The sequence below is a fragment of the Aeromonas sp. QDB18 genome (genome assembly GCF_027705325.1).
In the GTDB taxonomy this organism is placed as follows: Bacteria; Pseudomonadota; Gammaproteobacteria; order Enterobacterales; family Aeromonadaceae; genus Aeromonas; species Aeromonas caviae.
Genome location: NZ_JAPDBQ010000011.1, coordinates 1 through 48,331 on the forward strand (window position 1 = coordinate 1; position 48,331 = coordinate 48,331).

43 protein-coding genes and 5 pseudogenes are annotated in these 48,331 nt (G+C 60.9%); 19 read left to right on the forward strand and 29 right to left on the reverse strand.

Features of this window, described 5'->3' with window-relative positions:
* The 5 genes from OKC30_RS03530 to OKC30_RS03550 all read right to left on the reverse strand — a co-directional run.
* The coding region (locus OKC30_RS03530) for a hypothetical protein (RefSeq protein WP_270666821.1) at positions 1 to 272 on the reverse strand (272 nt) is incomplete at its 3' end.
* Positions 273 to 275: 3 nt separating this feature from the next.
* Positions 276 to 1,349, reverse strand: a complete 1,074-nt coding sequence (locus tag OKC30_RS03535) for a PDDEXK nuclease domain-containing protein (RefSeq protein ID WP_270666820.1) — start codon at positions 1,347 to 1,349, stop codon at positions 276 to 278.
* Positions 1,346 to 3,796, reverse strand: coding sequence for a type I restriction-modification system subunit M (locus OKC30_RS03540; protein ID WP_270666819.1), 2,451 nt, complete (start codon positions 3,794 to 3,796; stop codon positions 1,346 to 1,348). The genes OKC30_RS03535 and OKC30_RS03540 overlap by 4 nt, the downstream gene beginning before the upstream one ends.
* Positions 3,797 to 3,983: 187 nt before the next feature.
* Positions 3,984 to 4,430 carry a hypothetical protein gene (locus OKC30_RS03545; RefSeq protein ID WP_021138009.1) on the reverse strand — a complete coding sequence of 149 codons (447 nt, stop codon included), beginning with the start codon at positions 4,428 to 4,430 and terminating at the stop codon, positions 3,984 to 3,986.
* A gap of 147 nt (positions 4,431 to 4,577) precedes the next feature.
* Complete coding sequence (locus OKC30_RS03550; protein ID WP_021138010.1) at positions 4,578 to 4,766, reverse strand: DUF3283 family protein; 189 nt, start codon at positions 4,764 to 4,766, stop codon at positions 4,578 to 4,580.
* A 115-nt stretch (positions 4,767 to 4,881) separates the two neighbouring features.
* On the opposite strand from OKC30_RS03550, the gene umuD reads away from it, so the two are divergent.
* From umuD to OKC30_RS03580, 6 genes and pseudogenes are all read left to right on the forward strand, one after another.
* Positions 4,882 to 5,325 carry a translesion error-prone DNA polymerase V autoproteolytic subunit gene (umuD, locus tag OKC30_RS03555; protein WP_024945037.1) on the forward strand — a complete coding sequence of 148 codons (444 nt, stop codon included), beginning with the start codon at positions 4,882 to 4,884 and terminating at the stop codon, positions 5,323 to 5,325.
* Positions 5,306 to 5,623, forward strand: a pseudogene (locus OKC30_RS03560) (Y-family DNA polymerase); the annotation flags it as partial. The gene umuD and the pseudogene OKC30_RS03560, both read left to right, overlap by 20 nt.
* A gap of 277 nt (positions 5,624 to 5,900) precedes the next feature.
* Positions 5,901 to 6,980 carry a site-specific integrase gene (locus OKC30_RS03565; protein WP_226632504.1) on the forward strand — a complete coding sequence of 360 codons (1,080 nt, stop codon included), beginning with the start codon at positions 5,901 to 5,903 and terminating at the stop codon, positions 6,978 to 6,980.
* Positions 6,973 to 8,703 (forward strand): site-specific integrase, encoded by a 1,731-nt coding sequence (locus OKC30_RS03570; RefSeq protein WP_034039553.1) that lies wholly within the window; start codon positions 6,973 to 6,975, stop codon positions 8,701 to 8,703. The genes OKC30_RS03565 and OKC30_RS03570 overlap by 8 nt, the downstream gene beginning before the upstream one ends.
* Positions 8,700 to 10,739, forward strand: a complete 2,040-nt coding sequence (locus OKC30_RS03575) for a hypothetical protein (protein ID WP_034039551.1) — start codon at positions 8,700 to 8,702, stop codon at positions 10,737 to 10,739. The genes OKC30_RS03570 and OKC30_RS03575 overlap by 4 nt, the downstream gene beginning before the upstream one ends.
* Positions 10,720 to 11,184 (forward strand): hypothetical protein, encoded by a 465-nt coding sequence (locus OKC30_RS03580; RefSeq protein ID WP_023443007.1) that lies wholly within the window; start codon positions 10,720 to 10,722, stop codon positions 11,182 to 11,184. The genes OKC30_RS03575 and OKC30_RS03580 overlap by 20 nt, the downstream gene beginning before the upstream one ends.
* Positions 11,185 to 11,251: 67 nt before the next feature.
* Here OKC30_RS03580 and OKC30_RS03585 read toward each other — a convergent pair whose 3' ends face one another.
* Both OKC30_RS03585 and OKC30_RS03590 read right to left on the reverse strand, forming a co-directional pair.
* On the reverse strand, positions 11,252 to 13,942 hold the full coding sequence (locus tag OKC30_RS03585; RefSeq protein ID WP_058131653.1) for an AAA family ATPase: 2,691 nt from the start codon (positions 13,940 to 13,942) through the stop codon (positions 11,252 to 11,254).
* 440 nt (positions 13,943 to 14,382) lie between these two features.
* Positions 14,383 to 14,940 carry a TetR/AcrR family transcriptional regulator gene (locus OKC30_RS03590; protein WP_090519109.1) on the reverse strand — a complete coding sequence of 186 codons (558 nt, stop codon included), beginning with the start codon at positions 14,938 to 14,940 and terminating at the stop codon, positions 14,383 to 14,385.
* Positions 14,941 to 15,119: 179 nt separating this feature from the next.
* Between OKC30_RS03590 and OKC30_RS03595 the strand changes: the two genes are divergently transcribed.
* From OKC30_RS03595 to OKC30_RS03615, 5 genes and pseudogenes are all read left to right on the forward strand, one after another.
* Complete coding sequence (locus tag OKC30_RS03595) at positions 15,120 to 16,283, forward strand: multidrug efflux RND transporter periplasmic adaptor subunit TMexC2 (RefSeq protein WP_088903431.1); 1,164 nt, start codon at positions 15,120 to 15,122, stop codon at positions 16,281 to 16,283.
* A gap of 15 nt (positions 16,284 to 16,298) precedes the next feature.
* Entirely contained in the window at positions 16,299 to 19,433 is a 3,135-nt protein-coding gene (gene tmexD / locus OKC30_RS03600; RefSeq protein WP_270664152.1) for a multidrug efflux RND transporter permease subunit TMexD, read from the forward strand.
* Positions 19,434 to 19,437: 4 nt separating this feature from the next.
* Positions 19,438 to 20,871 carry a multidrug efflux transporter outer membrane subunit TOprJ2 gene (locus OKC30_RS03605; protein WP_088903432.1) on the forward strand — a complete coding sequence of 478 codons (1,434 nt, stop codon included), beginning with the start codon at positions 19,438 to 19,440 and terminating at the stop codon, positions 20,869 to 20,871.
* Positions 20,872 to 21,300: 429 nt separating this feature from the next.
* Positions 21,301 to 22,260, forward strand: a pseudogene (locus OKC30_RS03610) (DinB/UmuC family translesion DNA polymerase); the annotation flags it as partial.
* A gap of 396 nt (positions 22,261 to 22,656) precedes the next feature.
* Positions 22,657 to 23,886: a hypothetical protein gene (locus tag OKC30_RS03615; RefSeq protein ID WP_270666171.1), complete on the forward strand. Its 1,230-nt coding sequence runs from the start codon at positions 22,657 to 22,659 to the stop codon at positions 23,884 to 23,886.
* 215 nt (positions 23,887 to 24,101) lie between these two features.
* Here OKC30_RS03615 and OKC30_RS03620 read toward each other — a convergent pair.
* Together OKC30_RS03620 and OKC30_RS03625 are read right to left on the reverse strand one after the other, a co-directional pair.
* A protein-coding gene (locus tag OKC30_RS03620; RefSeq protein WP_270666173.1) for an IS5 family transposase occupies positions 24,102 to 24,940 on the reverse strand; the annotation gives its coding sequence in 2 pieces (ribosomal slippage) (positions 24,102 to 24,598 and positions 24,598 to 24,940; 840 coding nt in all).
* 63 nt (positions 24,941 to 25,003) lie between these two features.
* The gene (locus tag OKC30_RS03625; RefSeq protein WP_234823661.1) at positions 25,004 to 25,360 is read right to left on the reverse strand and encodes an FCD domain-containing protein; all 357 of its coding nucleotides are present in this window, start codon (positions 25,358 to 25,360) and stop codon (positions 25,004 to 25,006) included.
* On the opposite strand from OKC30_RS03625, the gene OKC30_RS03630 reads away from it, so the two are divergent.
* Both OKC30_RS03630 and eda read left to right on the forward strand, forming a co-directional pair.
* The gene (locus tag OKC30_RS03630; RefSeq protein WP_223932457.1) at positions 25,274 to 25,585 is read left to right on the forward strand and encodes a PfkB family carbohydrate kinase; all 312 of its coding nucleotides are present in this window, start codon (positions 25,274 to 25,276) and stop codon (positions 25,583 to 25,585) included. The two genes, OKC30_RS03625 and OKC30_RS03630, sit on opposite strands and share 87 nt — an antisense overlap.
* A 78-nt stretch (positions 25,586 to 25,663) precedes the next feature.
* Positions 25,664 to 26,188 (forward strand): bifunctional 4-hydroxy-2-oxoglutarate aldolase/2-dehydro-3-deoxy-phosphogluconate aldolase, encoded by a 525-nt coding sequence (gene eda, locus OKC30_RS03635; RefSeq protein WP_234823660.1) that lies wholly within the window; start codon positions 25,664 to 25,666, stop codon positions 26,186 to 26,188.
* A gap of 133 nt (positions 26,189 to 26,321) precedes the next feature.
* Here the strand turns inward: eda and OKC30_RS03640 are convergent, their stop codons facing one another.
* Positions 26,322 to 26,762: a GNAT family N-acetyltransferase gene (locus OKC30_RS03640; RefSeq protein ID WP_042880882.1), complete on the reverse strand. Its 441-nt coding sequence runs from the start codon at positions 26,760 to 26,762 to the stop codon at positions 26,322 to 26,324.
* Between the two features lie 182 nt (positions 26,763 to 26,944).
* Here OKC30_RS03640 and OKC30_RS03645 point away from each other — a divergent pair, with 182 nt between their 5' ends.
* Positions 26,945 to 27,445, forward strand: coding sequence for an SRPBCC family protein (locus tag OKC30_RS03645; RefSeq protein ID WP_010673967.1), 501 nt, complete (start codon positions 26,945 to 26,947; stop codon positions 27,443 to 27,445).
* Positions 27,446 to 27,734: 289 nt separating this feature from the next.
* Here OKC30_RS03645 and OKC30_RS03650 read toward each other — a convergent pair whose 3' ends face one another.
* Together OKC30_RS03650 and OKC30_RS03655 are read right to left on the reverse strand one after the other, a co-directional pair.
* Positions 27,735 to 28,241, reverse strand: a complete 507-nt coding sequence (locus tag OKC30_RS03650) for a GNAT family N-acetyltransferase (RefSeq protein WP_052815855.1) — start codon at positions 28,239 to 28,241, stop codon at positions 27,735 to 27,737.
* Positions 28,242 to 28,393: 152 nt separating this feature from the next.
* Positions 28,394 to 29,584, reverse strand: coding sequence for a GNAT family N-acetyltransferase (locus OKC30_RS03655; protein ID WP_270666177.1), 1,191 nt, complete (start codon positions 29,582 to 29,584; stop codon positions 28,394 to 28,396).
* A 261-nt stretch (positions 29,585 to 29,845) separates the two neighbouring features.
* Here OKC30_RS03655 and OKC30_RS03660 point away from each other — a divergent pair, with 261 nt between their 5' ends.
* The 3 genes from OKC30_RS03660 to OKC30_RS03670 are packed head-to-tail and all read left to right on the forward strand — an operon-like array spanning position 29,846 to position 32,291.
* Entirely contained in the window at positions 29,846 to 30,664 is an 819-nt protein-coding gene (locus OKC30_RS03660) for a DUF3100 domain-containing protein (protein WP_010673963.1), read from the forward strand.
* On the forward strand, positions 30,661 to 31,110 hold the full coding sequence (locus OKC30_RS03665) for a hypothetical protein (RefSeq protein ID WP_042016367.1): 450 nt from the start codon (positions 30,661 to 30,663) through the stop codon (positions 31,108 to 31,110). The genes OKC30_RS03660 and OKC30_RS03665 overlap by 4 nt, the downstream gene beginning before the upstream one ends.
* Positions 31,110 to 32,291: a M20 metallopeptidase family protein gene (locus OKC30_RS03670; protein ID WP_160838260.1), complete on the forward strand. Its 1,182-nt coding sequence runs from the start codon at positions 31,110 to 31,112 to the stop codon at positions 32,289 to 32,291. The genes OKC30_RS03665 and OKC30_RS03670 overlap by 1 nt, the downstream gene beginning before the upstream one ends.
* A gap of 327 nt (positions 32,292 to 32,618) precedes the next feature.
* Here OKC30_RS03670 and OKC30_RS03675 read toward each other — a convergent pair whose 3' ends face one another.
* From OKC30_RS03675 to OKC30_RS03695, 5 genes and pseudogenes are all read right to left on the reverse strand, one after another.
* Positions 32,619 to 33,578, reverse strand: a complete 960-nt coding sequence (locus OKC30_RS03675) for a LysR substrate-binding domain-containing protein (protein ID WP_104455544.1) — start codon at positions 33,576 to 33,578, stop codon at positions 32,619 to 32,621.
* Positions 33,578 to 34,216, reverse strand: coding sequence for a pyridoxamine 5'-phosphate oxidase (gene pdxH / locus OKC30_RS03680; RefSeq protein WP_039039893.1), 639 nt, complete (start codon positions 34,214 to 34,216; stop codon positions 33,578 to 33,580). Before pdxH ends, OKC30_RS03675 begins: the two co-directional genes overlap by 1 nt.
* A gap of 157 nt (positions 34,217 to 34,373) precedes the next feature.
* A complete protein-coding gene (locus OKC30_RS03685) occupies positions 34,374 to 34,697 on the reverse strand; it encodes a hypothetical protein (protein ID WP_043154507.1) in 324 nt (107 codons plus the stop codon).
* A pseudogene (locus OKC30_RS03690) lies at positions 34,694 to 35,191 on the reverse strand (GlyGly-CTERM sorting domain-containing protein); the annotation flags it as partial. The gene OKC30_RS03685 and the pseudogene OKC30_RS03690, both read right to left, overlap by 4 nt.
* Positions 35,192 to 35,408: 217 nt before the next feature.
* Positions 35,409 to 36,878 (reverse strand): annotated as a pseudogene (locus tag OKC30_RS03695) (reprolysin-like metallopeptidase); the annotation flags it as partial.
* Positions 36,879 to 37,089: 211 nt separating this feature from the next.
* On the opposite strand from OKC30_RS03695, the gene OKC30_RS03700 reads away from it, so the two are divergent.
* A complete protein-coding gene (locus OKC30_RS03700; protein ID WP_010673956.1) occupies positions 37,090 to 38,301 on the forward strand; it encodes an RsmB/NOP family class I SAM-dependent RNA methyltransferase in 1,212 nt (403 codons plus the stop codon).
* A gap of 67 nt (positions 38,302 to 38,368) precedes the next feature.
* On the opposite strand, the gene OKC30_RS03705 is transcribed toward OKC30_RS03700, so the two are convergent.
* Positions 38,369 to 38,713, reverse strand: coding sequence for a Grx4 family monothiol glutaredoxin (locus OKC30_RS03705; RefSeq protein ID WP_010673955.1), 345 nt, complete (start codon positions 38,711 to 38,713; stop codon positions 38,369 to 38,371).
* Positions 38,714 to 39,000: 287 nt separating this feature from the next.
* On the opposite strand from OKC30_RS03705, the gene sodB reads away from it, so the two are divergent.
* Entirely contained in the window at positions 39,001 to 39,585 is a 585-nt protein-coding gene (sodB, locus tag OKC30_RS03710; RefSeq protein WP_010673954.1) for a superoxide dismutase [Fe], read from the forward strand.
* 328 nt (positions 39,586 to 39,913) lie between these two features.
* Here sodB and OKC30_RS03715 read toward each other — a convergent pair whose 3' ends face one another.
* The 11 genes and pseudogenes from OKC30_RS03715 to OKC30_RS03765 all read right to left on the reverse strand — a co-directional run.
* Entirely contained in the window at positions 39,914 to 40,726 is an 813-nt protein-coding gene (locus OKC30_RS03715) for an MlaA family lipoprotein (RefSeq protein ID WP_160838258.1), read from the reverse strand.
* A gap of 78 nt (positions 40,727 to 40,804) precedes the next feature.
* Positions 40,805 to 42,067: a c-type cytochrome biogenesis protein CcmI gene (gene ccmI, locus OKC30_RS03720; protein ID WP_160838256.1), complete on the reverse strand. Its 1,263-nt coding sequence runs from the start codon at positions 42,065 to 42,067 to the stop codon at positions 40,805 to 40,807.
* A complete protein-coding gene (locus OKC30_RS03725) occupies positions 42,064 to 42,546 on the reverse strand; it encodes a cytochrome c-type biogenesis protein (RefSeq protein WP_010673951.1) in 483 nt (160 codons plus the stop codon). Before OKC30_RS03725 ends, ccmI begins: the two co-directional genes overlap by 4 nt.
* Positions 42,547 to 42,556: 10 nt before the next feature.
* On the reverse strand, positions 42,557 to 43,087 hold the full coding sequence (locus OKC30_RS03730; protein WP_103243522.1) for a DsbE family thiol:disulfide interchange protein: 531 nt from the start codon (positions 43,085 to 43,087) through the stop codon (positions 42,557 to 42,559).
* Positions 43,084 to 45,039, reverse strand: coding sequence for a heme lyase CcmF/NrfE family subunit (locus OKC30_RS03735; RefSeq protein ID WP_109112098.1), 1,956 nt, complete (start codon positions 45,037 to 45,039; stop codon positions 43,084 to 43,086). Before OKC30_RS03735 ends, OKC30_RS03730 begins: the two co-directional genes overlap by 4 nt.
* A 79-nt stretch (positions 45,040 to 45,118) precedes the next feature.
* Complete coding sequence (gene ccmE, locus OKC30_RS03740; RefSeq protein WP_052815847.1) at positions 45,119 to 45,610, reverse strand: cytochrome c maturation protein CcmE; 492 nt, start codon at positions 45,608 to 45,610, stop codon at positions 45,119 to 45,121.
* Positions 45,607 to 45,813 carry a heme exporter protein CcmD gene (gene ccmD, locus OKC30_RS03745; RefSeq protein WP_039039901.1) on the reverse strand — a complete coding sequence of 69 codons (207 nt, stop codon included), beginning with the start codon at positions 45,811 to 45,813 and terminating at the stop codon, positions 45,607 to 45,609. The genes ccmE and ccmD overlap by 4 nt, the downstream gene beginning before the upstream one ends.
* 2 nt (positions 45,814 to 45,815) lie before the next feature.
* Positions 45,816 to 46,556: a heme ABC transporter permease gene (locus tag OKC30_RS03750; RefSeq protein WP_010673946.1), complete on the reverse strand. Its 741-nt coding sequence runs from the start codon at positions 46,554 to 46,556 to the stop codon at positions 45,816 to 45,818.
* 166 nt (positions 46,557 to 46,722) lie between these two features.
* Entirely contained in the window at positions 46,723 to 47,391 is a 669-nt protein-coding gene (ccmB, locus tag OKC30_RS03755; protein WP_010673945.1) for a heme exporter protein CcmB, read from the reverse strand.
* Positions 47,392 to 47,394: 3 nt separating this feature from the next.
* Complete coding sequence (ccmA, locus tag OKC30_RS03760; RefSeq protein WP_119196866.1) at positions 47,395 to 48,030, reverse strand: cytochrome c biogenesis heme-transporting ATPase CcmA; 636 nt, start codon at positions 48,028 to 48,030, stop codon at positions 47,395 to 47,397.
* Positions 48,031 to 48,218: 188 nt separating this feature from the next.
* Positions 48,219 to 48,331: pseudogene (locus OKC30_RS03765) on the reverse strand (IS5/IS1182 family transposase); the annotation flags it as partial.

Sequence of the window (48,331 nt, forward strand, 5' to 3'; positions counted from 1 at the left end):
CAAGCAGCGAAAATCGATACAGAACAGGACCTTAGAAGGAATTTCAAATGAAGTGTTTTCTTAAGGTCCTGTATATGAAAGTTTTCTAATGGCTCGACAATCCAATCCTCCGGAATAACTCCCACTTCCGTTTGTTTATAGCCCGCCGGGATCGCCTTGTCTGCTGCCTCTTGCATCATCTGCTCTGCCATTATGCCCACTCCAGCCCCATGCTTTTGCGATGGGCGGCCACCCTGGCCGCCTGTGATGTTCGGCTTGTCTATTATGGTCATGGGTTACTCCTGTGCCGCTTTATGGGCCTGCTCCAGCCGAGCCTGCACACGCAGACGCTCCTGCTCCAGCTCGTTTTTCAGCTCGGCTTCGGTGGGCAGATAGGGCAGGTATTTGGCCGCAAACAGTTGCGGGCTGTCGGTCAGTACCGAATATTTCACCACCGCTTCGCTCTTCTGGCTGCACAGGATAAGACCTATGCTGGGGTTATCATCGGCGGCCTTGTGGTGCTGATCATAGATGCGCACATAGCTGTCCATCTGTCCCACGTCCTGATGGGTCAGCTTGCCCAGCTTGAGATCGATCAGCACAAAACATTTGAGCTTGAAGTGGTAGAAGACCAGATCGATATAAAAATCCTGATCCTCGGTGCGGATGCGCTGCTGACGGGCCACAAAGGCAAAGCCCTTGCCCAGCTCCAACAAGAAGGCTTGCAGGTTGTCGATCAGCCCCTGCTCCAGATCCGCTTCCAACCAGTGCGCCTGAGGCAGATTGAGAAAATCCAGCACATAGGGGTCACGCAGATAATCGGTAACCTGGCTTTGCAACGGTGCCAGCTGGCGCTGGGCCTCGGCTTCAACCACAGCGCGATCCTGGCTTGCCAGCAGGCGTTCGTAATAGAGCACACCTATCTGGCGCTCCAGTGCCCGCACACTCCAGTTCTGGCTTATCGCTTCGGTTTGGTACCACTGCCGGGCAGCCGGATTGTCGATGCGACTTAGCAGGTTGTAGTGGGACCAGCTCAATTCGAGAGACACTGTCTCCTGAATTGGAAAGGCGAGATAAAAACGCCGCATATTACGCAGATTGCTGGCATCAAAGCCTTTGCCGAAGCGACTGGTCAGCTGCACGGCTAACTGGGCCAGCAACTGCTGGCCATAGGCGGCCCGGGTTTGTCCCTGCTGTTCGGATTCGACGATAAGACAACCGATCTGCCAGTAACAGCTCACCATGGCGCTGTTAACGGCTCGATGAACCTGAGTACGAGCCTGTTCAATCAGGCTGCCGATCTGGCCAAAGAGCCGATCGGCCTGTTGTTGCGCCTCCGGCAGCAACATAGAAGCGTTCTGTTGATTCATCGCGTCCACTCCAGCCCCATGCTTTTGAGATGCGCGGCCACCTTGGCCTCCAGATCTGCGACCTGCTGGGTCAGCTGCGGCAGGGTGGCGCTATAGCGCTCCTCCAACTCCTTGACGCGGTTGGCCAGCTGCTGGGTGATGCGCTCAATCTCCGCCTCGATGGCGGCCTGCAAGCTGGCGCGCCACTTATCCTCCACCAGCAGTTGCTTGATCTCATCCTCGGTCAGCTTGGGGTAACGGGCAACCACCGCCCGATCCAGCGCCTCTTGCGCTTCTTTTACCGCCTTTTTAGCCTGACTTTCGGCTTCGAACAGCTTGATCGCGGTTTTTAGCGCCGCCTTTTCATCGGCATCGCTGGCTTGCTTGAGCCGCGCCTTCAGGCTGGCGGCGTTGATCTTGCCTGCGTCGTTGGCGGCGTCACTCAGCAGCCCCTCCTCGCCACTCTGCTCTTCCAGATAGCTCTCCAGATGTTGGCTGGCCTCATCCGCGGCGGCCTGCAAGGCGTCGATGGCGGCCTGCTCGTCGCTAAAGAAGCGGGCCACCAGCAGCGCCGGTGGCAGCAGCTCGGCCTTGTACTTGGCGCGGCCAAGCACCAGATCCGGCGTCTCTTTAAGCTTTTCGCCCTTGTCGACCTTAAGCTCGCGCAGCACCTTGCCCGCCGCCCAGCCATCCTGGCAGAGCACATAGACATCGTCCTGCATCACGGCATGCCAGTAATCCAGCAGCAGTTGGTAGATATCGTAGTTATCCAGCAGCGGCAGCGGCGCATAGGCGGCGAGCAGCGATTCGCTGATCTCCTCGATCAATGCCTTGGGCGATTCGCCCGGCTTTATCTCCGCCAGATGGCACTCGGTAAACCAGCGCGAGAAGGGTTCAAGCGAAGCAGATGCAAAACGGACAAATTCGGGGTGCGCCAGTATGGTGCTCTTGACCTTGGCGGCCTCCACCAAAGCATGGCTATAACCCGCATGGGCCGGAGCAAACAGATCGGCCCGCAGAGTCGGGAACACCTGCCAGTAAGCGCCCAGGGCGTCGATATCCCGATTGGGAATGCCGCCTTTAAGGTGGGCGGCCAGATCGTGCAGATCTTCGGCCTCGCTGGCATCGATATAGCGCGGAATATTCAGGTTGTAGTCGTTGGCGGCGATCTCGGAGAGCGGCACGGCGCGGCTGTAACGGGGGATCAGCTGCTCGCGGGTAAAGGTATCGACGATCTTGTGGATGTCCTGCTCGCGCAGCCGGTTCTTGTTGCCATCTTTGATAAAGCCTTTGCTGGCATCGATCATAAACAGGCTCTGGCTGGTATAGCCGTTGGCCTGGATGGCGCGCTGGTGCGCCGTCTCCTTGTCGATGACGATGATGCAGGCCGGAATGCCGGTGCCGTAGAAGAGGTTGGCAGGCAGACCGATAATGCCCTTGATAAAGCCCTGTTTGAGCAGATTCTCGCGGATGCGCGCCTCGGCATTACCACGAAACAGCACGCCGTGGGGCAGGATCACCGCCCCCTTGCCGCGGCTGCTGAGGCTCTTGATGATGTGCAGCAAGAAGGCGTAATCGCCATTTTTCTCCGGCGGTACCCCCCAGACAAAGCGGCCAAACTCATCGTGCTCGGCATCCAGGCCGCTGGTCCAGTTCTTGTTGGAGAAGGGCGGGTTGGCCACGGCAAAGTCGAAGCACTTGAGCTGGTTGTTGCCCTCCTTCCACTGGGGCGCGGCCAGGGTATTGCCCTTCCAGATCTTGGCGGTCGGATTGTCGTGCAGGATCATGTTCATGCGCGCCAGGGCGCTGGTGGCGTTATCCATCTCCTGACCGTAGATGGTGAGCCCCTTGGGTCCCGCCTCGTCACTGGCCTTGAGCAGCAAGGAGCCGGAGCCGCAGGTGGGGTCGTAGACGGTGGCATCTTGCGGCGTCTGGCGGCTGATGCCGATCACCTTGGCCAGAATGCGCGACACCTCGGCCGGGGTATAGAACTGCCCCTTGGACTTGCCCGATTCGGTGGCGAAGTGGCGCATCAGGTATTCGTAGGCATCGCCTAACAGATCATCGCCTTCGGTGCGATTGGCGGAGAGATCCAGCCCCTCAAAGATGCCAATCAGCTTGGTCAGGCGGTCGATCATCTCCTTGCCCTTGCCGAGCTTGTCCTCATCGTTGAAGTCGGCGATGTCGATGACGCCCTTGAGATCATTAGCTTCGGCCAGCGCCGAGATGGTGAGGTTGATCGCCTCGCCGATATTCGCGGTCCCCTTGAGCGCCACCATGTCACTAAAACTCGCCCCGTGCGGCACCTCAATCATGGCGTAGGGGTTACCCTTGGCCTTGTCGGAAACGTACTTCACAAACAGCAGGGTGAGCACATAGTCCTTGTACTGGGAGGCATCCATACCGCCGCGCAGTTCATCGCAACTGGCCCACAGGGAGGAGTAGAGTTCGTTTTTCTTGATAGCCATGGAAAGGGTTCCAATAAGAGTCTGATAAACGCCGACCGGCGCTTGGAAAACGAAAAGAGGCGATTGTTTGCACCCATACGGGTGAGCACGCCAGAGATTGCCAACGAGTTTACCCACTTGACCCCGTGGCAACCATGGTGGATATCACATCAGTGACGGATAGGCAGATCGTTTGCTGCAAAAGCCATCATTTGCCTTCCAGCAAGGCCGGCGGTGTGCTCTCGCCACGGCATTTGAGTTGCCCCAGCGCGTTGGTTCGACAAACGGTGCCATCAGATGCACGCAACTGACCAAGCGCATCTTCACGCCATGTCACCCGTTCACCAGTTTTGGCATTGCTGCCGCGAATATTGCCCAGCGCGTCTTGCCGATAGGTAGTACCATCGCTCCCCTTAAGATTGCCGAGCGCATCCTTACGCCAGGTCGTTCCGGTTCCCGAGTCTTTGATGTTGCCAAGCGCATCCTCACGTAAGGTGCCCTGCTTACCATCGTCACACTGATAGCGGGTATGGCCCAATGCATCTTTTCGATAGGTGCAGTCGGCTGCAAACACGACTTGCGGCGTTAGGCTCAGCAGCAGTGCGGCCAGCGACCACTGGCGTGTCGCTAACCAAAAGCCGGGTTGGTGACTCATTGCATCTCTCCTCTGACGTGAACTCGATTGACTATACCGGGCCAGCCGCCCAGCTTCGATACTGAGGTTTTTAACATGTCGTGTTTTCAGGCGGATGCGTGATGGCAAGATCGTCCACTGAGGCGCGATCAGTCCAGCTTGAGAGAATTAACCTCGTTTGTATTTACCCACTTGCTCAAGAAAGTAGCTGCCCAGCTCACCCTTATGCTGGCTTGCTTCGCTTTCTGCGCTGGCCAAGTGACCGTTGCGCTCTTTCCATACGGCATATGCGGCAGCCTTCTCGACCTCGACCCGTTCTTGCTGCTCTTTCGGTAGGGCACACAGATTGTGACTCATACTGATCTCTTTGTTATTTGTTGGCGCCATGGTACGCCATCAGTGGCATGCGGGACTTGCGCTGGTTCAAAGGTGGTGCGCTATAATGGCTGTATATAAATACAGGTGTTTTGCCATGAAGCTGTTAACCCCAGACCCATCACCCGCCGAGGTGACCATCCCGCTGTTCTTGCACCGCGCCTCTTGTGGCTTTCCCAGCCCAGCCAGCGACTATCTGGAAGGGAAGTTGGACCTCAACACCCACTGCGTGCCGCACCCTGCAGCAACCTTCTATCTGCGTGCCGAGGGGGAGAGCATGACCGGGGTCGGCATCTTTCCCGGTGACTTGCTGGTGGTCGATAAGAGCCTCACCCCTCGCCATGGTGATGTGGTGATTGCACTACTCGATGGCGGCTTCACGGTAAAGACCTTGCAGCTCAAGCCGAGGTTGCGGCTGTTGCCAGCCAATCCGGCGTTCGCGCCTATCGACCCTTGTATGAGCCTCTCCCTGGAGTTGTTCGGAGTGGTCACCCATGTGATTGGCAATCTGAGGCAGCGTGATGGCTATAGCGCTCGTTGATGTAAACAACTTCTACGCCAGCTGTGAGCGGCTGTTTCGCCCTGAGCTGCGTGGCCGCCCGATCGTGGTGCTCTCCAACAACGATGGATGCGTGGTGTCGCGCAGCCCCGAAGCCAAGGCGATGGGTATCAAGATGGCCGGGCCCTACTTCAAGATCCGCGAGCAGTTCGAGGCGCATGGCGGTGTGGCATTCAGCTCCAACTACGCGCTCTATGGAGACATGTCTGGCAGGGTGATGAGCACGTTGGAGACCATGGCCCCCGAGCTGGAGGTCTACTCCATCGATAAGAGTAAGTTGTATAGTGCGGACGCCTAAGCTATTGAGTTCTATCTATGGACATTGTTAAGCGTCCCAGGGGCGTTGAATGGCGACGCTAGAGCGCATTCATTTCGTGCCCCATTACCTCGTGCGCAGAGAGAACGCCGTCGCATACTCCCCCAGTAGCAGCCGGCCATCCATTGAGGGCTTGCCCCAAATCTTTTGGGCAGACTATGCACCTTGGAGGGAGGCAAACCTGTGGGCAGTGGAGCGAGCAACGACTGGTGACGCTTCTCTTAAGACCGTTGCCAGTAACATGAATGGCCTTCTCAATTACGCTAAATTTCTTGAATCTCGTGATTTGCAGTGGTTCGAGTTTCCCGCTCGCAAAGCTGACCGCTGCCTGGTGCTATACCGAGGGGCGTTGATCAAGATGCGCGATGCCGGCCAGATCGGCCCATCCACGGCGTCTGAGTACATGCGCAATTGCATCATGTTCTATCGGTGGGTAAGGCATAGGGAGCTTCTTTCTCCACACGTCCAGCTGTGGCGGGAAAAACCCTACGTCGTTAAATACTTCGACCGGGTGGGGTTCGAGCGAACGATCAGCGGAACCACCACCGACCTCAGCATCCCGAACCGTAAGCGCCCAGGCCAAACGCTTGAAGATGGGCTGTTGCCAGTCTCGGAGACCGATCGCGATGCAATTCTGGATTTCGCCGCAGAGAACGCCACGCCCGAGCTCTACCTCATGTTGGCCCTTGGATTTTTTACCGGGATGCGGCTCGGCAGCATCTGTGATCTCAAGATTCAGTCTCTGGAGCGCGCCGCCCCCGACCCTTCCGCTGAAGGGCTTCTACGCCTTGCAGTTGGTCCAGGCGCAGCTCCGCCAGTGCACACGAAATTCGGTGTGACTGGCCAGGTCTGGATACCCGAAGCGTTGCGTGATGAATTGCTGGAATATGCCAAAGGCTGGCGGAGGATGGAACGAGAGGCGAAAGCCTCGCCCGAGAATCGTGATTTGCTGTTCTTGACCCGCTTTGGTAACGCCTATGGCAGGCGCGGCACCGATCAGTCATCTGCTGTGAATGTTGAGATGTCCGAGTTTCGAAAACGGGGCGTCAAAGCAGAACTACAGGTGCTCCGTAAATTCCGCTTCCATCAGTCGCGCTGCACCTTCGGTACCGAATTGGCACGTCTGGCGCTATCGGCTTGTGCCGATGTCGCTATTGTAATTGCGACGGTCAGCGACGCGTTGCTCCATGGGCCTAACTCTGAAGCCACCACCTTCAAATACATCCGATTCGTACAGGCACTGCCGATCAAACAAGCCCTCTCAAATAGCTTCATGGCGGCATTTAGCGGGATCGGCGCTGGGGCGCGGCACGATGGATAGTTCCGAATTCGACCTCACTTTCCCGATGCTTGAGTATGGGGCCACTGAAACGCCCTGGGACCTCCGGCCGCTGCTGTTTCGCGGAGGTGCAGCAGCAAAGGTGAAGCATGTGGGCCGCCAGATCGCGCAGGGCGAACTCGGCAGTCCCTTGCCGGAACGTTTCGAGCTGGTGACGCAGCTGCATGAGCACATGACTGACGACCTTGCTGGTGGCGGAAGTCGCTTCTCGGTGCAGAACAAGATCAGTGCATTGCGCCGATTCTTTGCCTGGATCGATTCAGAAAACGTGAATCTCAGTCTCGAGACGGCGGCCGACACGTTCATTCGTTGGACCGATCACTTGCTCCAGCGTCATCGAGTCGAACGCAATTTCAGCGATGGGTCCCTGTACGATCTCACCAGGCTCACGGCGACGATGCTGGACCGAGCATTGGACCGCCAAGCAAGCCTGAGCAAGAGCACACGTATTCGCAAGCCGCGCGGCAAAGGCAAGGTACATACGAGCAAAGCGGACAAGCAGAATCTGCAAAACACCTTCGCATTCGGACACCTTCTAGCTGACGTATGCGAGGCATTGACCTGGAGGGGGACAATGGCCCCCCTCCCAGTTTGTATTTCGTTACGCACCGGCCAAGTGCTGGAACTATGGTCGGGATTGCAGAGCCCCGAGAAAGTAGCGGCCCGCCGTACCAGGCCGCAAAACCAAGCGCAAATCGAAGCATCCCTGGCGGCGCGTGCCGCCCACGATGCAGATCGGACACTGCGGACCCGTTTCCCCATCGTCAATTTACGGATCGAGAGTGAATTGCTGATGTTCATCGCCCAGACCGGTCTGAACCTCCAGCAAGCACATACCCTGCGGGTTGAGCAGTTTCATTACACCAGCCACATAGACGGCTACCAGGTACGTACCTACAAAAATCGACGGGAAGGAGAAGTGCTATTCGAGATCTTTGCCAGTTATCGAGAGTGGTTCGAGCGCTATCTCGAATGGCGTTCCGAATGGTTTCCCAATGAGCCGGATGGTTTGCTCTTTCCGCTTATACGTAGCGGGGGACGAATCCTAGAAGAGGCGACGCAGTTCACGAACGTTACGCGCATCTGCCGCGAGCTTGGCATACCGATAGTGAGACCGCGAAAACTGCGCGGGACGCGCATCAACTGGTTGCTTCGGGAGTCCCAGAATCCCCAACAGGTTGCGGAGTTGGCCCAGCATACGGTGCAAACGCTGATACGCGTATATGCCGACCCCCATCCGCAGATCGCTATGGTGGAAATTACGCGCTTCCATCAGCAAACCGATCCGTCCCTTTCACCTCCTGCTCCTGGTAGATGTGTATCGGCCACACCTGAACCAGTGGGCACGATGCCGAAGAATGGTCCGCGACCCGACTGCATCAATGCTGCCGGTTGCCTGTTCTGTACCCAGCACCGGGATATCGAAAGTGAGGATCATGTGTGGTCTCTCGGTAGCTTGCGCCACCTCAAATCGCTTGAACTGGCACGCTACCGCCCATCCAGTTCGGGTAAGCACCTGACGACAGAGCATCCGGCCCTGCTGGTGATCGATCGGCTGACGGCCAAACTGCGCTTCTTCGAAGAAAGTAGCGAGGTCCGCAGGCTTTGGGTCGAAGAAGCCAGAGCGCGCATAAGTGAAGGTGACTACCACCCGGCCTGGGATGGCTTCATCCGATTGGCAGAACTGCGACAAAGATCAGCATGACGAAAAATATTCTTTCCGAACTTGGCCTCGGCATCGACTCGCCCCTAGCGATTCCTGATGCGCCGAACTACCGTCCGCCGTGCTGGCCACCGCAGCGTGATTGGCCGGTCATCATAGATGCCGCTGGCCAGGTGGTGAGCCGTTGGGGCGATGCCATTTGGCGGCTCGACCCATGGGCGGGAAAACGGCTCACTCTCAATTTCGGCGATGGCCCAGCTAAGAAATATGTCGCCGCGATCGATCCTGCGAACGCCGATTTATTGCGGACCGTAATCGGCTGGTGGCTATACGGCCCCAATGGAGCCCGTGGATACCGAGGCCTGAAAACGCGCTTCGACCAGATGCGTCGGCTGTTCGTCTTGTGCACTCAAGAAGGCATTCTCGCATCCGAACTGAGTCATTTTCCGCGCGTTGCCGACCGTCTCCCGGAGGTGCTCCAGGCTTCCCGGTCCGGTGAGTTCTTGGCATTGCTGCACGAACTGTACGAGCGGCGGGATGCGCTGGGGTTCACCTTGTTGGATCGCGCAGGGTTGGCACGCCTCGCAGCGGCCATGCCCGACCACCAGAAGCTCCAGACCCCCTATATCCCGCCCCGCATTTGGCACTATCAAATCACACGCTTGCGCGAATGCCTGGATGACTTTTTGGCGCATCGAGGCCAAGTCGAGGAGTGCTTCCGCTTCTGTCTGGCTGCCTATCGGCACAACTCTGCCAGTCTCCAAGGACAACGCAGGCCACAATCGTTCTATCCGTTTCAGTGGCCGTCGGATGGATCAAACGGAAAGTGGACTGGGCGGCAGTACTACGGCCCATTCATCGACACCGCGCATCGGTTTGGCATGGTGGAACTATTTCGTCGCTGGCTGGGAGTGAGCGACGACGAAATTCGCATTCAAACTCTGAGTCGCTACCTCAACCTCGTGAGTCGATCTGGACTGTGCTATCTGCTGAACTTCAGCCTCATGCGAGTCGAAGAGGCTTGGAACCTGCGCGCCGATTGCTTGCACATAGAACGTGATCCGCAGTTTGGCGACATCCATGTATTGTGCGGACGAACGACCAAGACGATGTCGGATTCTGAGGCACTTTGGGTGACGTCCCCGTCAGCTCAGGTGGCAGTTGAAGCCATGCGTGTGGTCGCAGACCTCCGCGCAGAATGCGACTCTCCCCCCGGCGAGGCCTCGGTGCCGGATGATCCGGCCAAGCGCTATCTGCTTGATTATTGCCTTGAACCGTGGGGAACGAAGTTCACCAAGATCAACCGCACGATTCGGCCATCGATTCCGAGCTATGCCCATGTGCTTCAGTGGTTCGACAAGCTGTTCGACCGTGAGCAATTGCGCATTACGCCGGAAGATTTCGAATTGGCTCGGTTGGTGACGCCGACGCTGACCGACGAGTTTGCGGTCGGCAAAATCTGGCCGTTGGCCTGGCATCAACTCCGACGAACCGGCGCAGTGAATATGCAGGCATCCGGGCTGGTCAGCGACGCTTCATTGCAGTTTCAGCTAAAGCACGTCGCCAGAGCGATGAGTCTCTACTACGGGCAAAACCATTCCAGGGTACGGCTGGAAGAGAAGGCCCATACCTACTACGTCCGCACCATGTACGAAACTTTGGGTAGGCAGCTGCAACAGCTGACGAGCAACCGATTCGTCAGCCCCCACGGCGAGAAGCGAAAATCTGAGATTGTCCGCCTAATCTCAGCCTCTGATGCTAAGAAAGCGATCAATCTGGCTAAGAAGGGGACGGTCACTCATCGACCGATTTTGCTGGGCATCTGCACGAGCCGTACCCCCTGTCCCTATGGGGGCATCGACAATATCGCTCGCTGCGGAGGGGGCGACTCCCCCGGAGAAACCAAACCATGTGCGGACGTTCTCTATGACCCCGAGCAACTCGACGAAGTCGAAGTGTTGGAGGCGGTATTGGATGAGCGCCTGGCCGCTGCCGAGGTAGACAGTCCGCTAAGGACTTCGTTGGAAGCCCAGAAACGTAGTGTGGAGAATTATCGCCATGTCATCCGGCAAACATGAATCCGCTGACCCGGCTAAGCGAATGAGTGCCGGCGAGCAGTATCGCGCAGCGTTCGAGCGGCTGAAGAGCAACAAGCCCGAACGACTGCCGAAGGGGACGCCCGTAAGTCAGAACAACGTTGCCAAGGAGGCCGGCAGCGACCCCTCTGCACTGAAAAAAGCTCGTTTCCCCCTACTGATCGCTGAGATCCAAAAGTACGTGGAAGGACACGCTGAGCAACGTCCGCCATCAGTGCGCCAAGTCAGCTTATTAGCCCGCAGAAAAAATCGTGGACTTCGAGAACGGATCGAGGAAATCACGCAGCAGCGTGACCACCTAGCCAGCCTACTCAGTGAGGCCGACGCCACCATTCTTGAGCTGTACGACCGTATTGCGGACTTGGAGCGCCAACTGCCGGCCTCCAATGTGCTTCCTCTTGATCCGCGAGGCCACAAAAAACTTTGAAACGGAGAGCTCGCAATATTCGAAAGAAACACAGCCATGCCCGACCAGCCCGGCATGAAACGTCGGGCTAGCCGCCGAAGAGCTTCTTGCGTTGCGCGGTCCGCTCCCGGCGTAGATTCTCGTAGGCAGTTCGGCGTTTAGTCGCGTTTTTGATTAATTCCAGGACCTGGGCGATATCGCCGAGCAACTCCTCACGCGCGGGAAGCGGTAGTTGGCGCTCGCCTGGGGTGTCGTGGGCCTCGGTAGCTTCGCAGGCCCGCGCATACACTGCCAGCAACTGCTCCCACTCCTCTGCGGGGTGGCCAATGACAGCACCAAATGCTTCTACGCTCACCACATCGCTGAACGGCTGGACGGTATTGTTCAAAAAAACCTCGCGTATGGCGCGCTCGACAGTGCCTCGGAGGCTTGAGTATCCCGATGCGATTTGCCGCTCAAGCTCATCATCCGGGTCGCTGCCGACCGGAACGTTCAGTGCTTTCGCACGACTTTCGAGATCGGCCAGGCGGGCCTTGGTGTCCATCGTCGTCCACGTCAGCCCCTCGCTCACTAGTCCCGGCGACTCGTCCCAACCGATGGTCTTGTAGCTGGCCGAGCGATCAGCGCGCTGAAGCGCCATCGCGAGCTCGGTCAGGAACACCGCATCATGGGTGAACACCAGCACTTGGCGGGTCTCAGCCAGCGCTACCAAACGCCGAGCTATGGCCCGACGATATACGTGATCCAGCGACGTAGACGGATCGTCGAAAATAACGGTCGAAGTATGTGGCAGGGATTCGAGCTCGGCGAGGAACATAGCCATCCCCAACGCGCGCTGCTCGCCCTCTGACAGCACCTTGGAGGCTTTCGCCGTGATTTCCTGCAGGCGCAGCGTGACCTTGGTCACCCCCAGCTCTGTGCGCCCGCTCAGGTCGGGTTGCACCCGTCGCTTATAGCCCAGGGCTTTCAACTCAGCATTCATAGAAGCGGCCAGAGCCTCGGTCACATGCGTCGCCGCCAGGGACGTCAGTTTGCGTGACACTGCCGCTGGGTTGAGGGCGGCATGGCAGCGGCTCAATGTGGCATGGACCTGACTGTCCTGAACAAAGCGCTCCACCGCGCCAAGCTGGTTGGCGAGGCGTTGTCGGGCTTCTAGCTCTGCCAGTTCTTGGGTCAGCGCCAAGCGTAGAGCGGGATCGGCAGAGGTCCGCAGGGTATTGGCGTCGACTCGGAGCGAAGCAGCTTTGGCGGCGAAGAGACTATCGAGGTTTGCTTCGATAGGAAGCGGTTCTGACTCGGGGGACCAGTTTCCAGTTTGCAGGGCTTGGCTAACCCAAGTATGCCGGGCGGTCCAGACCGATGCCGCTGCGGTGATGGCAGCGTGTAGGTCGGGCAGTCGCTCCTCCACGTCAGCCCGTGTTGGCACATCCAGAACGTTTAGATCGACAGCCTGCACCTTCCCTAGAGCGTTCATGCGCGCAAGCGTGGCGGCTTGCGCATCCGCCGTGGCGCTGTCGGCGACAAATGCCGCGAAACGCCGCATGCGCTCCGAGGCATCCGTTGAATAAGGTTGCTGGCAGAGTACGCAGTAAGCGTCCGGTTCCAGGTGCGGGAAGGGATGTTCAGGGTATGCCGTCTGCTGAGAGAAAGCCTCAGCGGCTCGGTACATCGTTTGCCAGAGTTCAGCTCCTGTGCCTTCCAGCAGCGTGGCGGTGGGTGAGGACGTTACCGGCAACTCCATGGCGTTCAGTGTGTCTCGATCCTGAAGACGCGCTTGCGCCAGTTGCATGGCGAGATGCGCGGTTTTTTCCGTTGTAATCAGTTCCTTTGCCCGTGCTATGGCACGATCATTCACCCAGCGCTGGACTTCCTCGGCTCGACGCTGCGCCTGGTCCAAGCGTGTCGCCAAACGTTCCAAGGCCAGCGCCTGCGGCACAGGATCGCTTTCCAGTAATGTCCGCTTCAGAAACTCCAGTCGCCGGAGTTCATCGTCACCGACCGTCCCTAATCGAGCAAGCACGGCGCGGTCCGAGTCCCCACCTAATTTGGCGATGTAGCGGCCGACTTCGGTGTCACCCTTCAGCGGTTCGAATTGCCGGGTATCCAGAGCCAAGGCATTGCGTTCGGTCCCAATCCGTGCCTGTAAATCACGCTGAAGTAGGACCAGGCGCGTCAGATGAGTGAGTCCGTAGGGCTGAAATGCAGGGGTCCCTTCCGCGTCGATGTAGTCATTGGCACAGGCCGCGTCGTAGACCGAGACCGAACTCAAATGCAAATGGGCCGGCCCGTTCTGGACCCAACGTGCGGTTTCCGGAGTGCCATCCACCAAAATGGCGAAATCTGCTGATGGCAGTCTAGCTGGGGTTGCCGCCCCAAAAGCGTCGGGCAGGACCTCCACCCGATGCCGAGCGTTGCAGGCATTCTTGAAGACGCGGGCGTAGCCGGATTTGCCGGCGCCGTTATGACCAAAGAAAATGGTCATGCCCTCCGGTGCGAGGTCAAAGGCACGACCGGACGGGAAGCCGTTTACCTGGTCTAGCCCCGAGACACCCACCAACCGCACGGTTGCGCCACTTCCGGCGCCTGGTACGTCGTCCAGCGTGAATGGCCGTGCTCCCCCCGTGGTTGCGTCTTCCCGTTCTTGCTCGCGAACCATTCGCAGAATGGTCTCGATGTCATCTTGGGTTAGTTCGGCCCGGGCAAATATCCGGCGCAGTGCTTCCTGCTGCCAGGGTCTGAGTCCGCCGGCCCACCCAATAATCTCGTCCAACAATGGCATATCCGTCTCCTTTCCAGATCCGCCGATTAAAGGCCGCGCCCAGTTGGATGGCAAGTGGCCAGCGCCTTCGAGGTGCTTCGCCGTGTTCCGTTTGCCTGCCTTCCTGACCGCCACCCTAGTGGCTTGTCCGGTCGTGACGCTACACGGGCAGAATTTCTGCATGCTGGCCAGTATCAAGCCGCTCTAAAGTCCGCTACCGGAAAGCGCTGTTTAGCGGTGAGAGACGGGGAAAGTGCGGAAGCTACTACCGACGCAAGCGATGTGGTGAGCAGTCCTCAGGTATGTGCGAAATTGCACTCCTCTTGACCACCAATTTGGGTTGGCGTTGACCACGGATTGCGTTCAACTTGACCAGGGCGTGTCACTGTCACGACCGTCAGAGAACGGCCAAAAACGGACACCGCCAACCCGTTGGAAAAAAAACTGAGCGTTGCTTTCCGTTAAGTTTGGTAGTTGCAAGCCCCGTTCAGGAAGAATTGCTCGATCAACGCCGCCATACCTGCGCGTGCGATACGGCCGCGGCGCTCGGCGTCTACCAGGCCGAAGATCAAGGAGGAGAAGATTTCGGTAAGCGCCGGGGCACCGATATCGATACGGAATACGCCCAGTTTTTGCCCGCGGAGAAAGAACTCGTCCAGCGTTTCCGAGTAAGGCAGCCATCGGCAGCCGCCTGCATCTAAATCAAACGTGTCCGGGCGCCACTGGAATGAGAGGAATACCAACAACTCCCTGTGAATCAAATGGCCTTCGATCAGACGATGCAATGCGTCCAAGGGCGCCGCCTCAAGATCGGCATCGGCAATGACCCTATAAATAACCACCGAACCATGATTCAGAAGCATCTCGATCAGGTTGTCGCGGGTGCCGCAAAACCTGTTGAGCGTCGCCTTGCTGACCCCCGCTGCCTGGGCTATTTCTTTGAACGTGGCTCGCGGGTGGTCAACGATGGCGATCGCCAGGGCCTTCAGCAATTTCTCATCGGCAGCAGTTAAATCCATCGGTCACTCTTTATCTATCGCGGGCAGATGCGGGTATTTTGCCTAGAACACTCATTTTTCTCAAAGAGGATACTAGCTTTGTTCACACCAAAATCAAATGAGTCAATATTGACTTATTTGATTTTTGCGTGGATCATGCGCGGCTTCGACTACGTACTGGCTTCGCGCTTGGGTGAGATATGAACAAATTCCGCGAATGGATCACTTTTTCCGTGATCTCCTATTTGATCGCCGTGACCCTGGTTGGCTGCGACAAGCCCGAAGAGCAACGGGAAGAGGCGCCAGCGCGTGAAGTCGATGTGCTCAGCGTGAAGACCGAGCCCTTCACAGTGTTCGCCGAGCTACCAGGGCGCATCGAGCCGGTGCGTGTCGCCGAGGTGCGCGCGCGGGTGGCGGGGATCGTGCTCAAGCGCACCTTCGAGGAAGGGGCCGACGTGAAGGCCGGTGACGTGCTGTTCCAGATCGACCCTGCGCCGTTCAAGGCGGCCCTGTCGCGGGCGGAAGGTGAACTGGCTCGCGCCGAGGCGCAGCTGTTCCAGGCTCAGGCGATGGTTCGCCGTTACGAACCACTGGTGAAGATCGACGCCGTCAGCCAGCAGGATTTCGACAACGCCATGGCCGCTCTGCAGAGCGCCCAGGCCGACAAGCGCTCGGCCCAGGCCAATGTCGAAACTGCCCGCCTGGACCTGGGTTATGCCGAGGTTCGCGCCCCCATCGCCGGGCGTATCGGTCGCGCCCAGGTCACCGAAGGGGCTCTGGTAGGCCAGGGCGAAGCCACGCTGCTGGCACGTATCCAGCAACTCGATCCGGTGTACGCCGACTTCACCCAGCCTGCTGCCGATGCCCTGCGCCTGCGCGCGGCAATCGCCGAGGGCAAGGTTGCCGGTGCGAGCGACCAGCCGCTGTCGCTGCGTGTCGACGGTACCGATATCGAGCGCAAGGGCACGCTGCTGTTCACCGATATCTCGGTGGATCGCAGCACCGGGCAGATCGCCCTGCGAGGCCAGTTCGACAACCCCGAGGGCGTGCTGCTGCCGGGTATGTACGTGCGTGTGCGCACACCGCAAGGGCTCGACCAGAACGCCATCCTGGTGCCGCAACGTGCCGTGCAGCGTTCGGCTGACGGCCAGGCCAGCGTGATGCTGCTGGGGGAGGGCGATACCGTCGAGGCGCGCCAGGTCACCACCGGTGCCATGCAGGGCTCGCGCTGGCAAATCAGCGAGGGCCTGCAGGTCGGCGACAAGGTGATCACCAGCTCGCTGGCGGCTATCCGTCCGGGCGCCAAGGTCATCCCCCGCGAGCAAGATGCCGCCGAAGCCGCTCCACAGTCCCAGGTGCAGTAAGCCGGAGAACCTCTCATGTCCCTGTTTTTCATCCGGCGCCCCAATTTCGCCTGGGTAGTCGCCCTGTTCATCTCGCTGGGTGGCCTGCTGGCCATCCCGTTCCTGCCGGTGGCGCAGTACCCCAACGTGGCGCCGCCGCAGATCACCGTGACCGCCACCTATCCCGGCGCTTCGGCGCAGGAGCTCACCGACTCGGTGACCAGCGTCATCGAGGAAGAACTCAACGGCGCCAAGAACCTGCTGTACTTCGAGTCCACCAGCAACGCCAACGGCATCGCCGAGATCACCGTCACCTTCCAGCCAGGGACCGACCCCGAACTGGCCCAGGTTGACGTGCAGAACCGTCTGAAGAAGGCCGAGGCACGCATGCCGCAGGCCGTGCTGACGCTCGGCATCCAGACCGAGCAGGCCACCGCCGGCTTCCTGCTGATCTATGCGCTGAGCTACACCGATGGCGACAAGGACGCCAACGTCACGGCGCTGGCCGATTACGCCGCGCGCAACATCAACAACGAAATCCGTCGCGTGAACGGCGTCGGCAAGCTGCAGTTCTTCGACTCCGAGGCGGCCATGCGCGTGTGGATCGATCCGCAGAAGCTGGTCGGCTACGGCCTATCCATCGATGACGTGAACAACGCCATCCGCGCGCAGAACGTGCAGGTGCCGGCCGGTGCCTTCGGCAGCACGCCGGGTTCCAGCGAGCAGGAGCTGACGGCGACCCTGGCGGTCAAGGGTACCCTGGACAACCCGCAGGAATTCGCCGCCATCGTGCTGCGTGCCAACCAGGACGGCTCGCGCCTGACCCTGGGCGACGTGGCGCGCATCGAGGTCGGCAGCCAGGACTACAACTTCGGCTCGCGCCAGGACGGCAAGCCCGCCGTTGCCGCCGCCGTGCAGCTGTCGCCCGGTGCCAACGCGATCCAGACCGCCGAGGCGGTCAAGCAGCGTCTGACCGAGCTGTCGGCCAACTTCCCGGACAACGTCGAGTTCTCCGTGGCGTACGACACCTCGCGCTTCGTCGACGTGGCGATCGACAAGGTCATCATGACCCTCATCGAGGCCATGGTGCTGGTGTTCCTGGTGATGTTCCTGTTCCTGCAGAACGTGCGCTACACCCTGATCCCGTCCATCGTCGTGCCGGTGTGTCTGCTCGGTACGCTGACCTTCATGTACCTGCTTGGCTTCTCGGTGAACATGATGACCATGTTCGGCATGGTGCTGGCCATCGGCATCCTGGTGGACGACGCCATCGTGGTGGTGGAGAACGTCGAGCGGATCATGGCCGAGGAAGGCCTGGCGCCGGTGCCGGCGACCATCAAGGCGATGGGGCAGGTGTCCGGGGCGATCATCGGTATCACCCTGGTGCTGTCGGCGGTGTTCCTGCCGCTGGCCTTCATGGCCGGCTCGGTGGGGGTGATCTACCAGCAGTTCTCGCTGTCGCTGGCGGTGTCGATCCTGTTCTCGGGCTTCCTCGCGCTGACCTTCACCCCGGCGCTGTGCGCCACGCTGCTCAAACCGATCCCCGAAGGCCATCACGAGAAGACCGGTTTCTTCGGCTGGTTCAACCGCAAGTTCACCGCCCTGACCGGCCGCTACACCAAACTCAACGGCAAGCTGGTGCCGCGCGCCGGGCGGGTGATGTTCATCTACCTGGGCGTGGTGGTGCTGATGGGTTTCTTCTACCTGCGCCTGCCGGAATCCTTCGTGCCGGTGGAAGACCAGGGCTACATGATCGTCGACATCCAGTTGCCGCCAGGCGCCACCCGTGAGCGCACCTCGGCCACGGGTGAGGAGCTGGAAGAGTTTCTGATGGCCCGCGAGGCCGTGCAGACGTCCTTCCTGGTCCTCGGCTTCAGCTTCTCCGGCATGGGTGAGAACGCGGCCATTGCCTTCCCGCTGCTCAAGGACTGGTCCGAGCGAGATTCTTCGCAGTCGCCGGAAGCCGAGTCGGCTGCGGTCAACCAGCACTTCGCCAACCTCGATGACGGCGCGATCATGGCGGTGCCGCCACCGCCGGTCGAAGGCCTGGGCAACTCGGGTGGTTTCGCCCTGCGCCTGCAGGACCGCGCCGGCCTTGGCCGCGATGCCCTGTTGGCAGCGCGCGATGAAGTGCTGGGCAAGGTCAACGGCAATCCGAAGTTCCTCTACGCCATGATGGAAGGTCTGGCCGAGGCGCCGCAGCTGCGCCTGGTGATCGACCGTGAGCAGGCGCGCACGCTGGGAGTCAGCTTCGAAGCGATCAGCAGCGCGCTGTCCACTGCGTTCGGCTCGTCGGTGATCAACGACTTCGCCAACGCCGGCCGCCAGCAGCGCGTGGTGGTACAGGCCGAACAGGCCGAGCGCATGACACCGGAAAGCGTCCTGCGCCTGCATGTGCCCAACGACAGCGGCAGCCTGGTACCGCTGAGTGCTTTCGTCACCACGAGCTGGGAAGAAGGCCCGGTGCAGGTCGCGCGTTACAACGGTTACCCGTCGATCCGCATTGCCGGTGACGCCGCGCCCGGCGTGAGCACTGGCGAGGCGATGCTCGAACTGGAGCGCATCGCTGCCGAGCTGCCCGAAGGTATCGGTTACGAGTGGACCGGGCTGTCGTATCAGGAGCGGGTCGCCAGCGGGCAGGCGACGATGCTGTTCGCCCTGGCCATCACCGTGGTGTTCCTGCTGCTGGTGGCGCTCTACGAGAGCTGGGCGATCCCGCTGACGGTGATGCTGATCGTGCCGGTCGGCGCACTCGGCGCGGTACTGGCGGTGACTGCTATCGGCCTGCCCAACGACGTGTACTTCAAGGTCGGCCTGATCACCGTGATCGGCCTGGCGGCGAAGAACGCCATTCTCATCGTCGAGTTCGCCAAGGACCTGTGGGAAGACGGCTACTCGCTGCGCGATGCTGCTGTCGAAGCCGCGCGCCTGCGTTTCCGCCCGATCATCATGACCTCCATGGCGTTCATGCTCGGCGTGGTGCCGCTGGCCATCGCCACTGGCGCCGGCGCTGCGAGCCAGCGCGCACTGGGCACCGGGGTGCTGGGCGGGATGCTCAGCGCGACCATGCTCGGGGTGATCTTCGTGCCGATCTTCTTCGTCTGGGTGCTGTCGCTGCTGCGCACCAAACCTCAGCAAACCGACAACCATCCCCTGCATAAAGCGGAGTAATGCGATGACCTCTCACTTCATGCTCCGTCGCGCTCTGCTGCCCCTGGCCATCGCCGCCCTGGCGGGTTGTTCGCTGGCCCCGACCTACGAGCGCCCGCAGGCACCGGTCGCGTCGCACTGGCAAGCCGCCGACGCGGAGGGCACCCGTGCCCAGGCGCTGGACTGGCAGACCTTCATCGTCGATGCCGACTTGCGCCGCGCGGTGGATACGGCGCTGAGCAACAACCGCAGCCTGCGCCAGGCGCTGCTGGATATCGAAGCTGCGCGTGCCCAGTACCGCATCCAGCGTGCTGATCGCCTGCCTTCGATCAACGCCAATGCCAGCGGCAACCGCCAGCGCCTGCCTGCCGATCTGTCGCAGACCGGGCGCTCGGAAGTGACCAGCAACTATCAGGTCGGCCTCGGCCTCGCGGAGTACGAAGTCGACCTGTTCGGCCGCGTGCGCAACCTCTCCGAGGCCGCGCTGGAGACCTACCTGGCGACCGAGGAGGCGACCCGTGCCACGCAGATCAGCCTGGTTGCCGAGGTCATCCAGGCCTACCTGACCCGCGATGGTGCGCTACGCCGCATGGCCCTGGTCGAACAAACCCTGGACAGCCGCATGGCCTCGCTGGAGCTGGTCAGCCAGCGCCGTGCAGCGGGGGCCGCCACCGCCCTGGATTACCAGGAAGCGGTCGGCCTTGCCGAACAGGCTAGGGCCGAGCGCGAGAGCACCGAACGCCAGTTACGCCAGGCGGACAACGCCCTGGTCCTGTTGCTCGGCACGCCAGATGCCGCTCGCCTGCTGCCCGCGACGCCCCGCGACGACCTGATGGTGCTGCAGGACATCGCCCCCGGCACCAGCTCGGAACTGATCGAACGGCGCCCGGACATTCTCGCCAGCGAGCACCGCCTCAAGGCGCGCAATGCCGATATCGGTGCAGCTCGCGCCGCGTTCTTTCCCCGGATCAGCCTGACCGGTTCGGTGGGCAGCTCCAGTGCCGAGTTGTCCGGATTGTTCGATGGCGGCTCGCGGGCCTGGAGCTTTGCCCCGACGCTGTCGCTGCCGATCTTCGCCGGTGGCCGCAACCGCGCCAACCTGGACCTCGCCGAAGTGCGCCAGGACGCGGCGGTGGCCGACTACGAAGGCACCATCCAGACCGCCTTCCGCGAAGTGGCCGATGCCCTGGCCGCCACCGACACCCTGCGCCGCGAGGAGGCTGCCCGCCAGGCTCTGGCCGGTTCCAGCGAGGCTGCGATGGCCCTGGCTAAGGCGCGTTACGAGGGCGGCGTGGACGACTACCTGCGTTATCTTGACGCCCAGCGCAGCACCTTTAGCAACCAGACCACACTAATTCAAATCAGCACGGAACGGCAGATTGCGCTGGTTGACCTGTTCAGGTCTCTGGGCGGTGGCTGGGGCCAAACTGAACCGATGGCCGGGATCGGCGCTGAGTGAGCAAAGCCAGGAGTCCTGCATCCGAAGACCGGACTCTGGCTCCATCACCGGTGAGCTACTGGTCATCGACGGGGCAATCGTCTGATCGAGAATAAGACTGTCTGACGACTGGCAGGCCTATGGATTATTGGTGGCAGCAGCTAACGGCTCTATAAAGAGCTGCAAAAAATCACTGTAACGCATGATTGACTGACTGCTTCTGGCCGGTTTCTGCCTGTTGCGTCTCTGCTGCCCACTGGCCAAGTCGGATGCACGCGGTGGTCAGTACCAATGCAATTGACTGGTCAAATGGGTGCAATTGCGCAGGTATGGACTTCAAGCCCCAATTTCCTGGAAAAGAGGTTCTTTCTATGGACATCCGACATCAGAGATTGAGTAGCGGAATGTCTGAGCTGAAGTCATGTCCATGGCTGTTCTTCTTTCCTTTACATCGATGAAGCATTCCTGTCACTGTCGGAGTCATTTGCCGGGGACCTGACAGCCTATGGACAACAGATCCGGCAGCGAGTGTGGCAGTGGACCGGCCTAACGGTAGGGGTCGGGATTGGCCCCACCAAGACCCTCGCCAAGCTGGCCAACTATGCAGCCAAGAAGTGGCCTGCCACGGGCGGCGTCGTGGACTTGCGTGACGAGCTGCGCCGTGCCCGGCTGATGGCTATCACCCCGGTGGATGAGGTGTGGGGCATAGGACGGCGCTTGGGGGCCAAGTTGGTGGCACAAGGCATCAACACCGTGGCTGACCTAGTGGCTAGCGACGCCAAAGGGTTACGCGCCCAATACGGCGTGGTGGTCGAGCGGATCGTACAGGAGCTGCGTGGCCTGCCTTGCGCAGAGCTGACCGTTGAACCGGCGGCGAAGCAGCAGATCCTCTCGAGCCGTTCCTTTGGTGAGCGCGTGACTGACCGTGGAGAAATGGCCCAAGCGTTGTCAGGCTTTATGGCTCGCGCAGCCGAGAAGCTGCGGGCCGAGGGGATGTGTTGCCAGCGGGTGCACCTGTTCGTGCGAACCAGCCCCTTTGATGAACGAGCCCCTTACTACAGTGAGCAGGCTGGCGTCCGGCTGGTCTGCCCTAGCGATGATACCCGGTTGCTGCTGCAGCAAGTGAACGTGCTGCTACCGCAGATTTGGCGCGACGGTTACCGCTATCAGAAGGGGGGCGTCATGCTGAGTGAGTTCACCCCCAAGGGGCAACAACAGGCAGATCTGTTTGCCCCGCCGTCCGCTCAATCGGATGCGCTGATGGCAGTGATGGACCAGATCAAAGCCAAGGGATTGGGGCGCGTAGGCTTTGCCAGCCAAGGCACTGGGTCGCCTGAGTGGATGATGCGACAAGAGCACTTGAGCCCCTGTTACACCACCCGCTGGGAGGACCTGCCGGTGGCGAGGTAAAAGCCACAGAAGGTTGAAACAGTCTATTCAAAGCTCGCTGGACAGGTAAATTTTGGACGGGAAATTTTTTTCCAAACGAGGAACTGATACAACAGAGAGCGCCAACTTTCGCAAGAGTCAGTTACCTTTTGAGAAAGGTGAGAGTTAAAATTTCCTCCAAGGCCAATTAACCACATATGACCATTCCAGCCCAGATAACACTATGTTATTGCAGAAGTTCTGATGTTAGGCATACGGTTAGGCATACATGAATTTTCTGAATTGGCGATTTTAATTTAAGATCAATTAGTTAGTCATTAGGTTCAACATCCCCCAGCCCACCACATTCTAAAGCCCTGATTCGTCAGGGCTTTTTCTTTATGGCTGGTCAGGGGGTGACACACTGAGGTGTCACATATGCTCTATCCCGGTCTCATCAAAAACCGCTGTGGTGTCTACTGCTACCGCCTGATCTTCCCCCCATCCCTCCGCCAGTACGGCGCTCCTCGTGAGACCCGTTTCTCACTTGGCACAAAAAATCGCGCTAAAACGGGAGAATTGTGGATCCATGCTTTCCAACTTGGCAGGCTCCTGCTCGACGAATTATTGGCATTAGTTCAGGAAGTCGATCAGGAAGTAGACATGGCTGAAATCTCAGAAATCATGAAGGCGAAGATCGCCGCGAAAAGAGAACAAATCCGGCTCGGGGAACAACTGGCCGCACTGCAAGACCAGATTAACGAGCAGCGTCTTGAAGCACTACGCTCCCGCAAAGAGCTGGCGGCAGCTCAGGCAGTGACTCAGAAGGCGAAGAAACTGGCCCGTACTGCGGTTGGCATTGCCCAACGGACACAAGGCCAGCTCATTGAAGCCCGGCGGACGGCGGACGCTCTCGCCACATTGCCAACAACGATCAACGCCGAGCCTTTACCCGTCGGTAGTGCCTTGGTTGCCCCTTCTGCGCCCGGTCAATCGTTGGAATGGCTGGTGGCCCGATTCAACGAGCACAGCGAACATGTGGAGAAGCTCAAACCCAAGACCCTGAGCCAGCGCAAAAGCAATCTTGCGCGTTTTCTCGATGTTCTCGGCCCGCTGAACAGCGCGGGGCTTGTTGCTGCCGATATTACCCACTATCGAGAGGTTATCCGCACGCTCCCTAAGAATCTCCCGAAATTGTCAATCTGGAAAGAGCGCCCTGAGGATCCCTTGCTGCGGCGTAACTGGTATCTGGGCTTAGGCAAGCAGGGCCTGCCATCCCTGTCCGAGCAGGGACAGATGACCCACTTCCATGACGTTAAACCCTTTCTTAAATGGCTTAAGGCTGAGCGGTATGTCGCCGAGAATTTCAGCGACATGCTGACACCCATCAAGAACGATGCCGACTATGAAGAAGGCGGACAACCCTTCACTCAGGAACAACTGGGGAAACTAGTTAATAGACTCTGGCGAGCCGACAGTAGGCTTCCCTACGAACAGCCGAAAGACTGGCATTTCTGGGCTCCATTGCTGGGACTGACTACCGGGATGCGCGGCGATGAAATTGGCAGCCTCACTGTGGCCCATGTCATTGATGTAGGAGGCATAGTCATGCTCAACGTGCCGGGCTCTAAGGAAAGTGCGAACAAGTATCCCACGAACAAAAAATGAAAATTTTAGTCATTTAATATCAATGGGTTACCATTAAATGCTCTCGTGCCATATGACTTATTCGCACCTTCCCCAGGTGGCGTCGCCAGCAAAAACCGGCGAGTGGAGCGGCAATTTGCCCGGGAGCTGTGGGCCACGCCATCAGCCCAGCGCTTCCATGGGGTTGAAACAACCTCGAGGGTTCGCCCCCGAGAATCTTCCACTAGGCTGTGTTCTCAAAATGCTGGTTTTCTGTCCACACATAACTCGCGCAAGTAGCGAAGGCAGAAAGCCAGTTTGATAAAGGCTGCAAAACTCTTGGCTAGCTTTTCATATCTCGTTGAAAACCGGCGAAACTTCTTCAACCAACCGAAGCACCGCTCCACGACATTGCGCCTGCGGTAATGCACCTTGTCCAGTACCAATGGACGCCCCTTATGGCGGCGTTGCGGAATGACCGCTTTTATCCTTCTCCGCCGTAGCTCGGCTCGAAAGGCTTTGCTGCTATAGGCCTTGTCTGCGGCAAGATGCGCTGGCCGTGTTCGGTAGCGACCTGATGACGTTGGTATCCTCGCCATGGCCAACGCGCTTGTTGCATAGCTGATTTCTGCTGATTGCCCCGGTGACAGGCAGAAGCTCAGTGGTAAGCCATGACCGTCCGTGACCAAGTGAATTTTGCTGCCGAAACCTCCCCGCGAACGGCCAAGGGCTTGATTCATTGAGGTGTTTTTTTACGTGCACCGGCAGCATCTTTGGATGCTCTGACATTGGAGCCGTCCAGGCACCACAGGTCGAAATCGATGAGCCCTTCTTCATTGAGCTTGAGTTGCAGCGCTTCCAGAATGGCATCAATCCGGCCTGCATCCTGCCAACGCCGGAAGGTGTTGTAGACCGAATTCCATGGTCCGAAACGTTCTGGAAGGTCTCGCCAAGGAGCTCCGGTGTGGAGTATCCAGAGAATGCCATCGAGCACTTGGCGCGGTTCACGGGTAGGGCGCCCGATCAGGCTTCGAGAAGGAAACTGGGGCTCGATAAGCCCCCATTGTGCATCAGTCAGCTGATAACGGCGGGACACGGAATGGATCTTAAGCTGTTGAGAAGATGTGAGATTATATCTTCATCACTTTAAGAACACAGCTTAGCCGTTGGCAGTGGAAGGCTGGGTCAAATGAACGACGGGATTTTCGGAGAAGAGGTAGCGGTCATCCTCCATTTCGTCATCGAAGATGGTGGCCTGGAAGAGCATCTGCCTGGTGTTCTCCAGGTGCTGCCACATGGCCAGCTTGGCCGCCTGCGGATCCTTGCGCATCAGGGCCTTGAGGATCTGGTCGTGATCGTCGCACCAGCTGGAGATGGCCTTGTCGTCGATATGCTCGTGGAGCTTGCGCCAGTAGGGGTTGCGCTCGCAATGCAGCCAGGGAGCCAGGGCTTCGGGGTGGGCGAGATCGTCGTCAAGCGCGGCTCTGAGCCTTGCCTGGTGGTCACGGCAGCGCAGCGGATCGAAATCGCCGCCCTGCGGTTGTCCCCCGAACAGGTGATCGACACCACGGCGGCGGGCGACTCCTTCAGCGCCGGTTATCTCGCCGCACGCCTGCAAGGGGCCGACGTCGCCGACGCCGCCCGGGCAGGCCACAGCCTGGCGGCGGCCGTCATCCAGTATCCGGGGGCCATCATTCCCCCCTCCCACATGCCATCACTCAAGGAAACGCACCATGTCTGATCTCATCGCCCGCCTCGAAGCCCCCCCGTCATCGCGCTGAAAGATGCTGCCCAGGCCGTCCCCCTCGCCCGGGTGCTGGTGGAAAATGGCCTGCCCGCCGCCGAGGTGACCTTCCGCACCCCCGCCGCCGCAGAGGCCATCCGCCAGATGCGCGCGGCCTACCCGGATCTGCTGATCGGGGCCGGCACCGTGCTCAACCGCGAGCAGGTGGATGCGGCCGTTGCGGCGGGCGCCGACTTCATCGTCAGCCCCGGCTTCAACCCGACCACGGTGCAGTACTGCCTGGTCAAGGACGTCACCATCATCCCCGGGGTCAACAACCCCAGCCTGGTGGAGCAAGCCATGGAGATGGGGCTGCGCCACCTCAAGTTCTTCCCGGCAGAGCAGTCAGGCGGCACCGCCATGCTCAAGGCCCTGGGCGCCGTCTATCCGGTGCGCTTCATGCCCACCGGCGGCGTGACGCCGGCCAATCTGAAAGAGTATCTGGGGCTGAATGCCGTGATCGCCTGCGGCGGCACCTGGATGGTGCTGGCCAAGCTCATCGACGAGGGCAGGTGGGAAGAGCTGGCCGCCCTGGTAAGAGAGGCCGTGGCGGCCCTGTGATCATCGGTTGAGCGAGGGAAGGTCTGCCCTCCCCCGGATGTGTTGAAGAGCCACTTCCCGCGAAGTGGCTTTTTTATGCCCTGCCAGGGCTGGAGATCAATGTGCGGTGCGGTTGCCGCAGTCTGCCAGCGGCTTATTCCCCTGCGGCATCGGGCGTCAACACCAGCCTGCGCCAGGGGCCCGTGATGTCGCAATGACCCGTCTCTTCGGTGTTCTCCCAGCCCAGGCGATGATAGAAAGCCATCGCCGTGGTGTTGCGCATGGCCACCTTGAGGGAGGCCGGGGAGGGGTATCCGGCCAAGCCGGCGGCAAGCAAGGCCCGCCCCATGCCCTGCCCGTGCCAGTCCGCCACCACGTAGAGATGATGCACGAAGCTCTCGGCCCCCCAGATGGAGACGAATCCGCACGGGCTGCCCCCTTTCTCCGCCACCCAGATCTCCTCGCCCCGGGTCTGCTCGGCAAAATCCTCGAGCCGGAACAGGGCGGGATCAACCCAATGGAAGGCCTGGCGCCTTCCCTTGAGGAAGAGCTGCGCCAGCATGGGCTCGTCAGCTTCCGTCATCATTCTGATCATGACACCATCCTTGCGTTGCGTGCTTGTCGCTTCCCACTCTCGATGGATCCCGCCGTGCTGTCAAATCGGCAATGTGGACCCTCTTGAATACGTAACCGTGTGACACAGGGCTGCCTATTTTATCGCCTCAGGGGCTATACTGCCGAGGTCCCGTCCATGACTGGTTTGAGGTTCACTGATTTATGGATAACAAGCAAATTGAAGGCAGTATTCTGGTACCCGCCCACATTGACGATGTCTGGCGGGCCTGGACCACGGAGAGCGGGCTGCGCAGTTTTCTGGCGCCGGAGTGCCTCATGGTCCCGGAACCCAACGGACCGTTCGAGATCTATTTCAGACCCGATGCTCCCCTCGGCGAGCGTGGCAGCGAAGGGTGCCGGGTGATGGCGGTCATGCCCCATGATCTGCTCAGCTTCAGCTGGAATTTCCCTCCCCAGTTTCCCCACATTCGTCAGCAGAAGACCCAGGTCAGCCTGCGCTTCGTGCCGGAGGGCCAGGGCACCCGGCTCCACTTCCTGCAGACCGGCTGGGCGCAGGATCCGGATTGGGACCAGGGTTATGCCTACTTCCGGGAGGAGTGGCTGGAACTGAGTCTGCCAAGGCTTCAGTACCGTTTCACCCACGGTCCCATCGACTGGAACAACCCGCCGGGCAAGCAGCAGCTGAAATCCCTGGCCCAGTGACGTCCATTCAAGCGATGGACATGGCACGAAAAAGGACCCGCTCAGGGCAATGCTGTTCACTTAAGAGAATTTGAGTTCCAGTCCACGTAGTATCAGGACAAAAAAGCGAGGGAGGCATGATGCCTCCCTCTTTCTATTGCAAGCCCCGCTGGATAAAGGCTGGAGGAAGATCGACTGGACACAGCCTTGCCCCCTCAACTCAAATCCAATTTATGAATAATCAGTCAAAAAAGTGCTTATCTGAACAGCATTGCCCGCTCAGGGTCCTTTTTCGTGGATAGGCAGGCGGTCACTCCACCGGCTCTTCATCAAACAGGGGGTGATAGAGCACCTCGCCCCTTACCCCGTCGAGCCCGCCGGGTTGCAACTCCATCGCCATGAAACACTCCGTCGACACCTCGTAGATGCAGTGCAGGCCGAAGTCGCTGGCAGGCCGAAAGCCGAAACGGGCGTAGTAGGCAGGATCCCCGAGCACCACCACCGCCTTCCAGTCCATCTCCAGTGCCGTGTCCAGCCCTTCCCGCACCAGATCCGAGCCAATGCCCTGCCCCTGCCAGTCGGGATGCACGGCCACGGGTGCCAGTCCCAGCCAGGGCCCTTCCTGTCCCTCAATGGTGATCGGGCTCAGCATCAGGTGCCCCATGAACTCGTACTCTTCCTCCTCGACCATGGTGACCACGGCGGCCCCACATTCTCGCAGGCGGTTGACCAGTTCGGCCTCGTCGGGACGACCAAAGGCGGCACTCACCAGCTCATAGACTGGCAGCATGTCGCCGGGACGCTCGGTTCTCAACATACAGCGTTACTCCTCGTACAGCAGGGCGGCCATTATTCCACAGAAGTGGGGCGCCACTTCACTGCCTTTGTCTGAAAATGGGAGGACGGACTCAGGAAAACGCCTGACAAACCCCGCACCAGGCTTCGCGATGACCGCCCTTGCGCAAGCCATCAGCGTCCGTCGTCAGGCTGTCGCAATCGCCGCAGATAGGCGAGGCCCAGATCCCCGCACTCCTTGAGGAGGGCGCCACCCCCATGGGCCTGCACCCCGGGCGCCTCTGGCGCCAGCATGGCCTGGGGATAGCGCCGCACCGTCAGCCCGCTGAGTGTCTGCTCGTCCTTTGTCACCTCCCCCACCATGAAGAGCGCCACCCCCTCACCGTGCAGTATGGCCACGACCACCTCCTCGTCATCCAGCCAGGGGGCCAGCACCTCTTTGCGTGCATCCGTCAGGCGCGCCGGGCGATCCAGCCGCCAGTGATCGAGCACGAGGGCGCCATCGGCCGGATCTGGCCGACGCCCGTCATGGTGCATGCCAGTCTTTTCCATCACCCGGCCTGAGGCGAGGTTGCCCGGCATGTGGCGGGCGGTGAGGGCAGGCAGGTGCCACTGCTCGAAGGCAAACGCCCTGACCAGGCTCGCGGCCCGGGTGGCCAGCCCCCTGTTCTGCCAGGGCACGCCGACCCACCATGCCAGCTCCCCGTGCCAGTGCAGGGAGAGGGTGCCGACCAGGGGAGCGGGCTCGTCTTCACGCCCCTGGGGCAGAGTCAGGGCCCAGGTGCATCCCAGCCCGAGAGCAGCCTTGCGCCCGCTCAGGGCAAGCCAGTCCCGCGCCGCCTCCGGCGAATAGGGGTGGGGGACGTTGAGGGTATAGCGGGCGAGCGCCGCATCCGAACAATAACGCAGGATGGCGCTCTCATCGCCGGGCAGCAGAGGGCGCAGCACCAGCGCGTCCTGCCCGCCAGGCTCGCGCAGCACCGGGGTCATCAGGCGGCGGGCAAGCAGGCGTTGCAGGGCAACCCCGAGGTCGTCATCGGCACCGAGGCGGTGATCCGCCCCCGCGGGCCCCAGGGTGAGCAGGCCGCTCTCTCTGGCCAGGGTCAGCAGGGAGCCGGAGGCAGCGATCAGGATCTGCCGGTCCGGCTGTGTCGCCATCAGCGGGGAGGCGGCCTCCCCCAGCCAGGCGGCAAGCAGGTCGCGGGCAAGGAGAATGCCATCTGGCGGGCTGACCGACCAGGGTGCCATCTCCCTCGCCTCCCCTTTGCCAAGCAGCAGCCACCAGCGGTTTCCCTGGTCCTGCCAGGCCTGCAACGCCGCTTGCCAGGAGGGGCGCCAGAGCGCCCCCTCGATCAACAGATCCATTCCTTCCCCCACATCCGCCCCCCGTATCAGGCACCGGGTGCCCGGGCGGCACCACACTCCTGTCTGAGGCAGCATAAGCCGCTGCCAATGAGTTGTTAAACCATATGTTTACCATGGTTAAATGGCATACCCCATGAAAAAATGCCATATGGCTGACTTGATGGCGGTCACATTCCTTCCCCTCTTCGCTTCCTATCATGCCCCCATCATGGCGCGACCAAAGACGCCCATGAAGGACAACGGATAACAAGAGAACACACTATGCAGCCAACCAGCCCACTCAAAACGGTAGTAGTCAGTACCCTGGCGACCGCCCTGCTGATCTTCGTGGCCCAATCCCTCATCGGGAAGCAGGAGATCAGACTCGGCATCGCCATCATCCCCATCCTGCCCATGCTCTTTGCCGTCATCATCGGCATGATCGTCTCCGCCAAGCCCGTCAAGGATCGCATTCCCGGCTGGAAGAGGCTCTTCACCGAGCGAGAAGAGGGCTTCTGCGGCAAGATGGTGGGTTTCAGCCTGCTGATCCTCGGGACCCAGTATGCGGGGATGATCATCCCCAACCTCAAGATGATCCTGAGCGTCGGCGTACCGCTCTTCCTGCAAGAGATAGGCAACCTCCTGCCCATCCTCATCGCCATTCCACTGGCGGTGAAATTCGGCTTTGGCCGCCGCGCCATCGGGGCCTGCTCCTCCATCAGCCGTGAACCCTCGGTCGCGGTGATCCAGGGCAAGTTCGGCACCGGCTCCCAGGAGTACATCGGCGTGCTCGCCATCTACCTGTGCGGCTCCGTCATCGGCACCCTCTGGTTCAGCGTGCTTGGCAGCATTGCCCCCCTCACGGGGCTGCATCCCCTGGCCCTGGCCGCCGGTTCCGGCGTGGGATCCGGCTCCATGCTGAGCGCCGCCTCCGGTGCCCTCATCAACGGCCTCGACGAGGCGATGGCCCAGCAGGTGCTCAGCATCGCCGCCGCCTCGAATCTGCTCTCGTCGGCCCTGGGGGCGCTCTCCCTCACCTATCTGGGTCTGCCGCTCGCTGAAAAAATCTATGCCCTGACCGCCAAAGGAGAGAAAGCATGAAAAGCATCGTGATGGATATGCGCTTCGTCTTCCTGGCGATCCTGCTGGCCATGTTCACCCAGACCCTGACCTCGGGCCTGCCGCTGTGGCAGATGGGGGACAGCTTCGTCGCCATGTCCCTGGTGGTGTTCGCCTCCCTGGTGACCAAGCGCTATCTGCCCTCCTCCCTGCCGGCCTTTGCCTATGCCACCATCATCGGCATTCTCATCTGCCTGCCGGAGACGCCGGTGCGCGGCCTCTTCATCGATGCCGTGGCCAAGATCTCCTTCCTCTCCTGCTGCGTGCCGCTCCTGGCCTTCGCCGGCCTCTCGGTGGGCGGTCAGCTGGAGGAGCTCAAGAAGATGTCGTGGAAAGTGATCCTCATCTTCATGATCGTCTCCACCTGCTGCTTCTTTGGCGCCTCCCTGGTTGCCCAGCTCGGTTTCTCCATTCAAGGGATCATCTGATGAACCACTACCATATCGAACCTGACCTGTTGGCCCTGCGCGACTTCAGCTACGAAGTGCGCCACCACCTGCACCGCATCCCGGAATACTCCGGGGCCGAGTTCAAGACCTCTGCCTACTGCCGTGGGTTGATGGAAGAGTTCGGCTACAGGATCACCCTGTATCCCGGCTTCACCGGTTTTCACGGGGATCTGGCGGTCGACCCTGCCCTGCCCACCATTGCCTTTCGTGCCGACATGGATGGCCTGGAGATGCACGACATGAGCGAGGTGGCGTTCAAATCCACCCATGAGGGGATGGCCCACAACTGCGGCCACGACTCCCACATGGCGATCGCTTTGACCGCCGCCAGGTTTCTGGCCGCCAACCGCGATCGCCTGCGATACAACGTCCGCTTCATCTTCCAGATGGCGGAAGAGGACATGCGCGTCCCCGGTGCCGAAAAGATGGTGGAGCTTGGTTGCATGAAGGGGGTGGACGAGGTCTATGCCCTGCACAACGACGGCGCCATGGAGACGGGCACCATCAAGTTCAACCAGGGGGTCATGTCCTCCTGGGGGTCTGCCTGGACGCTCGATGTGCACGGCATCTCCGCCCACGGCTCCACCCCCCACAAGGGGCTGGATGCCATCCGGGAGGCGGTGCGGATCATCGAGGATATGGACTACATCGTCGCCAAGCGCACCAGCCCGTTCAGCCCGGCGGTCTTTGGTTGCGGCATGATCAACGGCGGCACCATTCCCAACGCCATCGCCGATCATGTGCAGGCCCGTGGCACCATCCGCGCCATGGACGCCGAAACCGACCAGATCCTGAAAAACAGCTTCAGGGACATCATCGCCCAGAGCGAGCTGCGCGGCTTCAAGACCACCATGGTCCATGCCGGCTACCCGGCAGTGGAGAACCACCCCCAGGCCTGCGAGCGCCTGCAACAAGCCGTCTCGGAGGTGTTGTCCAGCGACGGGATCAACGCAAAGGGCCAGCCCATGACCGGCAGCGAGGACTTCAGCTACATGATCAACGCCACGCCAAGCCGCATGGGGGCCATGTTCTTCCTCGGCAGCGGCAATCAGGCCAAGGGGATCTGCAACTACCTGCACGCGAACCCCTATTACCTGGACGACGACTGCCTGCTGGTGGGAGCCCAGATCTTCGTCAATCTGGCGACCAGGGTCGACTGACGGGCCAGGGGGATCTGCCACTACCAGCACCACGTCAATCCCCTACTACCCGGATGATGACTGCCTGCTGATCGGTGCCCAGACCTTCGTCAATCTGGCGACCCGACCCCCTAAGCAGCAAGGGGACTGCCGCACCCCGAGGCCATGCTGGATGATGGCGAACTGCGGCTCGGCACCCGGAGCGCCGTCAATATGGTGACCACGATAGCCGGGAGAGAGGGATCACCGGGAAAAGGCAGCGCAGGACACCACTTATCACAAAAAAGAGAGGCCATTTGCCTCTCTTTTTTGCCTCTATGCAGCACATCTGACTCCCCCTGACGGCCTTCAGAGCCAGGGCAGGGTCGCAGACGGGGCGGGCGTTCCCTGGTTGAGCAGCGCCAGCTGCACCGTCTCCCGGCTCACATGGGGGGCATAGAGGTGGATGAAGTCGTACATGTAGTCCCGCAGGTGGGCGTGCCTGCGCAGGCACACATGGGCCACGCTCGAGGCGATCAGATGATCGATGTTGAGGCAGACCAGGCTCTCCCTGTCCCCTTCGTCGAACGCCGAGGTGGCGATCACCCCGACTCCCATCCCCAGGCGCACATAGTGCTTGATGATGTCGCTGTCGGTGGCCGTCAGCACGATGCGGGGGCTGAGGCCATGGCGTCCGAACGCCTTGTCCATCTTGGAGCGGCCGGTGAAACCGAACACATAGGTGATGAGGGGATACCGGGCCAGATCCGCCATGGCCAGCGGCTGGCAGTCCAGCAGCGGATGGCCGTGGGGTACCACCACGCTGCGCCCCCAGCGATAGCAGGGCACGGTCGCCAGCTCGTCGAACAGGTGCATGGACTCGGTGGCGATGGCCATCTCCACATCCCCGTTTTGCGCCATCTGCGCCAGTTGGGCAGGGGCTCCCTGATGCAGCTGGATGCTCACCTCGGGGTAGCGACGGGAGAATTCGGTAATGACCGCCGGCAGCTTGTAGCGGGTCATGGTGTGGGTGGTGGCGATGCGCAGCACCCCGCTGGTGGCCAGCTGATCCCCGAGGGAAAGCTGACCAATCTGCTCCACCTGGGCCACCACTCCCCTGGCCAGCTCCATCACCTGCTCCCCCATGGGGGTCAGGCCCGCCAGGTTCTTGCCCTTGCGGGTAAACAGCGCCAGCCCCAGCTCCTCTTCCAGCATCTTCATCTGCTTGCTGAGGGTCGGCTGGGAGGTATAGAGCTTCTCCGCCGTCGCCGAGATGTTGAAGTTGTTCTTCACTATCTCGGTGAAGTTCTTGAGCCGGGCGATGTTCATCAGGGCGCCAGGCGCTCGATGTGCCAGCCGTCCCCCTCGCGGGTGTAATAGAAGCGATCGTGCAGACGATGCTCCCCGCCCTGCCAGAACTCGACGGTGTCGATGCGCACCCGGAAACCACCCCAGAAGCTCGGCAGCGGCACCTCGCCATTGGCAAACTTCTGCTTGAGTTCGAGGAACTTGGCCTCCAGCACGCCACGGGCCGAGATGCGGGTCGACTGTTTGGAGACCCAGGCGGCGATCTGGCTATCCTTGGGACGGCTGTGGAAATACTTCATCACCTCGAAGGTGCTCATCTTCTCCACCCGACCGGTCACGTGTACCTGTCTGTCCAGGGTGTGCCAGGGGAAGAGCAGGCTGATACGGGGGTTGCCCTCCAGCTGATGCGCCTTGCGGCTGCCCATGTTGGTGTAGAACACCATGCCTTCGGCATCGTAGTGCTTGAGCAGCACGGTGCGCTGCCAGGGCTGACCATCAGCATCCACGGTGCCCACCACCATGGCGGTGGGATCGGTCAGTTTGGCCTCGCACGCCTGGGCCAGCCACTTCTCGAACAGGGTGAGGGGCTCGGCCGGCAGATCGGCCCGGTGCAGTCCACCCCTGGTGTATTCGCGACGCAGATCAGCCACATCCATCATCTTGATTTTCCTTCTCTCTTTCTCTGCCGCCCGTGCGGCGATGGGTGCAGGCATTGTGCGACGAGCGCGCCATGGGTACAAGCCTCGGGGCGGCCAAATGGCGGAGCAAAAAGAGAGGGAGGCTCATGCCTCCCTCTTTATGCCGATGACCGTCAGCCTACTGCTTGCCGTCAATCGGCGGGCAATGGGCCAGCATGCGCCGGTTGTAGTCCGCCGCATAGGCGCTCAGCCTAGCATGGGCCTCCTTCTGATCCGGCTTGATGACATCCCCGAATCCGTCGAGATAGCGCACGCCGCAGCGGGCCTTGGCCGCCGCCTGCTGATCCGCCGCGATCCCGGGCGCCACCTCGCCGCGCCCGGCCCGCACGATCAGCCGGTAATCCTGCCTGGCGAGGCTGGCGCTGACCGCCTGCTCCAGGGTGTCTGCATCGGCCTGACAACCGCCGAGCAGGGTGAGCAGCAGCACCCCGGCCAGTCTCATGCCCGCCTCCGCTGCCAGCCCAGCAACGCTAGGGCCAGGGTCCAGAAGCCGAGGGCACCGCCGCCACCGCTTCCCCCCTCTTCACCGCGCTGGGTGACCGAGAGCTTGAGGGGACTGATGGCGAAGAAGATGTTGTCGCTGCACGCCACCTTCAAACGGGCAGTGCCATCCTGGCCCGCCGGGATGGTGACGCTCGCCGAGCCCGAGTTGGGTTTGCCGCTGGCAAGGGAAGTCCAGTTTGCCCCCTCGTCCCGGGTCATGAAGAGATCCACCTTGCTGCAGTTGATGGGGGCGGCATTGGTGCCGGCCACTTCCCAACTGATGGTCTGCGTCTTGCCCGCCCCCAGGGGGGTCACCACCGGGCTGGTCAGGGCAAAGGCCTTGCCGGTGTTGACCACCTGGATCTTCATGTCATCGCTGGCGACACCGCCCTTGCCGTCCCGCGCCGTGAGGCGGAAGTTCAGGTCCCGGTTGGTGGCAGGCCAGGCCTCCCCTATTGCCCAATGCTGTTCAGATAAGCACTTTTTTGACTGATTATTCATAAATTGGATTTGAGTTGAGGGGGCAAGGCTGTGTCCAGTCGATCTTCCTCCAGCCTTTATCCAGCGGGGCTTGCAATAGAAAGAGGGAGGCATCATGCCTCCCTCGCTTTTTTGTCCTGATACTACGTGGACTGGAACTCAAATTCTCTTAAGTGAACAGCATTGCCCCTATTGCCAGGGTGTTGGTGAGCAGGGAGGTGAGACTCGGCAGGGTGCGCTCCGGCACGCTGGTCGGCGCCACGAAACGGAACAGCGGACGGCTGCCGTCGTCCACCATGGTGGCCGGGCTGCTCGACTCCGTCCCCAGATCGATCTGCTCCCAGGTGTAATTCAGCGGATCGCTGTCAAGATCGGCCCCCGCCCCCTTGAGCACGAAGGGGGTGTTCGCAGGGATGACGTAGTCATTGCCTGCCGCCACCTGGGGCGCATTGTTGACCAGCGCCAACGGGGTGCCGCAATTTGGCTCCGTGGCCATGTGGGCCCGCATCTGCTCGATGGACTTGCTGTGGAAATAGGGCTCGCTGTGGGGCTGCAGATCTTCGTCTCCGCAGATCCCCGCATAGGCCATGATGGAGCTGCCGCTGCCCGGCTCCCAGGCTTGGCTTGCCTCCCGGTTGCCGCCGCCACAACTGCCTGTGGTGCCGTTGAAGGTGTGGTCTGCCCCGAACTGGTGACCGATCTCGTGGGCCACGTAGTCGATGAAGAAGGCATCCCCCACCGGCTCGGGGGAGCCCGTCATCCCCGCCGATTTGTCAGGGGTGCAGAGTACGCCCAGCCCCGCCAGGCCGCCGCCACCGGTGTTGACCACATGGCCGATGTCGAAGGCCCCCAGCCCCTTGGTCAGGGCATCGGCCTGCACCTGCATGTTGGCATCGATATCGCCGTCATCATTGTTGAAGGGATCGTTCGCCACGTCGGTGAAGATGATGGTGTCGTTGCCGCTGGCCAGCTGGAATTCGGCCGCCACATCACGCTGGTAGACCTCGTTGACCCGGTTGAGCAGGGTGGTGATGGCGCCAAGACCCGCCTCCACGGTACCGCCGTGATACTGGGTATACTCCCCCGCCGCCGAGATGGCGATGACATAGCGCTTGCGCTCGTTGCCATCCACCAGCACCTGACGGGCCAGCTTTTTGGCCTCGCCCCCGATCACCTTGTCCGCCTCTTCTTCCAGCCGGCTGTGGGCATCCTGCTGGTAATAGACGGCATAGCCTTCCCCATTGCGAAGGGGATCGACGAACACCATCTTCCCTTCATGGCTGAACATGGCGTGGAATCCCTGGGGACCGAGATCGAAGCGCCCGGTCTCGCCAGGCGCCGCTTCGTTGTGCCCCTTGAAGGCCAGGATATCGGGATATTTGGCGGCTAGATCCGCCGGCAGCAGATCATAGGGTTGCAGGCTGAAGGTCACCTCCTTGCCATCCGGCAGAGGCAAGGTCAGGCGGCGCTCGCCCCCCTTCAGGGCAGCCAGGTAATCGGTAGAGACGGTGACGATGCGATACTGGCTGGCCCTCACCTCGTACCCATCGGCGGCGGTGGCCCGCGCCGTGACCGTATGCCACTCGCCGGCCATCAGGTTGCCGGACGTCATCAGACCCGCCACCAGCACCGCCAGCGGAGAATATTTCATCAACTGCATCTTTTTAATTCCTTTTTAAACGGATTCACCTGAACTGCCACGGCATCATTTGCCCGCTGGTCCGATTAGTCCAGCAACATCCTCTGTACATTCCCCGAATGGGGAAGGTTGCACCAATGCAGACTAGCCCCTATCATGGCGCGGATTTGTCCGTTCCAGAACCCCTCTTCGACGGGGCCGGTTCACTCTTTCTTTGGCCAAGGTTAATCTCATGCTCAAGTCCCCACTGTTGCCCCGTTTCGGGGATCTGGTCGTTGCCATCGTTGACGATGTGCTGGGTCAGGGTCTTACCCTCGACCGCGCCTATGCACGTCACTTCTCCGGCATCGAACTCAAACCGCAAGAACAGGCAAGGATTGCCCTGGTCACCGGCGATCTGCTGCGCCGCCTCAGCCTCTACTGCTTCCTCACCGGCATCCAGGTCCGTCAGGCGGAGAAGAATGTCTGGCCGCTGCTGCACAGCTGGCACGCCTTCCACAAGATAGATCAGCCCAACCACCCGACCCTGGATCGCTTCAACGAGGAGGCGTTCCGCCGCCGCCTGACCGAGGCCAAGAAGAACCCCGTGCTGATGGACGGCTGCCCTGCCTGGCTGGAAAAACTCGGCAGCGAGCAACTGGGCGACGCCTGGCCGGCCGAGCGTGCCGCCCTGGCCTGGATGCCCAAGCGTTACCTGCGGGTCAACACCCTCAAGTGCACCCGGGACGAGCTGCAAGCCATGCTGGCCAAAGAGCATGTCACCACAGTGCCCGTCGACGGAGTGGAGACCGCCCTGCAAGTGACCTCGGACGCCGCCCTGTTCCGTACCCAGGCCTTTGCCGACGGCTGCTTCGAGCAGCAGGATGCCGGCTCCCAGCTGGTGGCCGCGGCCCTCGACGTCAAGCCCGGCATGCGGGTCATCGACGCCTGTGCCGGTGCCGGCGGCAAGACCCTGCACCTGGCCGCCATGATGCAGGGCAAGGGCCGTCTGCTGGCCATGGACGTGGAAGAGTGGAAACTGGAGAACCTCAAGCAGCGCGCCCGCCGCGCCGGTGCCCACAACGTGGAGACCCGGGTCATCACCAGCAGCAAGACCGTCAAGCGCCTTAAAGAAAGCGCCGATCGCGTGCTGCTGGACGTCCCCTGCTCCGGCCTTGGCGTGCTCAAGCGCAACCCGGATGCCAAGTGGCGCGACACCGCCGAGCGCCTGCCGGTGCTGGTCGCCCTGCAAGAGGAGATCCTGCAGCGCTACAGCCAGATGGTGAAGGTGGGCGGCCTGCTGGTCTACGCCACCTGCTCCATCCTGCCCGAGGAGAACCGCCAGCAGGTGGACAAGTTCCTCGCCGCCAACGAGCACTTCCGCCTGATCGGCGATCACAACGTCAGCCCGGCCGAGACCGGCTTCGACGGCTTCTACATGGCGCGCCTCGAACGCATCGCCTGATGTCTGTCGTGGGCACAAAGAAAAGGGGAGCCAGTGGCTCCCCTTTTTGCATGGTATGGATGCGGCCTTATTCGGCGGCAGCGTCATCCTGCTTGTGCTTGGCGGCAGTTTCCTTGATCAGGGTCTGCAGCTCGCCGGCCTGGAACATCTCGATCATGATGTCGCAACCACCGACCAGCTCGCCCTCGACCCACAGTTGCGGGAAGGTGGGCCAGTTGGCGAATTTCGGCAGCTCGGCGCGGATGTCCGGGTTCTGCAGGATGTCGACATAGGCGAAAGGCTCGCCGCAGGACATCAGGGCCTGGGAGGCCTGGGCAGAGAAACCGCAGCTGGGCAGCTTGGGGGATCCCTTCATGTAGAGGATGATGGGATTCTCAGCCAACTGCTGTTTGATCTTTTCAATAGTTTCCATAAATGCCTCACTGGAGCGATTTCGGAGACCATTCTACTGCAATCCGGGCAGACCACAAACTGGCAAACCGTTGCGAATGAAAGAAGTCATGCATCAATACGCCGCAGCTTGATCCGGATCATGGCAAGAATCAAGGGTTGTTCGCCCATCTTTGATACTGCTACAATCGACGGGCTTTGGGCCGTCTGGCCCCCTCATTTCAAGAACAATTCTTTTCAAGATAGAAAAGAGTACGCAATGTCTTGCAACCGTCGCCTTCGCACGGACCAGCCAATGGAGAGTAGAAAATGGCTTTCGAACTTCCCGCTCTGCCCTATGCAATCAATGCTCTGGAACCGCACATCTCCCAGGAAACTCTGGAATACCACCATGGCAAGCACCACAACACCTACGTGGTCAACCTGAACAACCTGGTGCCGGGTACCGAGTTTGAAGGCAAGTCTCTGGAAGAGATCATCAAGACCTCCACTGGTGGCGTCTTCAACAACGCTGCCCAGATCTGGAACCACACCTTCTACTGGCACTGCCTCTCCCCGAACGGCGGTGGCGAACCCACTGGCGCCCTGGCCGATGCCATCACCAAGGCCTTCGGCTCCTTCGCCGAGTTCAAGGATGCGTTCACCAAGTCTGCCATCGGCAACTTCGGCTCCAGCTGGACCTGGCTGGTGAAAAAGGCTGACGGCTCCCTGGCCATCGTCAACACCTCCAACGCCGGTTGCCCGCTGACCGAAGCCGGTACCACCCCGCTGCTGACCGTCGACCTGTGGGAACACGCCTACTACATCGATTTCCGCAACCTGCGTCCGAAGTACATGGAAACCTTCTGGGCCCTGGTCAACTGGGAATTCGTGGCCAAGAACCTGGCTGCCTGATAAGCCTTTCTTGCCAAAACGCCCCGCACTTGCGGGCAATGCTGTTCAGATAAGCACATTTTTGACTAATTATTCATAAATGCGACTTGAGTTGGGGGAGCAAGGCTGTTTCCAGTCGATGTTCCTTCAGCCTTTATCCAGCGTGGCTTGCAATAGAAAGAGGGAGGCATCATGCCTCCCTCATTTTTTAGCCCTGATACTACGTGGACTGGAACTCAAATTCTCTTAAGTGAACAGCATTGCGCACTTGCGGGGCGTTTTTTTATGGTCGAATACCTGCCATCGACAACAAAGGCGCCCGCAGGCGCCTTGTGGAAGATGACCGTGCTTACTGGTCTATCTCGTCCATGTAATCGTCGAGGTTGCCATCATCCGCCGCCTCTGGTTTCTGCTCCTGGAGCTCGGGTTTGCGGCCCGTCACCTTGCCATCGTTGTACTGCAAGTAGAAGTCCTTGGTCAGGGCGTAAGGATCCAGCGCGTTGTCGATGATGCGCTCCTGATCGATCAGCTTGGAGCGTGTACCGAGGCCATCCAGCGCCCAGTGCACTACCTTCAGCGGGAAGGTCAGCAGGGCATAGGGGAAGTAGATGGTATCAATGGTATCCCCTACCAGTTGCCGGGTGGTGGTGGGACCGTAGACCGGCACCATCAGATAGGCGCCATCCCCGATGTCGGCCTTGCCGAGCACGGTGTCCATCTCCAGCGTGTTGCGAGCCAGGCCCGCATGCTTGGCCACATCGAACAGACCGAGCAGGCCCACAGTGGTGTTGAGGGTGAAGCGGCCCAGGTTGGTACCGGCCCCTTTCAGATCACCCACCAGCAGGTGGTTTACCATGCTGCTCGGCTCGTCGAAGTTGTCCACGAAATTCTCGATGCTGTCCCTCACCCCTTGCGGGACATAGCGGGCATAGCCGTGTACCACGGGGCGCGCCACATAGGGCTCCAGCACGTCATAGTTGACGGCCCACATGGCACGGTTGGGCCCCTGGAAGGGGTCGCGAGGATCGCTGGCCGTGCTGGATGCCCCGGGGCGGCTCGGGGTCTCGCCGAGATCCAGGCTCTCCGGGCCCGGCTTGGGAGGCCCGCCCGCACAGCCCGCGAGCAGCAATGCCACCGCCAATGCTCCTGAACACAGATACATATGAAAGTCCTAAGATTTTTTTGGGTATTGATATGAATTATACAGGGGGCCCACCCCAAGGGGTGGGCCAAAAGCGTATTAGAGGGCGTGATCGATGCGGATGTCAATCGGCGCTGTGGGGATGGTGCTGGTCGGCACGGTGACCGAAACTCCTTCAAAGGCGCCTTCCTTGTTCATGACGTTGCCGCCCCGGGAGAGGCGCGCCTTGAACTGCAGCTCGGCATGGGCCGCCAGCTTGCTCCCCTCCATCATGGCATCCCCGTCCCCCAGGGAGAGGGTGAGCGGGAGATGCGGGCCTGCAATGCGCTTGACCGCGATGGGCATGGGCGGACCGTTGGGGATCACCGCAAAAACGAACAGATGGGCATCTTCCGGCATCTTTATACCCGGCGCCAGGGTGATGTGCAGGGGGAACTCCCCCTCTTTCACCGCCAGCACCCCGGCTTGTGCCTGGCCTTCGGCAGACGGGGTGGTCACGGCGATGCCACGCTGGCCAAGCTGCTGCCTGGCGTACTCCATGGAGCGCTCCACCATGGTGTAGCGGGCCGAGCCCGGCTCCAGCAGCGGCAACATCCCCTGCCAGCGGTCGAGGGCGGTCTGGAAATCCTCTTTTTGCAGGGCCATGAAGGCGTGGACGGAGCGAGCCTCGATGTTGGCCGGGTCCTCGGCAATGACCGCCTGCAACAGTTGATCCGCACGGGCTTCCTCCCCCGTCATCATCAGGGCCTGGGCATAGGGCACCGCCACCATGGCCTTCTGGGGCGCGAGGGCGTAGGCACGCTCCAGCGCCTCGCGGGCCATCTCGGGATCATTGCCATCCAGGGTCAGGCGCCCCAGCAGCAGCCAGCCACGGTAGTCGTTCGGTTCTTCTTTCAGCCGGGTTCGCAGGGCCAGGGTGAAGTCCAGCAGATCCTGCTCGGTCACCCGGGCATCACGCTCCACCAGGATGCGATTGCTGAGCTCCCTCAACCGGCTGCTGGCATCCTGCCAGCGGCTCACCTCCTGCCAGGCGCCGAGCTTGGCGTAGAGGCCGATGCTCACCACCGCCAGCACCAGCACACCGGGGATCCAGATCAGGCTCTTGCCGCCACGGGCGGTCTGCTCCACGTCGGGAATGTCGTCCAGGAGGCTGCGCTGCAGCTCCACCAGGGATTCCGGCTCCTCCGCCAGTATCCCCTGCTCCCGCTCCTCCCCTATCTCCAGCAGGCGCTGGCGATAGAGCTGCTTGTTGAGGGCCGAGCGACTGATGCTCTGCCTGCCCTCGCCGCGCCAGAGCGGCACGATCAGCGCCAGGCTCGCCAGCACCAGCAGGGCCGCACCCAGTATCCAGAATGGGGTCATGGTTTATCTTCCTCTTTGAGCAGGGCGGACAGCCTGGCCTGCTCTTCTGCACTCAGGGTGCCTTCAGGCTGTTGCAAGGGAGCAGGGGCATGGCGGCGGCTTCGCACCACCACGGTGACGACGCCAATCACGATGACCAGCAAGGGGCCAAGCCAGAGGATCAGGGTCGAGGCCATCAGGGGGGGATCATAGAGAATGAAGTTGCCGTAGCGGGCCACCATGTAGTCCACCACTTCCTGCTTCTCCTTGCCCTCGCGCACCATCTGGTAGGTCTTGTCCCGCAGATCCTTGGCGAGCCCGGCGTTGGAGTCCGCGATGTCCTGGTTCTGGCACTTGGGGCAGCGCAGCTCCTTAGTCAGCTCGCGAAAGGTCTGCTCCTGGGCGTCGCTCTCGAAGGTGTAGACATCGATGGCGGCGCGGGCCTGTCCGGCACAGACGAGACCGGCCAGCAGCAACAGGGATGCAATCAGTGTTTTCATCGGGGAGGCCTCACTTCATGGCATCAAAGATGGGTTTGAGGGTACTGGCCCAGACGTCTGGGTTGATGTCCCCCACGTGGCGATAGCGGATGATGCCCTGGCTGTCGATGAAGAAGGTCTCGGGCGCGCCATAGACACCGAGATCCAGCCCCAGCATGCCGTCCGGATCGTAGAGGTTGACCTGGTAGGGATTGCCAAGCTCCGCCAGCCACTTGATGGCCTTGTCACGCTCGTCCTTGTAGTTCATGCCGACGATGTAGATCCCCTGCCCCGCCAGCTCCTTGAGGTAGGTGTGTTCCCCGTAACAGGTCGGGCACCAGGTGGCCCAGACGTTGAGCAGCATGGGGCGCCCCTTGAGGATACTCCTGTCGTGCTGCTTGCCCAGGTCATAGATGTCCTGCAGGGTAAACACGGGCACCTCCTTGTCCACCATCACGGATTCGAGCTTGGTGGGATCGGAGTAGAGCCCCTTGAACAGAAACACGGCCCCCATCAGGAAGATGATGAAGGGCAGCAGATAGAGCCAGGTCTTCTTGTTCATGCCTTGGCCTCCTCGTCACGACGTCCGAAGCGGTAGCGCTTGTCCAGCATGGCCAGCACGCCGCCGAGGGCCATGAAGACGCCGCCGAACCAGATCCAGCGCACGAAGGGCTTGTAGTAGATCCGTACCGCCCAGGCGCCGTTGTCGAGCTGCTCGCCGAGCGCCGCATAGAGATCCCGGGTAACCCCCGCATCGATGGCCGCCTCGGTCATCGGCATGCGGCTCACGGTGTACATCCGCTTCTCGGGTTTGAGCAGGGCTACCTGCTTGCCATCCCGGTGCACTTCCAGCACGCCCTTGAAACCGTCGTAGTTGGGGCCGTTCTTCTCCTTGATGCCGGTGAAGACGAACTCGTAATCGGCGAACTGGACGCGATCGCCGGCCTGCATCCGCAGGTCCTTCTCGATGCTGTAGTTCTGGGTGCAGGCGATGCCGATGATGCTGACCGCGAGCCCCACGTGCCCCAGGATCATGGCCCAGTGGCTGTTGCCAAGCTTGCGCACGCCGGTGGCAAAACCGTGTTTGTGGGTGGCCCGCGCCCAGGTCTCCTGCACACTGGTGACGATGATCCAGACGCCAAGGCCGATACCGAGCGCAGCCCAGGGTTTGAACGCCTCGGCAAAGAGTTTGGGCAACAGCAGAGCCGCGGCCAGGCTCAGCACCAGGGCGAGCATCACCTTGCCCTTGAGCTCACCGAGATCCTGGCGGCGCCAGCGGAACAGGGGGCCCACCCCCAGCAGCAGGGCGAAGGGGATGATGAGCCAGCTGTAGATGTGGTTGAAGAAGGGGGTGCCGATGGAGATGCTGCCAAGCCCCAGCTCCTTGTGCACCAGGGGCAACAGGGTGCCGAGCAGCACGGTGAGCAGGCCCGCCACCAGCAGGATGTTGTTGCCAAGGAGCAGGGTCTCGCGGCTCCACAGCTCATGCTTGCCGTGGCTCTTCACCTGGGAGCCCTTGAAGGCGAACAGCAGCAGGGAGCTGCCTATCACCGCCAGCAGGAAGCCCAGGATGAACAGACCCCGGGTCGGGTCCGAGGCAAACGCATGGACCGACACCAGCACGCCGGAACGCACCAGGAAGGTGCCGAGCAGGCTCAGGGAGAAGGCCGAGAGCGCCAGCAGCACGGTCCAGGCCTTGAAGGTGGCGCGCTTCTCGCTCACCGCGAGGGAGTGGAGCAGGGCCGTGCCCGCCAGCCAGGGCATGAAGGAGGCGTTTTCCACCGGGTCCCAGAACCACCAGCCGCCCCAGCCGAGTTCGTAATAGGCCCACCAGGAACCGAGCACGATGCCCAGCGTCAGGAAGACCCAAGCCGCCATGGTCCAGGGACGGGACCAGCGCGCCCAGGTGGCGTCCAGACGCCCCGTCATCAGGGAGGCGATGGCGAAGGCGAAGGCCACCGAGAAGCCCACGTAGCCCATGTAGAGCATGGGGGGGTGGAAGATGAGACCGGGATCCTGCAGCAGCGGATTGAGATCCCGCCCGTCCACCGGGAAATACGGCAGGGTGCGGGTGAAAGGATCCGAGGTGAACAGCACAAAAGCGGTGAAGCCCACCGAGATAAGGCCGAGCACCCCGAGTACCCGCGCCACCGCATCGAGCGGCAGGCGACGGCTGAAGAGGGCTACCGCCGCCGTCCAGCCCCCCAGGGTCAGCACCCAGAGCAGCAGCGAGCCTTCATGGGCTCCCCACACCGCCGAGATGCGGTATTGCAGGGGCAGCAGGCTGTTGGAGTTGGTGGCCACGTACTGCACGGTGAAGTCGTTGTCGATAAAGGCCCAGGTGAGGCAGATAAACGACAGCAGCAGCAGCAGGAACTGGCTGTAGGCGAGCGGGCGGGCCGCCGACATCATGCCAAGACGACCGAGATGGGCCCCGATCAGCGGGTAACTGCCCAGCAGCAGGGCGGTGGCGAAGGCCAGGATCAGTGAGAACTGCCCTAATTCCGGGATCATTGACTATTCCCTCTCGATTGCACGGAGAAACCTGCCGATTTGGCGGTATAAAGAAGTGAATTCTTGGCGCATACCGGCATCATTGCTTGGCTCCCTGCAACTGTGCCTCTGTGTATTCGGGCTTGAAGTGCATGCCGTTGGTGGCGTCGGCCACTTCCGGCGGCATGTAGTTCTCGTCGTGCTTGGCCAGCACCTCGAAGGCGGCGACCGTGGTGGCATCCTTGAGGGTGCCCTGGGCGACGATCCCCTGCCCTTCCCGGAAGAGATCCGGCAGGATGCCGTCAAACTCCACCGTCACCAGATGGCCGCCGTTGTCCACCAGCTTGAAGGCTACCTTGAGGCTCTGGGGATCCCGCACCACAGACCCCGGCACCACCAGGCCACCGATGCGCAGGCGCTGCCCCTCCTCGGGCTTGATCTTCTCCGGCCCCTTCCCTTCCACCAGCTCGCTCGGGGTGTAGAAGAGGTCGATGTTCTGGCTCAGGGCATAGAGCACCAGGCCAGTCACGCTGACAAGGCCCAGGCTGATGGCCAGGATGATGGTGAGGCGTTTCTTGCGGCGCGGGTTCATAGGGTGTTCTCCATCTGCTGGGCCGCCTTGCGGCGTGCCTCCCGAGCCTGCTTGTTGCGCAGTTCGCCGAGCAGGCTGCGGGTCTTCAATCGGGTGGAAATGACGATGCCGACCAGGCAGAGCAGGGTCAGACCGAAGGAGAGCCAGACGTAGAAGGCATAGCCTCCCATGGCCATGAAATCACTGAACGAGGCAAAGTGCATGCTTACTTCTCCTGCCTGGCGATGTCGGCGACCCAGGGGCGGTGCCACTCCCGCATCAGCAGCTCATTGCGAAAACGCATCAGGGTCAGGGCACCGAGAAACGCGGCGAACGCCAGGATCATGATGAGCAGCGGCCACAGCATCTCGGGGGAGATGGAGGGTTTGTCAAACTTGGTGATGGTGGCCCCCTGGTGCAGGGTGTTCCACCACTCCACCGAGTAGTGGATGATGGGCAGGTTGATCACCCCGACCAGCGCCAGGATGCCGGCGGCGCGGCCCGCCACCACCTTGTCGCTGAAGGCGTTGTAGAGGGCGATGACACCCAGATAGAGGAACAGCAGGATGAGCTCGGAGGTGAGCCGGGCATCCCACACCCACCAGGTGCCCCACATGGGTTTGCCCCAGGCGGCGCCGGTAAAGAGGGCAATGAAGGTGAAGACGGCCCCCACCGGGGCGATGGCCGCCACCGTCATGTCTGCCATGCGCAGTTGCCACACCAGGCCAATGAAGGCGGCCACCGCCATGGTGGAGTAGGCGCCCATGGAGAGGATGGCGGAAGGCACATGGATATAGATGATCCTGAAAGAGTCGCCCTGCTGGTAATCGGCGGGTGCAAAAGCCAGCCCCCAGACGGTGCCGATGATGAAGGCAAGCAGGCTTGTCACGGCAAACCAGGGCAGCAGGGTGCCGGCCAGCCCATAGGCGCGCTCGGGTTTGGCATAAGGGTGCAACCATTTCCACATAGCTCACGAAACCTTTCAGTTATTAATTTTTAAGTGGCGAGGGCTACCATACCCATGGGGGAAAAACATCATATCCCCCGAAAGCAATAAGCAGCCATCCCCTTGATCTATCTCAACTATCTCGCCCCTAACAAGGCTTCAAACGAAAATCTTTTCACCAAATCAATCAGTTGACACTCACCCGCAGCGCCGCCGAGATAGCCAGGGGCGTCAGGGTCAATGCCCCCACCAGCATGGCCCCCAGGATGGCGAGCTGGCCGGCATAGGGCAGTCCCATGCTCGCCGCGTCGATGGCGGACGTGGCGAAGATAAGCACCGGAATATAGAGCGGCAGCAGCAACAGGCTGAGCAGCACGCCCCCCTTGCGCAGCCCTGCGGTCAGCGCTACTCCGACCGCCCCGAGCAGGCTCAGCACCGGCGTACCGAGCGCCAGGGTGGCCACCACGGCCAGATAGGTCTTCAGCTCCAGGGAGAGCAGGATGGCGAGCAAGGGGGAGACCAGCAACAGCGGCAGACCGGTCAGCAACCAGTGAGCGATCACTTTGGCCAGGGCCAGCAACCCCAGGGGATGGGGCATCAGCATCATCTGCTCCAGGGCGCCGTCGCTGAAGTCGTCACGAAACAGCCGCTCCAGGGAGAGCATGGCCGCCAGCAGGGCCGCCACCCAGATGATGCCGGGAGCGATGCGGGCCAGCAACTGGGGCTCGGGCCCGATCCCCAATGGAAACAGGGTGATGACGATGAGGAAGAACCAGAGCGGGTTGAAGATGTCGGCGCGCTGGCGCAGGGCCATCAGCAACTCGCGGTGAATAAGGTGTATGACGGCGCGCAGCATGGGCTACTCCTGCAACAGCGAGGTCAGAGAGAGGGTCTTGAGCCGTCCCTGCATCAGGGTCAGATCCTGGTGGGTCGTAAGGACCACCATGCCCCCCCTGTCCGCGTGGGCGAGGAACAACTGCTCCAGCACCCTGACCCCCTGCTTGTCGATGGCGGTGAAGGGCTCGTCCAGGATCCAGAGCGCCGGTCGCTCGCTCAGCCACAACCTGGCCAGCGCCACCCGTCGCTGCTGCCCGGCGGAGAGCTGCCCCGCGGGATAGTCTTCGAAACCGGCGAGACCGACCTGGGCCAGCACCCGCCAGAGATCCACGCCGTCCCCGGCAGGGCCATGAAGCTTCTGGTAGAAGGAGAGATTCTCAAGGGGGGTCAGGATCGCCTTGACGCCGGGCTGATGGCCCAGGTAAAGCAGGCTGGCGTGGTATTCATCCCGGCAATGGCGGATATTCTCCCCATTCCAGCACACCTCGCCAGCAAAGGGCTGGGAGAGGCCGGTGAGCAGGCGCAACAGGCTGGTCTTGCCCACCCCGTTGGGACCCTCAATCTGCATCAAATCCCCGGCACGCACCGCGAAGGAGAGATGTTCAAACAGGGTGCGATCTTCACGCACGCAGCTCAGATTGTTCGCTTGAAGCAGCATGGGGATGTAATCGTTGAAAATGAGGCGGCCTGCATCTTAACACAGGATCCGGAGGCGTCTTTTCAAAGATGCCAATAATCAACAGGATTTGTGGGGAAGATCGCGCCTCCACCAAAGAGATTGATGCCAAAGGGCGCTGTTTCCCAAATCAACCATCAAGCCACAACTGCCCCAGCCCCAAGTGACCGTTACACTCGGGGCTTTCTGACAGGCAGACCAAGGGTATTCAGTTTGTTTATGGCACTGACATACGCCATGACTTCTCCCACTTGGCCATTGTAGTTACGCAGACTGATTCTCC

Bases quoted from the DNA above. Each gene is read 5' to 3' on its own strand.
- OKC30_RS03535 (WP_270666820.1), bottom strand. From the start codon at position 1,349: ATGAATCAACAGAACGCTTCTATGTTGCTGCCGGAGGCGCAACAACAG.
- OKC30_RS03540 (WP_270666819.1), bottom strand. From the start codon at position 3,796: ATGGCTATCAAGAAAAACGAACTCTACTCCTCCCTGTGGGCCAGTTGC.
- OKC30_RS03545 (WP_021138009.1), bottom strand. From the start codon at position 4,430: ATGAGTCACCAACCCGGCTTTTGGTTAGCGACACGCCAGTGGTCGCTG.
- OKC30_RS03550 (WP_021138010.1), bottom strand. From the start codon at position 4,766: ATGAGTCACAATCTGTGTGCCCTACCGAAAGAGCAGCAAGAACGGGTC.
- umuD (WP_024945037.1), top strand. From the start codon at position 4,882: ATGAAGCTGTTAACCCCAGACCCATCACCCGCCGAGGTGACCATCCCG.
- OKC30_RS03565 (WP_226632504.1), top strand. From the start codon at position 5,901: ATGAATGGCCTTCTCAATTACGCTAAATTTCTTGAATCTCGTGATTTG.
- OKC30_RS03570 (WP_034039553.1), top strand. From the start codon at position 6,973: ATGGATAGTTCCGAATTCGACCTCACTTTCCCGATGCTTGAGTATGGG.
- OKC30_RS03575 (WP_034039551.1), top strand. From the start codon at position 8,700: ATGACGAAAAATATTCTTTCCGAACTTGGCCTCGGCATCGACTCGCCC.
- OKC30_RS03580 (WP_023443007.1), top strand. From the start codon at position 10,720: ATGTCATCCGGCAAACATGAATCCGCTGACCCGGCTAAGCGAATGAGT.
- OKC30_RS03585 (WP_058131653.1), bottom strand. From the start codon at position 13,942: ATGCCATTGTTGGACGAGATTATTGGGTGGGCCGGCGGACTCAGACCC.
- OKC30_RS03590 (WP_090519109.1), bottom strand. From the start codon at position 14,940: ATGGATTTAACTGCTGCCGATGAGAAATTGCTGAAGGCCCTGGCGATC.
- OKC30_RS03595 (WP_088903431.1), top strand. From the start codon at position 15,120: ATGAACAAATTCCGCGAATGGATCACTTTTTCCGTGATCTCCTATTTG.
- tmexD (WP_270664152.1), top strand. From the start codon at position 16,299: ATGTCCCTGTTTTTCATCCGGCGCCCCAATTTCGCCTGGGTAGTCGCC.
- OKC30_RS03605 (WP_088903432.1), top strand. From the start codon at position 19,438: ATGACCTCTCACTTCATGCTCCGTCGCGCTCTGCTGCCCCTGGCCATC.
- OKC30_RS03615 (WP_270666171.1), top strand. From the start codon at position 22,657: ATGCTCTATCCCGGTCTCATCAAAAACCGCTGTGGTGTCTACTGCTAC.
- OKC30_RS03630 (WP_223932457.1), top strand. From the start codon at position 25,274: ATGCAGCCAGGGAGCCAGGGCTTCGGGGTGGGCGAGATCGTCGTCAAG.
- OKC30_RS03640 (WP_042880882.1), bottom strand. From the start codon at position 26,762: ATGATCAGAATGATGACGGAAGCTGACGAGCCCATGCTGGCGCAGCTC.
- OKC30_RS03645 (WP_010673967.1), top strand. From the start codon at position 26,945: ATGGATAACAAGCAAATTGAAGGCAGTATTCTGGTACCCGCCCACATT.
- OKC30_RS03650 (WP_052815855.1), bottom strand. From the start codon at position 28,241: ATGTTGAGAACCGAGCGTCCCGGCGACATGCTGCCAGTCTATGAGCTG.
- OKC30_RS03655 (WP_270666177.1), bottom strand. From the start codon at position 29,584: ATGGATCTGTTGATCGAGGGGGCGCTCTGGCGCCCCTCCTGGCAAGCG.
- OKC30_RS03660 (WP_010673963.1), top strand. From the start codon at position 29,846: ATGCAGCCAACCAGCCCACTCAAAACGGTAGTAGTCAGTACCCTGGCG.
- OKC30_RS03665 (WP_042016367.1), top strand. From the start codon at position 30,661: ATGAAAAGCATCGTGATGGATATGCGCTTCGTCTTCCTGGCGATCCTG.
- OKC30_RS03670 (WP_160838260.1), top strand. From the start codon at position 31,110: ATGAACCACTACCATATCGAACCTGACCTGTTGGCCCTGCGCGACTTC.
- OKC30_RS03675 (WP_104455544.1), bottom strand. From the start codon at position 33,578: ATGAACATCGCCCGGCTCAAGAACTTCACCGAGATAGTGAAGAACAAC.
- pdxH (WP_039039893.1), bottom strand. From the start codon at position 34,216: ATGATGGATGTGGCTGATCTGCGTCGCGAATACACCAGGGGTGGACTG.
- OKC30_RS03685 (WP_043154507.1), bottom strand. From the start codon at position 34,697: ATGAGACTGGCCGGGGTGCTGCTGCTCACCCTGCTCGGCGGTTGTCAG.
- OKC30_RS03700 (WP_010673956.1), top strand. From the start codon at position 37,090: ATGCTCAAGTCCCCACTGTTGCCCCGTTTCGGGGATCTGGTCGTTGCC.
- OKC30_RS03705 (WP_010673955.1), bottom strand. From the start codon at position 38,713: ATGGAAACTATTGAAAAGATCAAACAGCAGTTGGCTGAGAATCCCATC.
- sodB (WP_010673954.1), top strand. From the start codon at position 39,001: ATGGCTTTCGAACTTCCCGCTCTGCCCTATGCAATCAATGCTCTGGAA.
- OKC30_RS03715 (WP_160838258.1), bottom strand. From the start codon at position 40,726: ATGTATCTGTGTTCAGGAGCATTGGCGGTGGCATTGCTGCTCGCGGGC.
- ccmI (WP_160838256.1), bottom strand. From the start codon at position 42,067: ATGACCCCATTCTGGATACTGGGTGCGGCCCTGCTGGTGCTGGCGAGC.
- OKC30_RS03725 (WP_010673951.1), bottom strand. From the start codon at position 42,546: ATGAAAACACTGATTGCATCCCTGTTGCTGCTGGCCGGTCTCGTCTGT.
- OKC30_RS03730 (WP_103243522.1), bottom strand. From the start codon at position 43,087: ATGAACAAGAAGACCTGGCTCTATCTGCTGCCCTTCATCATCTTCCTG.
- OKC30_RS03735 (WP_109112098.1), bottom strand. From the start codon at position 45,039: ATGATCCCGGAATTAGGGCAGTTCTCACTGATCCTGGCCTTCGCCACC.
- ccmE (WP_052815847.1), bottom strand. From the start codon at position 45,610: ATGAACCCGCGCCGCAAGAAACGCCTCACCATCATCCTGGCCATCAGC.
- ccmD (WP_039039901.1), bottom strand. From the start codon at position 45,813: ATGCACTTTGCCTCGTTCAGTGATTTCATGGCCATGGGAGGCTATGCC.
- OKC30_RS03750 (WP_010673946.1), bottom strand. From the start codon at position 46,556: ATGTGGAAATGGTTGCACCCTTATGCCAAACCCGAGCGCGCCTATGGG.
- ccmB (WP_010673945.1), bottom strand. From the start codon at position 47,391: ATGCTGCGCGCCGTCATACACCTTATTCACCGCGAGTTGCTGATGGCC.
- ccmA (WP_119196866.1), bottom strand. From the start codon at position 48,030: ATGCTGCTTCAAGCGAACAATCTGAGCTGCGTGCGTGAAGATCGCACC.